Source organism: Mycobacterium sp. NGS51 (assembly GCF_059812525.1).
Genome location: NZ_JCALCV010000019.1, coordinates 1 through 57,671 on the forward strand (window position 1 = coordinate 1; position 57,671 = coordinate 57,671).

At 65.7% G+C, this 57,671-nt stretch carries 38 protein-coding genes and 2 riboswitches (1 of these 40 running past the window's edge); of the genes, 14 read left to right on the forward strand and 24 right to left on the reverse strand.

Annotated features, from left to right (window positions below):
* Positions 1–3,252, reverse strand: a 3,252-nt coding sequence (locus AC5Y5W_RS20435; RefSeq protein ID WP_500022591.1) for a non-ribosomal peptide synthetase, incomplete at its 3' end; no start/stop codon positions are given.
* A gap of 926 nt (positions 3,253–4,178) precedes the next feature.
* On the opposite strand from AC5Y5W_RS20435, the gene AC5Y5W_RS20440 reads away from it, so the two are divergent.
* On the forward strand, positions 4,179–4,403 hold the full coding sequence (locus AC5Y5W_RS20440; protein ID WP_500012428.1) for a hypothetical protein: 225 nt from the start codon (positions 4,179–4,181) through the stop codon (positions 4,401–4,403).
* Between the two features lie 4 nt (positions 4,404–4,407).
* Here AC5Y5W_RS20440 and fadD11 read toward each other — a convergent pair whose 3' ends face one another.
* The gene (gene fadD11 / locus AC5Y5W_RS20445) at positions 4,408–6,234 is read right to left on the reverse strand and encodes a fatty acid--CoA ligase FadD11 (protein WP_500012426.1); all 1,827 of its coding nucleotides are present in this window, start codon (positions 6,232–6,234) and stop codon (positions 4,408–4,410) included.
* A gap of 22 nt (positions 6,235–6,256) precedes the next feature.
* Positions 6,257–7,042: an enoyl-CoA hydratase/isomerase family protein gene (locus AC5Y5W_RS20450; protein WP_500012425.1), complete on the reverse strand. Its 786-nt coding sequence runs from the start codon at positions 7,040–7,042 to the stop codon at positions 6,257–6,259.
* A gap of 69 nt (positions 7,043–7,111) precedes the next feature.
* Between AC5Y5W_RS20450 and AC5Y5W_RS20455 the strand changes: the two genes are divergently transcribed.
* Entirely contained in the window at positions 7,112–8,362 is a 1,251-nt protein-coding gene (locus AC5Y5W_RS20455) for a metal-dependent hydrolase family protein (RefSeq protein ID WP_500012424.1), read from the forward strand.
* Between the two features lie 4 nt (positions 8,363–8,366).
* Here the strand turns inward: AC5Y5W_RS20455 and AC5Y5W_RS20460 are convergent, their stop codons facing one another.
* The gene (locus tag AC5Y5W_RS20460; protein WP_500012422.1) at positions 8,367–9,605 is read right to left on the reverse strand and encodes a GNAT family N-acetyltransferase; all 1,239 of its coding nucleotides are present in this window, start codon (positions 9,603–9,605) and stop codon (positions 8,367–8,369) included.
* A gap of 165 nt (positions 9,606–9,770) precedes the next feature.
* Here AC5Y5W_RS20460 and AC5Y5W_RS20465 point away from each other — a divergent pair, with 165 nt between their 5' ends.
* Positions 9,771–12,089: an MMPL family transporter gene (locus AC5Y5W_RS20465; RefSeq protein WP_500012420.1), complete on the forward strand. Its 2,319-nt coding sequence runs from the start codon at positions 9,771–9,773 to the stop codon at positions 12,087–12,089.
* On the opposite strand, the gene AC5Y5W_RS20470 is transcribed toward AC5Y5W_RS20465, so the two are convergent.
* Together AC5Y5W_RS20470 and AC5Y5W_RS20475 are read right to left on the reverse strand one after the other, a co-directional pair.
* Positions 12,086–12,982: a DMT family transporter gene (locus AC5Y5W_RS20470; RefSeq protein ID WP_500012418.1), complete on the reverse strand. Its 897-nt coding sequence runs from the start codon at positions 12,980–12,982 to the stop codon at positions 12,086–12,088. The two genes, AC5Y5W_RS20465 and AC5Y5W_RS20470, sit on opposite strands and share 4 nt — an antisense overlap.
* A 36-nt stretch (positions 12,983–13,018) precedes the next feature.
* Positions 13,019–13,408 (reverse strand): MerR family transcriptional regulator, encoded by a 390-nt coding sequence (locus AC5Y5W_RS20475; RefSeq protein ID WP_500012416.1) that lies wholly within the window; start codon positions 13,406–13,408, stop codon positions 13,019–13,021.
* A 60-nt stretch (positions 13,409–13,468) separates the two neighbouring features.
* Between AC5Y5W_RS20475 and AC5Y5W_RS20480 the strand changes: the two genes are divergently transcribed.
* A complete protein-coding gene (locus AC5Y5W_RS20480) occupies positions 13,469–13,918 on the forward strand; it encodes a PPOX class F420-dependent oxidoreductase (RefSeq protein ID WP_500012413.1) in 450 nt (149 codons plus the stop codon).
* Positions 13,911–14,948, forward strand: a complete 1,038-nt coding sequence (locus tag AC5Y5W_RS20485; protein ID WP_500012412.1) for an MBL fold metallo-hydrolase — start codon at positions 13,911–13,913, stop codon at positions 14,946–14,948. Before AC5Y5W_RS20480 ends, AC5Y5W_RS20485 begins: the two co-directional genes overlap by 8 nt.
* Here AC5Y5W_RS20485 and dnaE read toward each other — a convergent pair.
* A complete protein-coding gene (dnaE, locus tag AC5Y5W_RS20490) occupies positions 14,914–18,441 on the reverse strand; it encodes a DNA polymerase III subunit alpha (protein WP_500012411.1) in 3,528 nt (1,175 codons plus the stop codon). The two genes, AC5Y5W_RS20485 and dnaE, sit on opposite strands and share 35 nt — an antisense overlap.
* A gap of 125 nt (positions 18,442–18,566) precedes the next feature.
* Here dnaE and AC5Y5W_RS20495 point away from each other — a divergent pair, with 125 nt between their 5' ends.
* Positions 18,567–18,785, forward strand: a complete 219-nt coding sequence (locus AC5Y5W_RS20495; RefSeq protein ID WP_065013640.1) for a dodecin family protein — start codon at positions 18,567–18,569, stop codon at positions 18,783–18,785.
* Here AC5Y5W_RS20495 and AC5Y5W_RS20500 read toward each other — a convergent pair.
* Together AC5Y5W_RS20500 and AC5Y5W_RS20505 are read right to left on the reverse strand one after the other, a co-directional pair.
* Positions 18,782–19,573: an SDR family NAD(P)-dependent oxidoreductase gene (locus AC5Y5W_RS20500; RefSeq protein ID WP_500012409.1), complete on the reverse strand. Its 792-nt coding sequence runs from the start codon at positions 19,571–19,573 to the stop codon at positions 18,782–18,784. The genes AC5Y5W_RS20495 and AC5Y5W_RS20500 overlap by 4 nt on opposite strands.
* A gap of 6 nt (positions 19,574–19,579) precedes the next feature.
* Positions 19,580–20,596, reverse strand: coding sequence for an SDR family NAD(P)-dependent oxidoreductase (locus AC5Y5W_RS20505; RefSeq protein ID WP_500012408.1), 1,017 nt, complete (start codon positions 20,594–20,596; stop codon positions 19,580–19,582).
* Between the two features lie 127 nt (positions 20,597–20,723).
* Here AC5Y5W_RS20505 and AC5Y5W_RS20510 point away from each other — a divergent pair, with 127 nt between their 5' ends.
* Complete coding sequence (locus tag AC5Y5W_RS20510; RefSeq protein WP_500012406.1) at positions 20,724–21,098, forward strand: group I truncated hemoglobin; 375 nt, start codon at positions 20,724–20,726, stop codon at positions 21,096–21,098.
* Between the two features lie 109 nt (positions 21,099–21,207).
* Positions 21,208–21,975, forward strand: coding sequence for a class I SAM-dependent methyltransferase (locus tag AC5Y5W_RS20515; RefSeq protein WP_500012404.1), 768 nt, complete (start codon positions 21,208–21,210; stop codon positions 21,973–21,975).
* Between the two features lies 1 nt (position 21,976).
* On the opposite strand, the gene AC5Y5W_RS20520 is transcribed toward AC5Y5W_RS20515, so the two are convergent.
* Both AC5Y5W_RS20520 and lspA read right to left on the reverse strand, forming a co-directional pair.
* On the reverse strand, positions 21,977–22,903 hold the full coding sequence (locus tag AC5Y5W_RS20520) for an RluA family pseudouridine synthase (protein ID WP_500012403.1): 927 nt from the start codon (positions 22,901–22,903) through the stop codon (positions 21,977–21,979).
* A gap of 44 nt (positions 22,904–22,947) precedes the next feature.
* Positions 22,948–23,511, reverse strand: coding sequence for a signal peptidase II (gene lspA, locus AC5Y5W_RS20525; protein WP_499889607.1), 564 nt, complete (start codon positions 23,509–23,511; stop codon positions 22,948–22,950).
* Between the two features lie 88 nt (positions 23,512–23,599).
* Between lspA and AC5Y5W_RS20530 the strand changes: the two genes are divergently transcribed.
* Positions 23,600–24,508, forward strand: coding sequence for an asparaginase (locus AC5Y5W_RS20530; RefSeq protein ID WP_500012401.1), 909 nt, complete (start codon positions 23,600–23,602; stop codon positions 24,506–24,508).
* Here the strand turns inward: AC5Y5W_RS20530 and AC5Y5W_RS20535 are convergent.
* On the reverse strand, positions 24,473–25,849 hold the full coding sequence (locus AC5Y5W_RS20535; RefSeq protein ID WP_500012442.1) for a DNA polymerase IV: 1,377 nt from the start codon (positions 25,847–25,849) through the stop codon (positions 24,473–24,475). The genes AC5Y5W_RS20530 and AC5Y5W_RS20535 overlap by 36 nt on opposite strands.
* Before the next feature lie 34 nt (positions 25,850–25,883).
* Between AC5Y5W_RS20535 and AC5Y5W_RS20540 the strand changes: the two genes are divergently transcribed.
* Positions 25,884–26,450, forward strand: a complete 567-nt coding sequence (locus tag AC5Y5W_RS20540; RefSeq protein WP_500012399.1) for a class I SAM-dependent methyltransferase — start codon at positions 25,884–25,886, stop codon at positions 26,448–26,450.
* 65 nt (positions 26,451–26,515) lie between these two features.
* Here AC5Y5W_RS20540 and AC5Y5W_RS20545 read toward each other — a convergent pair whose 3' ends face one another.
* The 3 genes from AC5Y5W_RS20545 to AC5Y5W_RS20555 form a co-directional block, all read right to left on the reverse strand.
* Entirely contained in the window at positions 26,516–27,355 is an 840-nt protein-coding gene (locus tag AC5Y5W_RS20545; RefSeq protein WP_500012397.1) for a PDDEXK-like endonuclease domain-containing protein, read from the reverse strand.
* A 77-nt stretch (positions 27,356–27,432) separates the two neighbouring features.
* Positions 27,433–30,525 (reverse strand): isoleucine--tRNA ligase, encoded by a 3,093-nt coding sequence (gene ileS, locus AC5Y5W_RS20550; RefSeq protein WP_500012395.1) that lies wholly within the window; start codon positions 30,523–30,525, stop codon positions 27,433–27,435.
* A gap of 235 nt (positions 30,526–30,760) precedes the next feature.
* Positions 30,761–31,135, reverse strand: a complete 375-nt coding sequence (locus AC5Y5W_RS20555; RefSeq protein WP_499889620.1) for an ACT domain-containing protein — start codon at positions 31,133–31,135, stop codon at positions 30,761–30,763.
* Positions 31,136–31,261: 126 nt separating this feature from the next.
* Between AC5Y5W_RS20555 and AC5Y5W_RS20560 the strand changes: the two genes are divergently transcribed.
* Positions 31,262–32,029, forward strand: coding sequence for a chymotrypsin family serine protease (locus tag AC5Y5W_RS20560; protein WP_500012393.1), 768 nt, complete (start codon positions 31,262–31,264; stop codon positions 32,027–32,029).
* Between the two features lie 46 nt (positions 32,030–32,075).
* Positions 32,076–32,837, forward strand: coding sequence for a lipase family protein (locus AC5Y5W_RS20565; protein WP_500012391.1), 762 nt, complete (start codon positions 32,076–32,078; stop codon positions 32,835–32,837).
* Positions 32,838–32,890: 53 nt separating this feature from the next.
* Here AC5Y5W_RS20565 and AC5Y5W_RS20570 read toward each other — a convergent pair whose 3' ends face one another.
* The 6 genes from AC5Y5W_RS20570 to AC5Y5W_RS20595 form a co-directional block, all read right to left on the reverse strand.
* Positions 32,891–33,112: an Rv1535 family protein gene (locus AC5Y5W_RS20570; protein WP_499889625.1), complete on the reverse strand. Its 222-nt coding sequence runs from the start codon at positions 33,110–33,112 to the stop codon at positions 32,891–32,893.
* 258 nt (positions 33,113–33,370) lie between these two features.
* Positions 33,371–33,539: riboswitch (M-box (ykoK) riboswitch) on the reverse strand.
* Between the two features lie 101 nt (positions 33,540–33,640).
* Positions 33,641–34,285: a TetR/AcrR family transcriptional regulator gene (locus AC5Y5W_RS20575; RefSeq protein WP_500012389.1), complete on the reverse strand. Its 645-nt coding sequence runs from the start codon at positions 34,283–34,285 to the stop codon at positions 33,641–33,643.
* On the reverse strand, positions 34,282–35,409 hold the full coding sequence (locus tag AC5Y5W_RS20580; protein ID WP_500012387.1) for an NAD(P)H-dependent flavin oxidoreductase: 1,128 nt from the start codon (positions 35,407–35,409) through the stop codon (positions 34,282–34,284). The genes AC5Y5W_RS20575 and AC5Y5W_RS20580 overlap by 4 nt, the downstream gene beginning before the upstream one ends.
* Before the next feature lie 79 nt (positions 35,410–35,488).
* On the reverse strand, positions 35,489–36,076 hold the full coding sequence (locus AC5Y5W_RS20585; protein WP_500012385.1) for a carboxymuconolactone decarboxylase family protein: 588 nt from the start codon (positions 36,074–36,076) through the stop codon (positions 35,489–35,491).
* A 53-nt stretch (positions 36,077–36,129) separates the two neighbouring features.
* Positions 36,130–36,594, reverse strand: coding sequence for a hemerythrin domain-containing protein (locus AC5Y5W_RS20590; protein ID WP_500012383.1), 465 nt, complete (start codon positions 36,592–36,594; stop codon positions 36,130–36,132).
* Positions 36,595–36,600: 6 nt separating this feature from the next.
* Positions 36,601–37,041, reverse strand: coding sequence for an OsmC family peroxiredoxin (locus AC5Y5W_RS20595; protein WP_500012381.1), 441 nt, complete (start codon positions 37,039–37,041; stop codon positions 36,601–36,603).
* A 140-nt stretch (positions 37,042–37,181) separates the two neighbouring features.
* Positions 37,182–37,260, forward strand: a riboswitch (ZMP/ZTP riboswitch).
* Positions 37,261–37,299: 39 nt separating this feature from the next.
* Here AC5Y5W_RS20595 and AC5Y5W_RS20600 point away from each other — a divergent pair.
* Both AC5Y5W_RS20600 and AC5Y5W_RS20605 read left to right on the forward strand, forming a co-directional pair.
* Positions 37,300–37,992, forward strand: a complete 693-nt coding sequence (locus tag AC5Y5W_RS20600) for a pyridoxine/pyridoxamine 5'-phosphate oxidase (protein ID WP_500012379.1) — start codon at positions 37,300–37,302, stop codon at positions 37,990–37,992.
* 57 nt (positions 37,993–38,049) lie between these two features.
* Positions 38,050–38,724 (forward strand): methyltransferase family protein, encoded by a 675-nt coding sequence (locus tag AC5Y5W_RS20605; protein WP_500012377.1) that lies wholly within the window; start codon positions 38,050–38,052, stop codon positions 38,722–38,724.
* Positions 38,725–38,829: 105 nt separating this feature from the next.
* Here the strand turns inward: AC5Y5W_RS20605 and AC5Y5W_RS20610 are convergent, their stop codons facing one another.
* The 3 genes from AC5Y5W_RS20610 to AC5Y5W_RS20620 form a co-directional block, all read right to left on the reverse strand.
* The gene (locus AC5Y5W_RS20610; RefSeq protein WP_500012375.1) at positions 38,830–39,645 is read right to left on the reverse strand and encodes a carbon-nitrogen hydrolase family protein; all 816 of its coding nucleotides are present in this window, start codon (positions 39,643–39,645) and stop codon (positions 38,830–38,832) included.
* A 363-nt stretch (positions 39,646–40,008) separates the two neighbouring features.
* Positions 40,009–48,192 (reverse strand): amino acid adenylation domain-containing protein, encoded by an 8,184-nt coding sequence (locus AC5Y5W_RS20615; RefSeq protein ID WP_500022590.1) that lies wholly within the window; start codon positions 48,190–48,192, stop codon positions 40,009–40,011.
* Positions 48,189–57,671: the 3' end of a non-ribosomal peptide synthase/polyketide synthase gene (locus tag AC5Y5W_RS20620; protein ID WP_500012373.1), read on the reverse strand. The gene runs 14,808 nt beyond the window's last position; 9,483 of the gene's 24,291 nt are visible here — the last part of the coding sequence; its start codon lies beyond the right edge, outside the window — the gene reads right to left on this strand; the stop codon is at positions 48,189–48,191. Before AC5Y5W_RS20620 ends, AC5Y5W_RS20615 begins: the two co-directional genes overlap by 4 nt.

Sequence of the window (57,671 nt, forward strand, 5' to 3'; positions counted from 1 at the left end):
GACATCGGCCAGCGCCGCACCCAACGCCTCGACGTCCAATGCCCCACTGATCCGCAGCGCTGTCGGCATGTTGTGCACCGGCGAGGGCCCCTGCAACTGGTCTAGGAACCACAACCGCTGCTGGGCAAACGACAACGGCACCACCGCGGGCCGCTCACCAGCCACCAACGGCGCCAACCCATCTCCGCCAGCGCCAATACGCGGTGCCAGCTGGGCCACTGTGGGCGCCTCGAACACCGCACGCACCGCCAGCCCCGCATCCAGGCCGGTGTTGACCGCAGCGACCAGACGCATCGCCGACAGCGAATCCCCACCCAAATCGAAGAACGAGTCGTCGACCCCAACCCGCTCCAACCCCAAAACCTGGGCATAGATGCCGGCCAAGATTTCCTCGATCGCATCGCCCGGGGCGCGGTAACGGTCAGTGTCCTGGTAATCCGGTGCCGGCAGAGCGCGCCTGTCGACTTTGCCATTCGGCGTGAGCGGCAACACATCCAGAGCCACCACAGCTGCGGGAACCATGTAGGCCGGGAGCCGGTCGGCTAGCGCAGTGCGCGCCTGGGCAGGGTCGACGGTGCCGGTCACATACCCGATCAGCCGCTTGTCGCCCGGGCGGTCCTCACGGGCGATCACCACCGCCTGCTCAACCCCGTCGAGCCCGCCCAGGGCTGTTTGGATCTCGCCGAGCTCGATGCGATACCCGCGGATCTTGACCTGCTCGTCCGCGCGCCCCACATAGCGCAGCTGCCCGTCCACGCCCCAACGCACCAGATCACCGGTGCGATACATCCGTTGCCCTGACGCACCGAACGGACACGCCACAAACCGGGATGCGGTCAACCCTGCCCGGCGCACATACCCCACACCCACGCCGCGGCCGGCCACATACAACTCGCCGACCACGCCGGCCGGCACCGCCCGCAACCACCCGTCGAGCACAAACAACGCCGCCCCCGCCATCGGCGCACCAATGGGCACCACACCCGGCCGTGCCACCAGCGGCGCACTCCTGGACGCATACACCGTGATCTCGGTCGGACCATAGGCGTTGACCATCACCCGCCCCGGCGCCCAGCGCTTTACCAACTCGGCCGGACACGGCTCACCGGCCACCACCAACGCCACCGAACCCAAACGCTCGGGCGAGAGCATCGCAACCGCCGAGGGGGTCTGACTCAACACACTGACCTGCTCACCAATCAACAAGTCATGGAACTCATCTGGTGAGCCGACCACCGAGTCCGGTATCACCACCAGCCGCCCGCCGCCCAGCAGCGCAGACCAGATCTCCCACACCGAAACGTCAAAGGCCAACGAATGCCACTGCGTCCACACACCCGTGCGCGGCACGCCGGGATCAAATGACTCCACCAGCTGGGTCAGGTTGTGATGGGTGATGGCCACCCCTTTGGGCACCCCGGTAGTACCCGAGGTGTAAATGAGGTACGCGATATGGTCCGGGCTTGGCGCCGGCAGCGCGGCGCTGGGTTGACTGTTGATCGCCGGATCCTCGACATCGACGACCAACAGGTCCAGCCCGGATAGCCGCCCCACCAAATCCGCGGTGGTAATTACCGCCACCGCCGCAGCATCGGCGAGCATAAAACCCATCCGCGCTCGTGGACACTGCGGATCGATCGGCAGATACGCCGCTCCCGTCTTGAGCACCGCCAGCATCGCCACGATCGCCTCTACCGACCGCGAACACAGCAGCCCCACACACTGTCCCGCGCCCACCCCATGACCAGCCAACAGATGCGCCAGCCGGTTAGCCGCCTCATCCAGGTCGCAATACGTCAGCGACCGACCCTCACAGCTGACCGCCACCGCCTCTGGATGACAGGTCACCCGCTCGGCGAACAACGCCGGAATCGACGCCGTCGGGCATACCGGCTGGGTCAAAACCGCCCGATTACCCAGCACATCCAACCGGGCATGCTCATCCTGATCGAGCACATCCACCGACGACAACAACCGCCCCGGGTCAGCAGCCATGGCCACCAGTACCCGCTCCAACCGATTCGCCAAATTGCGGAGATCACAATTCGGAAGCAATTGCCCCGCACCCGGTGTGCTGAGAAAAAGCTGATCCTCATCCCGGAAGAAGACCAGCCGAAACTGATCCCCTAGGCCATCGTGGGTCAGGGTCGCCGTCACCGCAGAACCAGCAAGATCCGCCAGATGTGTCGTCGGGATGAAATTAACCGCTATCCGATTCGAGATCTGCTCAGAGCCGCGGAGACGTGCGGCACTCTCGATGGTGTGCACTGGGAACCGCTGATGCTGCAGCGCTTCGTGGATTCGCGAGTCAACGTGTTCGCAAAAGCTTGTGACCGTGGCACCCGGCGATGCTTTTAGCACTAATGGGACCACACCGGAAATCATTCCGGGCACCACTTTTGACTCCGGACGAACGCGCCTGCTTACCGGAAAATCAAATACGACTTCTGAACTTTCAGCATCGCATCCACCAACTAACAGTGCGGACGCTGCGGTCATCACTGACGATCGATGCACACCTAGCGCCCGGGCCAACCCATCGATCCCAGCAACTGCGGAAGGGTTCAATTGAACCGGCGCAGCCGTTACATGGGCATCATGCCCGTTCGTAGCATTGGCCAACCGATAGCGCGGTTCGCTTTCGGACGGGAGGTTTCTGGCCCAGTATTCCTGATCATCCAGATAATCGGGAGACGCCTCGTACTCCAACTCGCAATCAATGAGATCACTCAGCGACCCAAAGTAAGTAGGAGGAATCGACCCACCAGAAGCAATAACGCTATAGATAGTTGCAATGCGATGCAGAACTAGAGCAAGGCCGATCCCGTCCGCTACTATATGATGGCAGCACACGAAAACATAAAATTCATCTGTACGTGTCTGCAATAACGCAAATTTGTACAGCGGCCCACTCAACGGCATTGCCGTCTGCTGAATCGACGAGGCTAGCCGATAAGCGTCCTGCTCGGGATCCTGCGATCCGATCAAGTCATGATGAGCCAGCTCGACGGGCGGATCATCAACCACTCGTTGAATAACCTGGCCATCAACCTGGAAAAACGCGGCCCTCAGCGGCTCAGCCTCGCGGACCACTCGACGGACCGCCCACTCCAACAAATCGGGGTCCACCGGGCCCGCGATTCGCGCAAATACGCCGACTTGCCACCTGGCACCGAAACGACCCGTTTCCTCTGCAAGCCATATGTCGAGCTGGCCACGCGTTAACGGAAATACCCGATCAGCGACATCCATCGAAGCCCCCTGCAACGGATGCAAACTCAAGATTTATGTGTAAACACTGGGCTTGCGCCAAGCCTCCCGCGCAAACCCCTCATCCCCGCGATCCCCCGGAGCTGATCACTCGACTATTCCGTGGCTGCGTCGAGCGGGATAGGGTAATCACCTACCCCAATCGAATGACCCCTCAGGAAATCCCGGTCCCGTCGGCATACGATTTGCGCGTCGTGACGTCGGCGTCAGAGATGAAGACGCGCCCGTTGCCCAGCACACGGCCGAGCCCCTCGAATACCCGTTGCGGCATGAATCACTGAGACTGCAGCACAAATCTCATCGAACGCCGAACCGCTGCGCCGCCCCGCCGGTGCATCCGCGAAACCCCTCCGCATGCTGCCCCCTTCCTATCGTTAACCAAAGTAAGGAAGCTGCCGCCGGTCATCATCGAACGGATGGGAACACGGACGATGGATCAATCGTGCGTAATGTTACGACGACTGACGGCCTGGTTCGGGCAATCAAGTTAAATCGCAACGGGATCTTTCCTGCGCGCAACGACACGCTTGTTACAAATGCTGAAATTGTGATAGGCGAGTTTCTTGAGGCAGAAGATAAATGATTGTCGGCCCTTCGGAAGTATCCTGCACCCGGCCAGCCGCGCTCGGCTGCGTTAGCTGGGGGCTAGGACTTGGTGTGCAGTGCAGAGAGCACGGCGGGCGGGGATCAGGACGCCGAGCGTGATAGCCAGGGCGATCGAAACGGTTGGCTGGCAACAAAACTGAGACAAGAAACGAGATTCTGACGCGGTTACCAGCTTCTTCAAAGCGCCCCCACGTAAGAGATCGGCGACGTCATCCCCCGAAACTGGGCACATCCGGAGCTTCTTGGCAGTTCAGGGCGTGTTTCGGCTAGCCGAAAACTAGAGTGCCGGGTATCCTGAACTTATGACCACCTCCCAGCACGTCGACGCGCTAACCGGTCCCAAGCCGGCCGGGATGCTGGTCGCCGGTGTGCCGTGGCCAGCCCACAAACTGGTCGCGTTGCTCGCGGGGCTGGCCACGTTGCTGATCGTCGGAGTGCTCACCGCCAGCGCGGCGCCCTCCGTCCTGGCCGCCGCAGCCGTGGCCGTAACGGCCGGACTGGTGTCCAAGGTGGTATTGCGGGCCTAAGACCTCACGCCGGTTGCGTCGCCGACGAGGCTTTGGGTTCGTGCACGTCCGGTCCCGGTTCGCCGGCGTACAACTCCTCGATTTCGGCGGCGTACTTGGCGGCGATCGGCCGTCGTTTGAGTTTCATCGTCAGGGTGATTTCCTCACCGCCGGGCTCCCACAGCGTCGGCAGCACTCGAAAGCGCTTGATCTGCTCGACGCGCGAGAGCTTGACGTTGCCCTCGGCGATCCCGGCCGCGATCCCCGCGATCACCTCCGGGTCGGCCGCGAGAGCCGCCGGCGAGGCATCGGCGAGTCCGTGTTGGGCCGCGTACGGGCCGACCGAGTCGGCATCGAACACCATCAACGCGGTGTTGTACGGCCGCCCATCCCCGACGGTGACCATTGCGCCGACCATAGGGCACGCGGCCAGGATCGCGTTCTCGATATTGGCCGGCGACATGTTCTTGCCGGCCGCATTGATGATCAACTCCTTTTTCCGGTCGACCACCCGCAGATATCCCTCGGAGTCCACGTCGAGAATGTCACCGGTGTGCAGCCAGCCGTCCGCGTCGATCGCATCGGCGGTCTTCGCCGGCTCTTTGCGATAGCCCTTCATCACCAGCGGACCGCGCACCAGGTATTCGCCGTCTTCGGCGATCTTGGATTCCAGCCCGGGAAGCAGCTTGCCGACGGTTCCCAGCCGCCCTTCGCGCGGATGGAAAACGCTGGCAACACAACTCAACTCGGACATGCCCCAGACCTCGGCAATCGGGATGCCGATTCCGGCAAAGAAGCCGAGGGTCTCCTTCGGGATCGGCGCCGCCCCCGACACCGCCCACCGCAGCTGGTCCAACCCGAGCTTGGCGCGCAGCTTGGACAGCACCAACTCGTCGGCGGTGGCCCACTCCGCCGCCAGGTCATCGGGCACCGGGTCTCCGGCGATCAACGCCGCAGCGCGCTTCCCGCTCACCGCCAGCGCCCATTGCAACGCCTGCCGCCGCTCTTCGTCGGGTTCATTCGCGACGGCGAATTGAATTGCGGCCTTGAGCTTTTCCCATACCCGGGGCACGGCTCCCCAAATGGTCGGCCGAACATCGGGCAACGCGGCCGCGATGGCACGGGCGTCGGAAACCACGGTGATCTGCGTGCCGAACACCTCTTGGTTGTAGAGCGCCATCATCCGGTCGGCGATGTGCGCCGAGGGCAGGAACGACGTGATCCGGTCGCCGAATTCGACACCGAGAACGGCGTCGAGGGCCTGTCCTTCAAACAGCAGGTTGGCGTGCGTCATCTCCACACCCTTGGGGTTTCCGGTCGTGCCGGAGGTGTAGATGAGCGTGACGATGTCGTCGGGTTGCACTGCACGCCAAGTCGATTCGAAGTCGAAATCGTCGGCGCCGGCGGCGTACAGATCCTCGAGGGACAGCGTTCCCTCCGGCGACCCGTCGATACACACAATGTGCTCGATGGGCGCGCCGCTGGCCTGGATCCGCTCGACGTACTGCGCCTCGCACATCACCACTTTGGTTCCGGCGTTGCCGAACAAGTAGGTCAGCTGTTCGGCGGGCAGGGTGTTGTAGACCGAGAACGACGTGGCGCCGACGTGCTGTGCGCCCACCTCCAGGGGGTAGAACTCCACCCGGTTGGCCATCATCAGCGATACCGTGTCGCCGCGGCGCACCCCCAGCCCGGCCAGCCCGGCCGCGACCTGGCGTACCTGCGCCGCGTATTCGCGCCACGTCATGGTCTGGGTGTCGCCCGGGGTGCGCAGCGCGACGGCGTCGGGGTCGATCGCCGCCGTGCGCTGGAATGCGTCTGGCAGGGTGCTCGGACGCTCGGCCGTGGTCATATCGGTTCTCCTCCTTGGATGCTCAGCGGCGGCGTACCCGGTCCAGGTAGGCCTCGGCGGCTTTCCGCGACTCGGAATCGTGCAATGCAGTGACCAGAGCGTCTGCGTCACTCCAGCTTCGCGCGGTGGCCACCATCCCGTCGGCCACGGCGTTGGTATGGCGCTTCGTCGAGACGAGCGTCAGCGCCGACTTGGTGAGTAGTTGTTGCACCAGTTGTTCGACCTCCTCATCGAGGTCGGTCTCCGGCACCACGCGGTTGAGGAATCCGGCAGTCTTGGCTTCATCGGCTCCGAATGGTCGACACGTCATCACCAGTTCCTTGGTCAGTGCGGGGCCGATCTCGCGCACCAGCCGCGGGATGCCGCCCCAGGCCAGTGGAATGCCGAGATCGACCTCGGGTATGGAGAACCGGGCCGAGTCGGCCGCCACCCGCAGGTCGCATGCGGCCGCGAGCACCAGTCCGCCGCCGACACAATGACCATGCACCCGCGCGACGGTCACCGCGCGCATGGCTTCGACGGCGTCGGCCATCCGCCGCCCGGCGTCGGCGGCTTCCCGCGCAGCGCCGGCCCCGTCGGCGGGATCGGTGAACGCCGCCAGGTCCGCCCCGGCCGAGAACGCGCGACCATTGCCGCTGACGACGACGACTTTGACCTCAGGCCGGGCGTCGAACCAACGGGCGGCGGCGACCAGTTCGTTCAGGGTCTGCGTGCTGAGCGGGTTGAGCTTCGCCGGCCGGTTCAACGTGATCGAACCGCGTTCCCCATCAGCCACCACCTCGACAGTCGTCGGGTCGTGGGCTTCCATGTCTCCGACCGTAGGTCGCCGGGCAGGGCGCGGTGCCCAAAATCGACGTATGTTCTAGAGACTATGGCCATGGCAGCAACCTTGATCACCGGCGCGAACGTGTGGGACGGGGTGGCGGCTTCGGCAGCGCCGCGGCAGGTGCTGGTCTCCGATGGTCGCATCCGACGAGTCGCGGACAGGATCGACGCGCCTACGGACGCGGAGGTGCTCGACCTGTCCGGGCACACGCTGACACCGGGTTTCATCGACTGCCATACCCACGTGGCGCTGGCACCGCCGCTTGGCCCGATGCTTGCCCTCGATTCGAGCACCGCCAAGACGTTGAAGTCTTTGCCGGTGCTGCGGGCCTTGCTGCACAACGGCTTTACCACCGTGCGTGATCTGGGCTGCGGGGATCTCGACTATCCGACCATCGACCTGCGCAACGCGGTGGCAGCCGGTCTTATCGAGGGTCCGCGGATGCTGGTGGCGCCGCACATGATCTCGGCGCGCGGCGGCCATGGCGATTTCAGCGCACTGGTCGCCGACGAATACCAAGGGTCGCCGCGGGCGCTGGAACTGGCCGCCGCCGACGGTCGCGATGAGATACGTACCAGGGTTAGGCAGGAGATCCGCGCCGGCGCCGACTGGATCAAGTTCGCGGCGACTGGCGGCTTCGCGTCACCGTCGGACGATCCCGGCCAGGCCACCTACAGCCAGGAGGAGATGGATGTCCTGGTCGCTACGGCCGCCGACCTTGATGTTCCCGCGACTCCACACAGCTACGGCGACGAAGGCATCCGGCGCGCGGTCCGCGCCGGCGTTCGCAGCATCGAGCACGGCAACCTCGCTTCGGCCGAGACCTTGCGAATGATGGAGGACGCAGGCGTGTTCTTGGTGCCGACCCAGTACGCGATCCTGACCGGCCCCAGCCGGAGCGACGACGATCCGCTATGGGACGCGGTGCCGGAGTACGCGCGACGCAAAGCGCAAAAATACCGGGGCCCGTTGTTGGACGCCGCCGAGGGGATAGCTGCGAGCAACGTACGCATCGCGTTCGGCACCGATGCCGGCATGTTCCCGCATCACGACAATTGGCAAGAGTTTCCGATGATGGTGTCGACGGGCATCAGCCCGCTGCGTGCCCTGCAAGCCGCCACCAGCGTCGCTGCTGAGCTGCTGCGGCTCGACGATCTGGGTGTGATCGCCGAAGGCAAGATCGCCGACTTGATCGCCATGCCCGGCGATCCGTTCACCGACATCGACGTCACCGGCCGAGTGGACTTCGTCATGAAAGGCGGTGTCATCCATAAGGTTCCGGCCGAAACACCGTTGGCCTGACGGGTCAAAAAAGTGTGCCGCAATACGGTGCCCGGTGGGTACTGAAGGCGGCATCCAGGTTCGGTATCGCACCGCTACGCAGTTCGCTGATGCGGTTGGCCCGGTGAAGTTCCGACGCTCGATGCGCACCCATGTAGATCGTTCCCAGTTCACCCAGACCGATTTTGACGTCCGCGGGACCGTCATGGGCAGTGCACTTCCCGACACCATCACGAGTCTGGAGCAGGAATCGTCCCCCGGCGACGTCAAACGGGTCGGTGACGTCCAGTACGACGTCGGCATCGGCGGCGTACACACGCTCTCCGAGCGCTTCGGGAACATTCATGATTCGTATCCAGAGAAAATCACCCACACCGGTCGTTGGGGCCGCACGCTGATCCTTGAGTTTGAGTGGGAGCGGATCGTCGGCCGGGACCTCGATTTCTATGTGATCGAACACATCTAACGCCAACAACGCTTCGAGTAATTCGGTATGTGCTTCGTCTGTGATCGGGCAGAAGTCTTGGACCACCACGGTGCCGAACGGCGGCCGAAACGCGTGTGCCGTCGCGCCGATCACTCGGTATGTTAGGAAACCGTCGGGATGGAGGATGAAATTGAGCGCCGATCCCTCATCGCGCTGCGTCACTCTGTCTTCCAAAAAGTCGGACCACCAGGCGCTGTCGCGAGTCAGGGCGCCAGGAGTCACGGCACGCCATCGGTCATAAATCCGGGGTAATTGGTCTCTTGCCTCCGACGCGCGGACTTCACGTGTCCGACTTCGGCCGGGCGCGCCTCGTAGCGCGGCAAACCGGGGCTCGATACGGTAAGTGCGCGCATAGCTCGCCACGCCGGCGCCCAGGGTCTCATAAGCGGTTGGCCGGGTCGGAACACCACAGATGAACGAATAGCCGCGGTCCAACAGGATTCCGGCGCCCTGGACGCTGATCTTCTGCCAAATTCCCCTTCCCTGATGTGATGCCGCCACGGTTGCCATGGTCAGCCACGCGGCACTGAGGCTGCCGCCACCCGGCACCGTGAGCTCCAGGCTGTAGCACAGCGAGGTTCCGACCACCAACGGGTGCTGCGGATCGGACATATCCTCGGCAACCACGATGTCCTCGAGCTTGACCCGGCGTTTCCAGGCTTCGAGGTCCGCCGGATCCGCGGAAAGCCCGAATGCGCGGGCCTGGTTCTCATAGACCGCCGGCAAATCCTCATCGGATGGATGCCTGATTTTGATGGCGTCGTCGGTTGCGTTCATCGGTCATCCTTGCGGCTCATCGAGGGTTCCGCCTGCGTACAGGTACCCATCGAATGGGCCGGCCAACCAGCGCTGGCAACCCGATACCCCAATGTGGGTGGTCAGGCAGCCCGGACCGGGTATGCGGTAGCGGGCGGACGACCGACAGCGGAGGGACGCTGAGAGATGCTGCAAGCAATCACCCGACTGGCCATTCGCGCGCCGCGACGCATCATCGCGGTCGCAGTCCTGGTTGTGGTGGCGGCCGCGGTGTTCGGCATCCCGGTGGTCGGCAGCTTGTCGGGCGGCGGCTTTCAAGACCCGAACTCGGAATCTGCCCGCGCGACCCAATTGCTCAGGGACAAGTTCGGCCAAACCGATCAGAAGATGCTGATCGTGGTGACCGCACCTACAGGCGCCCGCAGCGATCAGTCCCGCCGGGTGGCCACCGACATCGTCGACCACCTGAAACGATCCCCGTGGGTCTTGGAGGTGACCTCGGCGTGGACGTCGCCGCAGGCCGCCTCCCGGCTCATCAGCAAGGACGGCAAGTCCGGGTTGATTGTGGCCGGTCTGAAAGGGGGCGAGAACACCGCACAGAAGTACGCCAGCACGCTCACCCGGGAACTGGTGCATGACCGCGACGGTGTCACCGTGCGCGCCGGCGGCATGGCGGTGGCCTATGCCCAGATAAACCATCTGAACAAGCGCGACCTGCTGTTGATGGAGTCCATCGCGATTCCACTCAGCTTCGCGGTACTGGTCTGGGTGTTCGGCGGTGTGGTGGCGGCGGCATTGCCGATTGCGTTGGGGGCCCTGGCCATTCTCGGCACCATGTCGATGTTGCGGCTGATCAGCTTCGTTACCGACGTGTCGTCCTATGCACTGGACCTGTCCATCGCGATGGGTCTCGCCTTGGCGATCGACTACAACCTGTTGATCATCAGCCGCTACCGCGAGGAGCTGGCCCGGATGGGCGATCGGGAGCAGGCGCTGTTGCGGACCATGGTCACGGCCGGGCGAACCGTGCTGTTCTCTGCCACCACTGTCGGCTTGTCGATGGCCGTAATGACCGTGTTCCCGATGGATTTCCTGAAATCGTCGGCCTACACCGTGGTTGCCACCGCAGCGGTTGTCGTGGCGGCAACGGTCGTGGTGACTCCGGCGGCGATCGTGCTGCTGGGGCCGCGACTGGACGCGCTGGACGCCCGCCCGCTGGTATGCCGGTGGCTGCCGCGGGCGAAGTGGTGCCGCGACCACGCGCACAAGACGCCCGACTCGCTGTTCTGGTACCGCTCGACCAAGTTCGTCGTGCGCCACGCCGTGCCGGTCGGTCTGAGCGTCGTCGCACTGCTCCTGCTGCTGGGTGTCCCGTTCCTCGGGGTGAAGTGGGGCTTCCCCGATGAACGCGTGCTACCCCGATCCACCTCGGCGCGCCAAGTCGCCGACATGCTGGACAACGATTTCCCCGACGGGATAGGGACGGCGGTGTCCGTCGTCGTCCCCGACGCACGCGGTGTGACCCGCGTCGACGTGGAGCGTTATGCCGCCGACCTGTCGCGCGTACCTGACGTGTCTGCGGTCACCGCACCGACCGGAACGTTCGTGGCCGGACGCCTGATGGGACCGCCCGACGCACCCACCGGCATCGCGCACGGCAGTCCATTCCTCACAGTCGCCAGCACCGCGCCGCTGTATTCGGAAGCCTCGGCCAGGCAGCTCGACCGATTGCATGAGGTCGCCGGACCGGCCGGGCGGTCGGTGGAGATGACCGGGCTGGCGCAGATCAACCGCGACAGCGTCGACGCGATCACCAAGCGGCTTCCGCTGGTGCTGGGACTGATCGCCGTCATCACGTTTACGCTGCTGTTCTTGCTTACCGGCAGTGTGGTGATACCGGTGCAGGCGCTCGTGTGCAACGTGTTGTCACTGACGGCGGCATTCGGCGCCATGGTGTGGATCTTCCAAGACGGACACCTCGGCGCACTGGGGACGACCCCGAATGGGACGTTGAATGCCAACATCCCGGTGTTGTTGTTCTGCATCGCCTTCGGGTTGGCGATGGATTACGAGGTGTTCCTTGTCTCGCGGATCCGTGAGTTTTGGCTGACGTCAGTAGGTCCGGGCAAGATGGGCCCGGGTGCGGCCGACGCGCACAGGGCCAGCGACGAGAGCACGGCCCTGGGCATCGCGGGCATCGGCCGGGTGGTCACCGCGGCCGCGGTGGTGATGTCGATTACGTTTGCCGCGTTGATTCCGGCCCAGGTGTCCTTCATCCGAATGCTCGGTCTCGGCCTGACACTTGCGGTGCTGGTCGACGCCACCCTGGTGCGAATGGTCCTGGTTCCGGCGTTCATGCACCTGGTTGGTCCGCGGAGTTGGTGGGCGCCCAAACCGTTGGCGTGGCTGCATGACCGGATCACATCCAGGGAAGCCGATGACACGTCACAGCGCACCGCGGGCGTTGAGCCGGAGCGTGCTTCGCCCGTGAGCGACCGGAGTTAGCGGCGCTGCGCAGCGACGGCACGGATTGGCCTGCGGCGCCGGGAAGCCTCCCCTCGAATCAGCGCGAGCGCGAAGATAGCCGCCGTCATCACCAGCGCGGAAGCAGCCAGCGCGATCATCCCGGCGCGACCGGTGTCCAGCGTCTCGCCGAGGACGACAACACCCAGCACTGCGGCCACTACCGGCTGCGAAACCTGCAGCGTCGGCATCGACGCGGTCAGGGGCCCGGCCCGGAACGCTGATTGACTCCACACCAGACCTCCCAGCGCGACTAGTAGCCAGGCGTACAGCTCGGGTGTGCGGGCTGCCGCCCATTCGCCATCGCCCAGCCGGTGGACGACTTCCTTGGTGAGTACGGAAAAGACACCCCAGAGCGAACCCGATACGAAGGCGAACAGCACCGCGGCCAGGGCACCACCCCAGATCCGGCCGGCCACGATGCATCCGACCAGCAGCGGCCCCAACACCACCATTGCACCGGCCCACGTGTGAAGCGAGGCGCTCGAACGACCGGGCTGCGGGTGCCCGACGGTGACGATCACCGCGATGGCCACCGTCAACGATGCGGCCCAAATCCACTCTCGGCCGGTGACCGTGCGATGTGACAACGTCGCGCTGATCGGCAGGGCAAACAGGATTGAAAACATGAGCAACGCCTGCACCAGCAACACCGAACCCTGGAGCAGCGCGGCCGCCTGCAGCCCGATACTTGCCAGCAGTATCAAGGTGCCGCACAGCCACCGCTGATCGCGCAACAGCTTCACGACCAATTCGACGTGGCCGGTCGCGGCGTCAGTGATCCGGTGCGTCGCGCGTTGCTGCAGGACGTCGCCTATTGCGATGCACAGCGCAGAACTCAGCGCGAGCAGAGCGGCAATGTGCACTGTGGCCATGTACCCGTTTTCGCGGCCGCGCTGACGGGGCTGGGCTCAGGCCGGTAATGCCGCGTGAATCCCGCAGGTACAGGCATCGATCGACGGGCAGGTGCAGCGCATGCCCCACTCGATCACCGCTCGCGCTCGCGCGAGCGAGGCCAGCTGGGCGTCGATCTCGGCGAGTTTGGCCTCGGCGAGCGCGCGGCTGGCCGGACGTCCCGGCGCATCGTCGGCGAATAACAGCTGTATCTCGTCGAGCGCGAATCCGGCGGACTTGCACAGCCGGATCACCTCGAGTCGGGCCAGCACCGCGTCGTCGTAGCGACGCTGACCGCCCACCCGGGCCGGCGCGGGGACCAGACCAATCTGCTCGTAGTAGCGCAAGGTGGTCGCCGCGACACCGGCTTCGCGCGCCACTTCTCCGATCGTCAATGCTGCGGCCATCGGACCCTCCTGATATTCGAGCTTGACTTAGAGTCAACTCTAAGCTGTTGACTCGGTGCCATGCATACCCACGGCCTCGATGAGTTGCGCACCACCCGTTATGCGATGCTCCGGTCGTTTCGCCGCGACGGCACGCCCGTCGACACCCCGATCTGGTTCGGGTTCGACGGACCGACCGTGGTGTTTCGCACCAAAATCGGTCCCAAGACCCGTCGGCTGGCGGCCCACCCGGAGGTCGAGCTCACCGCCTGCGACTACCGGGGCCGAGTGCGCCCGGGGGCGCCGAAGCTCACCGGCCACGCCACGATCCTGTCGGACGCCGACGCCGATGCCGGCAATCGCATGTTGCACGAGCGGTACGGCTGGCAATGGAACATCGTGCCCTTGATCAAGGTGCCGGGTGTCACCAACGTGAACCGAGACCTGAGCCTGCGCGAGAAGCTGCGGCGTGCTCGTTATCGTGCCGTCTGGCCGGGCTTCGTGATTGTCGGGATCGCGCCCCATGCCTGATCCCGTCCGCTCCCCCGGTGTCATCGAATGCTGCACCGCCGCAGCCGGACTCGTTTGGGGCATGATTCGACCCCGGCAACCGGATCAGCGGTTCATCCGCAGTGTCGTCGACGCGGGGCTGCCAGAACCTCGTGCCACCGTGACCGTGACCGCACTACCGCAAGTGCCGCGCTCGGTGCCGACCGCGATGATTGTGGAGGGCACGTTTGCGCCCCGGCGAGTGCAGAACTCGTTGACGTCGTTTCTCGTCAGGCATCCAACGGCGACGTTCATCGTCGACCCCGCCGTGTGCGTCGACGCCGAACACCGGGCAATCGCCCAGCTTTCCGCGGCCTTGCGGCCGGCGGTGCGTCCGCCCGCGAACACCATCCCCACGATCACCGCACTGGATCAACTGGCCACTACCCGCGAGTTGGATTTTGCGCTGCCGACCCACGCGCACTGGGACCACGTTTCGGGCCTGCTGGACATGCCCGGGCTGCCGGTGCGACTGCACCGCACCGAATACGACTGGGTCACCACCGGGCCGGTGGCCCCGGTGGGCGGGGTCCGCGATTCACTGCGCGACCGGCCCGTCGTCGAATACGAACTCGACGGGCCACCGGTCCTGACCTTCACCAGAAGCCACGATGTGTTCGGCGACCGCTCCGTCATTCTGGTCGACCTCGCCGGACACACCCCCGGCAGCGTCGGCGTTCTTACCCACACCGCCGAGGGCTGGATCCTGATCGCAGGTGACGCGGCGTGGCACGAGCTGCAGATCGAAAAGATCCGGCAAAAGTCAAGCTATCCAGGCGGTTTGGCCGACGAGAATCGCGGCGAGACGTTCCGGACACTGCAACGTCTGCACCTGGCGCGTCACGCGGTGACGATCATCCCGACCCACGACCACCAGGCGGCCCTGCAGTTACCCGCCTCCTCGACCCGCGAGCGTGAAACCCTTGCGAAAAACTCGCTAAAAACTCGCAACAGTTTCACGCTCGGCGCAAAAGATTTCAGCCCAGGCAGCCGGGACCCAGCAACGCCTTGAGGTCGCCCATCAGCGCGGGCGAGGGCGTCACCCGCAGCGAGGAGTCCAACTCCAGCGTGGTGATCCGATCACCACTGATCAGCCGCAAACGCACCTGCGACGTGCCGGGGTGGCGGGCCAGCACCTGTTTCAGCGCGCTGACCTTGTCGATGGTGCACTGGCGGGTGGGCAGGCTGACCGCCAGCGGCCGGTCGACCTGCGCGCCGGAAAAGTCCGGCACCACAAGCTCGTTGGCGATCAGGCATACCCGGTCATCGGAGATCTTCACCCGTGCGCCGACGAGGACCACGGCGTCGTCGACGATGTCGGCGCCGTAAGCGGTGTAGGTGTGCGGGAAGAACATCACTTCGATACCACCGGTCAAGTCTTCCAATTGTGCTGATGCCCAGGGCATCCCGTTCTTGTTGACCCGCCGGTTGACCGACGCCAGAATGCCGCCCACCCGCACCGACGTGTCGTTGGGCACGTCGCCGTCGAGTATCGCCGGAATGGGCGTGTCGACCTGAGTGGCCAGCAGATGTGCGATCCCGTTGAGCGGATGACCGGACACGTACAAGCCGAGCATTTCGCGCTCCAGCGCCAACTTGTGCTTGTCCTCCCACTCCTCGGTGGGCACCTTGATCGCGAACACCGACTCGGCGGCGGTATCGCTGCCGCCGAACAAATCGAACTGGCCCATCGCCTCGGCCTTTTTGGTGCCCAGCACCGAGTCCACCGCGTCGGTGTGCACCAGGAACAAACCCTTACGGGGATGACCCAACGAGTCGAACGCGCCGGCTTTGATCAGCGACTCGGTGACCCTCCTGTTGCAGGCGGCGATGTCGATCTTGTTCAGATAGTCGGAGAAGTCGGTGAACTTGCCCTTATCGGTACGGGTGTTCAGCAGTGAGGCAACGACATTGGCGCCGACGTTGCGCACCGCACCCAGTCCGTATCGGATGTCGGTGCCGACCGACGCGAAGTTCAGCCCGGACTCGTTGACGTCGGGGGGCAGCACGGTGATGCCGAGCTTGCGGCAGTCGGCCAGGTAGACCGCGGCCTTGTCCTTGTCATCGCCGACCGAGGTGAGCAGTCCGGCCATGTATTCGGCGGGATAGTTGGCTTTAAGGTAGGCCGTCCAGTAGGACACCATGCCGTACCCGGCGGCGTGCGACTTGTTGAACGCGTAGTCGGCGAACGGCAGGATGGTGTCCCACAGCGCTTTGATCGCGCCACCCGAGAAACCGTTGGCCTTCATACCTTCGGAGAAGCCCTCGAATTCCTTTTCCAGCACTTCGCGTTTCTTCTTGCCCATCGCTTTACGCAAAATGTCGGCTCGGGCCAGTGAATAACCGGCCACCTTCTGGGCGATGCGCATGATCTGCTCTTGGTAGACGATCAGGCCGTAGGTCTCGGCGAGGATGTCGCGCAGCGGTTCCTCGAGTTCGGGGTGGATGGGTTTGATCGCCTGCCGGTTGTTTTTGCGGTCGGCGTAGTCGTTGTGGGCGTTCATGCCCATCGGGCCGGGGCGATACAACGCCAGTACTGCGACGATGTCTTCGAATCCGGTGGGCTGCATGCGGCGCAGCAGATCGCGCATCGGCCCGCCGTCGAGCTGGAACACGCCCAGCGTGTCACCGCGGCCCAGCAGCTCATAGGTGGCCGGGTCGTCGAGCGGCAGCGACTCGAGGTCGACGTCAATTCCCCTGTTGGCCTTGATGTTGTGGATCGCGTCGCCGATGATCGTCAGGTTGCGCAGCCCGAGGAAGTCCATCTTCAGCAGGCCGATCGCCTCACACGACGGGTAGTCCCATCCGGTGATGATCGCGCCGTCCTGCGGCCGCTTCCACAGCGGAATCGCCTCGGTGAGCGGTTCGCTGCTCATGATGACCGCACAGGCGTGCACGCCGGCGTTGCGGATCAGCCCTTCCAGGCCGCGGGCGGTCTGGTAGATGGTCCGCACATCGGGGTCGGTGTCGATCAGGCCGCGGACCTCGGCGGCCTCCTTGTAGCGCTCGTGATTCGGGTCGGTGATGCCGGACAGCGGAATGTCTTTGGCCATAATCGCCGGCGGCAGGGCCTTGGTGATCCGGTCGGCGATCGCGAAGCCGGGCTGGCCGTAGTGGATGCGGGCCGAATCCTTGAGTGCGGCTTTAGTTTTGATGGTGCCGAAAGTGATGACCTGCGCGACCCGGTCCTGGCCCCACTTGTCGGCGGCGTAGCGCACCATTTCACCGCGGCGGCGGTCGTCGAAGTCGATGTCGATGTCGGGCATCGAGGTGCGTTCCGGGTTGAGGAACCGCTCGAATAGCAGACCGTGCGGGATCGGGTCGATGTCGGTGATGCCCAACGCATAAGAGACCAGCGAGCCGGCCGCCGAGCCGCGGCCGGGGCCGACCCGGATGTCGACCGAGCGCGCATAGTTGATCAGGTCGGCCACGATCAGGAAGTACGACGGAAATCCCTTGCCGCAGATGACCTCGATCTCGTAGGCGGCGCGCTCGGAGTAGCCGTCCGGGATACCGCCGCGAAACCGTCGTCGCAGGCCGCTGTCCACCTCGTGCCGTAACCAGGACGCCTGGTCGTGACCCTCGGGCACCGGGAACACCGGCATCCGGTCGCGGGGAGCCCACACGTCGGCATACGAGCTGACCCGCTCGGCGATCAGCAGCGTGGCATCGCACGCGCCGGGAAGCTCGTGATCCCAGATTCCCCGCATCTCGGCGGCCGACTTGAGGTAGTAGCCGTCGCCGTCGAACTTGAACCGATTGGGATCCGACAGCGTCTTGCCGGTCTGCACACACAGCAGCGCCTCGTGGTTGTGCGCGGCGTCGCGGGTGACGTAGTGGCAGTCGTTGGTGGCCAGCGCGGGGATGTTCAGCGTCCGACCGATCTCCAGCAGCCCCTCTCGCACCCGGCGCTCGATGTCCAGGCCGTGGTCCATCACTTCAAGGAAGTAGTTGTCGGCGCCGAAGATCTCCCGCCACTTGGCCGCCGCCTGGAGCGCTTCGCGGCGCTGCCCGAGCCGCAGCCGTGTCTGGACCTCGCCGGACGGGCAGCCGGTGGTGGCGATGATGCCGGCGGCGTGCTCGGCGACCAGCTCGGCATCCATCCGCGACCACTTGCCGAGCTGCCCTTCGAAGGAGGCCAGCGAGGACAGCTTGAACAGGTTGCGCAGGCCGGTGGCGTTCTCGGCGACCATGGTCAGGTGGGTGTAGGACCCGGATCCGGACACGTCGTCGCTCTTCTGGCCCGGGTCACCCCACAAAACCCGGCGGGTGTCGAACCGCGACGCGGGCGCGACGTAGGCCTCTACCCCGATAATCGGCTTGATACCGGCTTCCGTGGCGGCGTTGTAGAACTCGCTGGCGCCGAACATGTTTCCGTGGTCGGTCATCCCGATCGCCGGCATCTCCAGCCGCTGCGCCTCGGCCAGCATCGGCGCGATCTTCGCGGCACCGTCCAACATCGAGTACTCGGTGTGGTTATGCAGGTGCACGAAGGATTGGTTCATAGGGACGCCAGTCTATGACCGGGTGCCGACATGTGATCGGCGTGTCGCGAGGCGTGTCTGCGCGGTGTCGGTGTGCGTAATCGATTCCTCGGACAGGTCCGGCCAGCCTCCTCTAGCTTGAGCGCATGAGCGTGTACAGGGTCACCGACCTTATCGGGACGAGCACGGTGTCGTGGGAGGACGCTGCGGCGCAAGCAGTGCGACGGGCGCAGGAGACCATCGACGACATCCGCGTCGCCGAGGTTGTCGAGCAGGATCTGGCCCTGGACGCGACAGGTGGGATCACCTACCGCACCAAGCTCCGGCTCTCATTCAAGATCAGGCCGCGAGGGTCTACCGCCTAGCCGCGCAGCTGCCGGACGATCCGCAGCGCGGGCAGCAGCACGCTGCGCGGCGCGAACCGGCCGCCCATGCTGGTGACCTTGGGAACGATCCCCGGCACCACGCTGCGCTTACCCTCGAGCATCCCCGCGATCGCGGCTTCAGCCACCTCAGGCGGCGAGACCTGCGCGATGCGAACGTTCACGTGCTCGGCATCGGCGATCTGGGCCCACTCGGTGGGCACCGGACCCGGACACAACACCGTGCAGGAGACTCCGGTTCCGTGCAGCCCCTCGTGGACGGCCTCGGAGAAGGTCTGAACAAAGGCCTTGGTGGCCGAATAAACCGCCATGCCCGGCAACGGCTGAAACGCCGCGATCGAGGCGATGTTGAGCACCGCACCGGCGCCGCGCTCGACCATCCCGGGCAGCGCCGCGTGCGTGAGTTCCATCAACGCCAGCGCGTTGAGCGTGATCTGTTCGCTTTCCCGCTCAACCGGCAAGGTATGAAAAGCACCGCTGGTACCGAAGCCGGCGCTGTTGCACAAGCCGGCGATCGGTGTGTTGGCGATGCGCTCGACCAGCGCTACCCGGTTTTTGATGTCGGCCAGGTCGAGGGGCATGACGTCGACGCCGACCGAATGTTGGTCGCGCAGTTCGTCGGCGAGCTCGTCAAGGCGGTCACGACGCCGCGCGACCAGCAGCAGCGGGTAACCGCGCCGGGCCAGGCCGCGGGCCAGCTCGGTGCCGATACCGGAGGAGGCACCGGTGACGACGACGGTTGCCTGATTGTCAGGTTTGGGCAGGCTCATGATCACTCACCAATGAATTCCGCGGGTCGCTCGCACGAACGTCTCGCTGCGCTTGTCGAATTTGCTTGTGTCCCCGGACTTTTCGCCGCCCTGAGCGGCCGCGGAGTCGTCGAACATACTGAACGCACGGTTGCGCACCAGGTCCATCACCAGCGGGCTGACGGCATCGGCGACCGCGGCGAACTGGCCGAACGGTGAGCTGACCCGACGTGGTCGGTGCACGATCGCGTCGGCGAGCACACCGGCGGCCTGATCGGGCGTCAGCGTCGGGAATTTGTCATACATGGTGGTCGGGCTGATCATCGGGGTGCGAACCAGCGCCATGTGCACGGTGGTGAACCGGACGTCATCGTTGACTGTTTCGGCTTGCAACGCATCGCAGAGCGTGTCGAGGGCGGCCTTGCTGGCGATGTAGGCGCCGAAGCGCGGTGCGCGGGTCTGCACGCCCGCCGACGACACGTTGATGATCTGGCCGAAGCTACGCTCTCGCATCCCCGGGGTGAATTTGAGGATGAGTTGCACCGCGCCGAGGTAGTTCAACTGCATGGTGCGCTGGTAGTCGTGGATCCGGTCGTAGGACAGCTCGAGCGAGCGCCGAATGGAGCGCCCCGCGTTGTTGATGAGGATGTCGACTCCGCCGAGATCGGCCAGCACCTGGTCGGCCATCGCGGCGATGGCGTCCATGTCGGACAAATCGCACGGATAGATGTGAGCAGTCCCGCCCTCGCCGCGGATGTCGTCGGCGACTTTCTCCAGCTTCTCTGGGGTGCGCGCAACGAGCACCACCTCGCCGCCGGCGCGCGCGATTTTCTTGGCGGCCGCTTCCCCGATGCCCGACGACCCGCCGGTGATCAGGCTGACCCTGCCGTCCACGGCGTCGCGCAGCGAGCGGCCCTCGACCGCCTCGAGCAGATTTCGCAGATAAAACGGGCGGTAGCGGCCCGCTGAGTTCGGGGTGTTGACGATGTTGGACACCGCGGCCACTGGCTTTGCTACGAGGTTGGTGAGGTCACCGAGATTCATGGGTCGAGTCTGCTACACCGCAATGGCGGGTTTCGGTGATTCGTGGGCAATCGGGTTGTTACGTCAGGCAATCGCCCCGTGACGGCGGCCTAACGGCCGCGCAACCCTTGGATGGTCGGCTATCGGTATGGAATCGCTCTACGACAGAATCGGCGGCTACGAAGCGCTCGAAGTGGTGGTCGAGGACTTCTACGCGCGTGTGCTTGCCGACGGTGAACTCGCAGTCTTCTTCGCGGGGACGAATATGAACCGGCTGAAAGGCAAGCAAGCCGCCTTCCTGGCCGCCGCGCTGGGCGGCCCGGAAACCTACTCCGGCGCGTCGATGAAGCAGGTGCATCAGGGCCGGGGAATCGCCATGCACCACTTCAACCTGGTGGCGGGTCACCTGTGTGACGCGTTGGCGGCGGCCGGAGTAACCCCCGAGACGATCAGCGAGATCGTTGCACTGCTCACCCCGCTGGCCGGCGACATCGCCTCGGACGTCGAGGCTGCGCGGATCTGATCGCGGCGGCGGCTGTCCTTTCGCCGAGCGTGAAACTGTTGCGAAATTTCGTGCGATTTTTCGCAATGGCTGCACGCTCGGTGCATGAACGACAATGGACAATGCATCCATGCCGCAAACGTTCGACGAGCTGGTGGCGGAAGCCGCCGCAGCCCCGGTGGACGGCTGGGATTTCTCCTGGCTGGACGGGCGCGCCACCGAGCAGCGCCCGTCGTGGGGATATCAGCGACTGATGAGCCGGCGGCTGGCGGACGCGTCGGCCGCGCTGGACCTGCAGACCGGGGGCGGCGAGGTGTTGTCGGGCGCCGACAAGTTTCCGCCGACGATGGCCGCCACCGAGTCCTGGCCGCCGAACCGTGCTCGCGCCGCCAAGCTGTTACACCCCCGCGGCGTGGTGGTCGTCGCGACCACCGACGAGCCGGTGTTGCCGTTCGCCGGCGAGGCGTTCGATGTCGTGACCAGCCGCCATCCGATCACGTTGTGGTGGAGCGAGATTCACCGGGTGCTACGACCGGGTGGCACCTACTTGGCCCAGCACGTCGGGCCGGCGACCATGGTCGAGCTGATCGAGTTTTTCCTCGGACCGATGCCGGCGGTGGGAGCCGAACGGGATCCAGCCGTCGAGCGGGCCCAGGCAACCGCCGCCGGTCTGGAGATTCTGGACATGCGGATGGAGCGCCTGCGCGCAGAGTTCTTCGACATCGGCGCCGTCATCTACTTTCTGCGCAAGGTGATCTGGACGGTGCCCGACTTCACCGTCGACCGCTACCGGGACCGGCTGCGTGAACTCCACCAGCGCATCAAGGCGCAGGGCCCGTTCGTCACGCATTCCACCCGGACGCTTGTCGAGGCCCGCAAGCCCGGGCAATCGACCTGAGTCACCCGTCGGCCCGCAGCACATCCAGCGCGTGCTGTAGGTCCGGCGGGTAGGGGCTGACGATCTCCAGCTGCCGCCCGTTGCCCGGATGGGCGAACGACAGCGCTCGCGCATGCAGCCATTGCCGTTCCAGGCCAAGCTTTTTCGCCAGCTTCGGGTTGGCGCCGTAGGTCAAGTCACCGCAGCACGGGTGGTGCAGGGCCGCGAAGTGCACCCGAATCTGGTGGGTGCGACCGGTTTCCAGGTGGACGTCGACCAGGCTCGCCGCCACAAACGCTTCCAGGGTGTCGTAGTGAGTGAGGCTGTGCCGGCCGTTGGCGGTGACGGCGAACTTCCAGTCGTGGCTGCGGTGCCGGCCGATCGGCGCGTCGATGGTGCCGCTGGACGGATCCGGATGTCCCTGCACCAGCGCGTGATAACGCTTGTCGACCGTGCGCTGTTTGAACGCACGCTTGAGCGCGGTATAGGCGCGATCGGAGATCGCCACCACCATCACACCCGAGGTGCCGACGTCGAGGCGATGCACGATGCCCTGCCGTTCATGGATGCCTGACGTGGTGATTCGGTAACCGGCGGCGGCCAGCCCACCCAGCACCGTCGGCCCGCTCCATCCCACCGAGGCGTGGGCCGCCACCCCTGCGGGTTTGTCGACGGCGACGATGTCCTCGTCGGAGTACAGCACCGTCATGCCCTCGATGTCGACGGGCGTGTTCTCCAGCGGTGTGGGCGCCTCAGGCAGCCGGACGTGCAATAAGGCGCCGGCGGCCAGCCGATCGGACTTGCCTGCCGGCACGCCGTCCAGCTCGACTTCGCCGCCTTCGGCCAGCGCCGCCGCGGCGGTTCGCGACAACCCCAGCAGACGCGCCAGCCCCGCATCCACCCGCATGCCCGCCAACCCCTCAGGGATCGGCATCGACCGGTCGGTCAAGCGCCGCTCCTCCTCATCGCTTCGCTCTGCATCGTCGCCGGCGGTCAGGCATCGGGCTTACGGCGGCCCACGGTGTCGAAGTCGAAGCCGAACACCGACAGCGCGACCAGCAGGATCGCCCCGCCCACCACCGACGGGTCGGCCACGTTGAATACCGGCCACCAGCCGATCGACAAGAAGTCCACAACATGGCCGCGCAGCGGGCCCGGGGAGCGGAAGAACCGGTCGACCAGGTTGCCCATCGCGCCACCGAGGATCATGCCCAGCCCGACGGCCCACCACGGCGAGACCAGCCGACGTCCCATCCAGAAAATGCCGACCACCACGCCGGTGGCGATCAGCGTCAACAGCCAGGTGTATCCGGTTGCCATCGAAAACGCGGCCCCGGAATTGCGCACCAATGTCCAGGTGACGGTGTCGTCGATGATCGGCACCGGTTGACCAGGGGTCAGCAGTTTGACCGCGATCACCTTGGTGATGATGTCGAGCGCCAGCACGACCGCCGCGACCGAAAGCAGCAGGCGCAGCCGTCGCGGCGGCGCGGGAGCTTCGGCGTCTCCCGCCGTCGTGACCGGCTCGGCCGATCGTGTTGGTTCTTCAGTGGACAAACGCCGCTCCTCCTCATCGCTTCGTCCCCAGCTTCGCGGGGACCCCGCTGCATCGTCTCGCCGGCGGCTACCCCCCTATCATCCCAGCATGGGCCGCCTCACCGTCATCGCCACCGGCGGCACGATCGCCACCAGCACGGATACCGACGGTGTGCGACGGCCGACCCGCGGCGGCGCCGACCTGACCGCCGGCCTCGACGTGGACGTGGTCGACGTGCTTTCGCTGGACAGCTCGCAGCTCACACCGGCCGACTGGGATGTGATCAACGCGGCAGTGCGGGCCGCCGCCGATCACGGCGCCGCGGGGGTGGTCGTCACCCATGGCACCGACACTCTCGAGGAGACGGCGCTGTGGCTGGACCTGACGTATGGCGGTCCGGTCCCGGTCGTTCTCACCGGAGCGTTGCGCAGCGCCGATGCGCCCGATGCCGACGGCCCGGCCAACCTGCGCGACGCGCTGTCGGTGGCGGCCAGTTCTGCTGCCCGCGACCTGGGGGTGCTGGTGTGTTTCGGTGGGCGGGTACTGCAGCCGTTGGGTCTGTACAAGGTGGCGACGGGCTTCACCGGGGCGCTGCTGGGCACCGTCGACGGTGGGATCGCCGAGCCGAAAGCGCGGCCCTACTTGGGCGAGTTGAGCGCCGCGGCCGCCCCGCGGGTGGACATTGTCGCGGTCTACCCGGGCAGTGACGCGGTGGCGCTGGATGCCTGTGCGGCGGCGGGCGCGCGGGGCGTGGTGCTGCAGGCGCTGGGATCGGGTAACGCCGGCGCGGCGGTGATCGACGGGGTGCGCCGGCTTTGCGCTGACGGCGTGGTGGTCGCGGTGTCCACCCGGGTGGCCGGCGGCCGGGTCAGCCCGGGCTACGGCCCCGGCCGCGACCTGGTCGACGCCGGCGCGGTGATGGTGCCGCGGCTGCCGCCCAGTCAGGTCCGGGTGCTGGTGATGGCGGCCCTGGCCGCGCAGCTACCGGTGCGCGACGTCGTCGGCCGCTGGGGCTGATTCAACTAGCGCCGCAACGTATTCCGGCCACTGGAGGCTGTCGATGGGATTGGCGGGAGTGAGTTCGCCGGTGTCGAGGGGAAACGTGCGGGCCGGGCCCGGACCGGTGCTGCGGGTTTCGAACCGCACCGTGACCACGCCGTGGCCGGCGCCCTGCACCCAGCCGTGCCCGAAAGCGCGGTGCGTGACGTCGTCGCCGATCCGCCACGTCGTCGCGTCCGGCTCCATCGGTAGGTCTGTGGCGTGATCGGCTTCCGAGGTTTCCGCCGAGACCTCCAAGCCAGGGAACAGCGATTCCTGGCGCACGTCGGACAGACCCGAAAACCCAACGCCGAGTAGCCGAATCGGGCCGACTTGGCGCGGATCCAGCAGCAGGCGACGAGCCACCGCGGCCAGCGCGGCGGCATCGGCGGTGGCATAGGGCAGGGTGGCCGAGCGGGTCAGTGTGCTCATGTCGGATTTCTTCAACTTCACCGTGACCGTGCGCGCGCCGCGGCCATCGCGGTGCAGCCGCTGGTGGGCGTGCTCGGCGATCGGGCCGACCGCGTCACGCAGTTCGTCGAGGGTGGTCAGGTCGGCCGGGAAGGTGGATTCGGCGCTGATCTGCTTGGCTTCGGCACGCTCGGCGACCGGGCGGTCGTCGATGCCGCAGGCCAGCCGGTGTAGGGCGGGGCCGATCGTGGCGCCCAAGATGCTGGCCACTTCGGGCTGGCTCAGCGCGGCCAGCTGCCCGATCGTTTCGATGCCGAGTCGATGCAGCTTCTCTTCGGCGACCGGGCCTATCCCCCACAGCCTGCGCACCGGAAGCCCGCCCAGCAGCGCCGTCTCCTCGGCGCGCCGGACCACCCGGATCCCGTCGGGCTTGGCCAGACCCGAGGCGATCTTGGCGATCTGCTTGCCCGAACCGGCGCCGACGGAAGCGACCAGGCCGGTCTCGTCGCGCACCCGTCGACGCAGGTCCTCGCAGTAGGCCTCGACGTCGGCGGCTGAGGAGCCGGCCAGTTCCGACGGCTCGGCGAACGCCTCGTCGAAGGACAGCTGCTCGACGACGGGTACCGCGTTGCGTACGGCCTCGAACACCCGCCGGCTGGCCACCCCGTAGACCACCCCGCGCGGCGGCAGCACTACCGCCTGAATGCCGACGAGTCGACGGGCCTGATGCATCGGCATCGCCGAACGGGCGCCGAAAACCCGTGACTCGTAGCTGGCGCCGGCCACCACGCCACGGCCCCCCAGCCCGCCGACCAGCACGGGGCGGCCGCGCAGGGTCGGTCGAGTGAGCTGCTCGACGGACGCGAAGAATGCGTCCATGTCGAGGTGCAGCACCCAGCGGGAGTCCACAGCCATCGATGCTATTGCGCTAGCGTCTGAATCCATGGCCATGAATCTGTGTCACCGGTTGTGTTGCAGCTCGACCCGCTACTTCAAAGCTGTCGAGGACGGGCTGCTGCCATGGGTGCTCGGCGACCTCGACTTGGGTGACAACGTGCTCGAGCTCGGACCGGGTTACGGCGCCAACATCCGGGTGCTGATCGACAAGACCCCGCACTACACCGCCGTGGAAATCGACCCGCCGATGGCGCAGCGGTTGCAAGGGCGGTACGGCGAGCGGGCGCGCATCATCAACGGGGATGGCACCGACACCGGGCTGCCGTCCGACGAGTTCAGCTCGGTGGTGTGTTTCACGATGCTGCACCATGTGCCGACACCAGCGTTACAGGACCAGTTGTTCGCTGAGGCATTTCGGGTGCTGCGGCCTGGCGGAGTGTTCGCGGGCAGTGACAGCGCGGCGTCAACCCTGTTCTCGATTTTGCATTTCCGCGACACCTGCAATCCGGTGTCGCCGGACACCCTGCCAGACCGGTTACGCCGTATCGGGTTTACTGATATCGACGTGGATGCTAATCGCCGTCGACTACGCTGGCGCGCGTTTGCCCCTTAGCCGCGAAAGTGCAACTACCGACGTATATCGCGAGTAGACCCGTCGGTAGTTGCACTTTCGCGGTTCTAAACTGAGCAGCCGGCGGCACGCAACGCGTCGCGGACGCGGCCTACGACGATGTGCGGTCGGTAGCGCAGTAGCGCTGCGCTCACCCGGATAAGGATCCATCCCCGACGCTGCAGCTCAACGGTGCGGTCGATGTCGTTGGCGCGAATGCTCGGGTCGGTCCAATGTTGTGGGCCGTCGTATTCCACGCCGACAAGCCATTGCTCCCAGCCCATGTCGATGCGGTAGCTGCCCACCTCGATCTGGGTTTGCGGGCGCGGTAGGCCCGCACGGATGAGCAGCAGCCTGGTCCGCGTCTCTTGTGGCGATTCGGCACCTGCGTCGACCAAAGGAAGCACCCGTCGCAGCTGCTTCATCCCGCGAGCGCCGCGGTGGGCGTCGATCAGTGGCACAACATCGTCGACCGCGACCCCGGTGGCCCGCATCAACGAATCGATGCGGATGACCGCGGTTTCGAAACCGCGCCGCCGTCCCAGGTCGAATGCGGTGCGGGCAGGTGAGGTAATCGGCACAGCGCCGGCTGTCGTCGTCTCGCCGGCCAGCAGCGTCTCATTGCGGGTAATGATCAACGGCGGCGGGCGTTTGCGATCGGTGATGAGCTCAGCGGGCGCGTGCGCGTCAACCCACTTGGCACCGAGAAGCGCGGCCGCCGAGTTGCCCGCGACCACGGCTTCCTTAGCCGACCAGAGCCACGCGGCCACTGCCCGGTCTTTTGCCGTGAACTCAGCGCCGCGGCGCTGGTAGACGTTGCGATAGATGCGCGTGCACGACCGCCGCAGCTCACGCTCAGTCAACGTGCCGGCGCGGAGCGCTTCACTGCCGACGAACAGTGCTTCCAAGACCCACCCCTGTCCGCGAGAGTGCAACTGCCGACAGGCTCACTCGGGAAATACGTCGGCAGTTGCACTTTCGCGGCTCAGAGTTTAGAGATACTCACGCGAACGCCGTCACCGATTTCCACAGCATTGACGGGCTCGCCGAATTCGAAGCTGGTGGCCAGGATTTCGCCGGCGATCAACTCCGAGTGTGCGCGGGCCCAGTCGACCCGCCCAGCAGGCACCGACATCACCATGCTGATGCGGTCGGAGACGTCGAGGCCGGTCGACTTGCGTAGCTCCTGCAGCTCGCGGATGCGGTCTTTGGCCCAACCTTCGGCTTCCAGTTCAGGGGTGACCGTGCCGTCGAGCACCACCAGGCCGGCGCCGTCGGGCAGCGCAGCGGTGTACTCCGGGTCCGCTGCTACCAGTCGGGAGCTGTACTCCCCTGGCTGTAGCACGGTCGGGCCGGCGGTCAGCGTGCCGTCATCGTTGACGACGCCCTCGCCGGCTTTCACCGCTGTGATGGCGGCCTGCACGTCTTTGCCCAGCCGCGGTCCGGCGACCCGGGCGTTGACGGTGAGTTCGAATCGCCCGTAGCGGGCGATGTCCTCGGTGAGCTCGACGCTTTTCACATTGAGCTCATCGGCGATCAGGTCGGTGAACGGCTCCAGCTGCGACGGAACATCCACGGCCACAGTAAGTTTCGGTAGCGGCAGCCGCACCCGTAGCTGTTTGGCCTTGCGCAACGACGACGCGGCCGAGCACACTTCGCGGACCAGGTCCATGGCGGCAACCAGGTCGGTGTCGGCGGGCACCTCGCCGGGGGTCGGCCAGTCGGTGAGGTGCACCGAGCGTTCGCCGGTGATATTGCGCCAGATAACTTCGGTGGTCAGCGGCAGCAGCGGCGCGGCTAGCCGCGCGGTCACTTCCAGCACAGTGTGCAAGGTGTCGATCGCGTCGGCGTCCTCCTCCCAGAATCGCTGGCGCGACCGCCTTACATACCAGTTGGTCAGTGCTTCGGTGAACTGGCGCAGCTGCTCGCAGGCGCCGGAGATGTCGCAGACGTCCATCTCCGCGGTGAGGTCCTCGCGCAGCGCCGCCAGCTTGGCCAAGATGTAGCGGTCCAGCGGATGCCGCGAGTCGGTGCGCCAGCTCCCGACCTTCGGCGCGTACAGCGCCAGGAAGCTGTAGGCATTCCAGAACGGCAGCATGACCTGGCGCACACCCTCGCGGATACCGGGTTCGGTGACGATCAGGTTGCCGCCGCGCAGGATCGGCGACGCCATCAAAAACCAGCGCATCGCATCGGAGCCGTCGCGGTCGAACACCTCGGACACGTCGGGATAGTTGCGCAGCGACTTGCTCATCTTCTGACCGTCTGAGCCCAGCACGATCCCATGTGCCACACAGGTTTTGAACGCGGGCCGGTCGAACAGCGCGGTGGCCAGCACGTGCAGGGTGTAGAACCAGCCCCGGGTCTGGCCGATGTATTCGACGATGAAATCGCCCGGGTAGTGAGTCTGGAACCAGTCGGCGTTCTCGAACGGGTAGTGCACCTGGGCGTAGGGCATCGACCCGGAGTCGAACCACACGTCGAACACATCGGGGATACGCCGCATCGTCGAGCGCCCACTGGGGTCGTCCGGATTAGGCCGGGTGAGCTCGTCGATGTAGGGGCGGTGCAGGTTATCCGGGCGCGTCCCGAAGTCGCGTTCCAACTCGTCGAGACTGCCGTAGACGTCGACGCGTGGATAGGCCGGATCGTCGGAGGTCCACACCGGAATCGGAGTGCCCCAGTAGCGGTTTCGCGAGATCGACCAGTCGCGGGCGCCTTGCAGCCACTTTCCGAACTGGCCGTCCTTGACGTGCTCGGGATACCAGGTGATCTGTTGGTTGAGTTCGACCATGCGGTCCCGGAATTCGGTCACGCGGATGAACCACGACGACACCGCCCGGTAAATCAACGGGTTTCGGCAGCGCCAGCAGTGCGGGTAGGGGTGCTCGTAGGTTTCGTGGCGGATCAGCACCGCGCCGTTGGCAGTTCCGTTTTTCAGGTCGCGGATGATGTGCGGGTTGGCATCGAAGACGTGCTGTCTCTGGTAATCCGGGACGGTGGCGTCGAAGCGGCCCTTGGCGTCGACGGGTGTCACCGGCACGATGCCGGCCAGGGCGGCGGTGTCCATGTCGTCTTCGCCGTAGGCCGGCGCCATGTGCACGATCCCGGTGCCGTCGTCGGTGGTCACGAATTCGCCGGACAGCACCTGAAACGCGTTGGGCGAGTCCATGAAGAACGGGAACGGCGGCAGATACTGCAGACCCACCAGCTCGGCACCGCGGTAGCGGCCCAGCACTTCAGGTTCGTCGCCGAATTCTCGCGCATAAGCGGCCAACCGGGCCTCGGCCAACACCACCCGGCGATCACCGACCCGCACCTGCACGTAGCTGACCTCGGGATTGACCGCGACGGCCTGGTTGGACGGCAGCGTCCACGGGGTCGTCGTCCACACCAGCAGGTACGCGCCGGCCAGTTCCCCGTCGGACACCCGGAACCCGACCGTGAGCGCCGGGTCCTGGCGGCTTTGGTAGATGTCGTCGTCCATCCGCAGCTCGTGGTTGGACAGCGGCGTCTCGTCGCGCCAGCAGTACGGCAACACCCGATAGCCCTCGTAGGCTAAGCCCTTGTCCCACAACTGCTTGAACGCCCAGATCACCGACTCCATGTAGGACAGATCCAGCGTCTTGTAGTCGTTGTCGAAGTCGACCCAGCGGGCCTGGCGGGTGACATAAGCCTGCCATTCGTCGGTGTAGCGCAACACCGATTCGCGGCAGGCCTCGTTGAACGCGGCGATACCCATCGCGTCGATCTGCGATTTGTCGGTGATGCCGAGTTGTCGCTCGACCTCGAGTTCAGCCGGCAATCCGTGGGTGTCCCAGCCGAACCGGCGCTCCACCTTGTATCCGCGCATGGTGCGATACCGCGGAACGATGTCTTTCACGTAGCCGGTGAGCAGATGCCCGTAGTGCGGCAGGCCGTTGGCGAACGGCGGGCCGTCGTAGAACACGTATTCTTCGGCGTCGGCGCGGCGGGTGATGCTGGCACGGAACGTATCGTCGTGGTCCCAATAATCCAGGACCTCGAGTTCTGCTGCCGGGAAGTCGGGCGCGCCGCCGGCCGGCTTCGGATAGGTCAAAACGTCGTCTCCCTGTGCCACGTCTCTGGCCGGGGACGACGGACGCGCCGGTAGGCGCGAGCGCCGCGGTACCACCCCGCTTGCCGCGCCGAAGCGCGACCGCTCTACGACGGCTGTGACGGGCCTACCCGTTCGGTTCTACTGGGCCTAAAAGGGGCTGTTCTTCCGAAGGCTCCCCGGTGATGGCCGGATCGACGCCGCTGCAGCGATTGTACGGGGCGGACGCAAATCCACATCAGTCCAGCGCCGCCCTCGCGCCGGCGAAATTGTCGGCCCGCAGCACCAGGCGGGTGTTGGTCGCAAGGTAGACGGTTTCCAGGTTGACCTGCGCTGCGCCCAGCTTGTGCACGGCCTCGCCGAGCGCGCCGGGGCGGTCCTCCACGTCGAGCACGATCACCTCTTGCTCTTCGGCGATTTGGATGCCGGCATCCTGCAAGGCCTCGAATGCCGATGTGGCGTCGTGGACCAGGATATGAACCTTGGCCTGCCCGCCCCCACTGGTGACGGCGCACAGGCCGGCGATGTTGACGCCTGCCTGGCCCAGCACGTCGCCGACTTGGGCCAACTCGCCTGGGTCGTCGTCGAGATAGAGCATCAGATCGGTGGCCATGCGCGCTCCCTTCGGACCGGCTCGGGTACGTCAACGCTACTGCGGATCCCGACGCCGGTGGAAGCACAGCAGCGCTCGGTATGCTCACAATGCTTTCCCGCCAACCGCGTGGGAGGAGGTGCGGCGGTGCGGCTGAATGTGGCGCTGTGGACCGTCATCGCACTTCTGGCGGCGTTTTGGCGCTGGCACGCCGTCCCTGAGCCACCGACACCAACGCCTGCGACGAAATCGTCGTTGCCCGCGGCCGCCGCCATTGGTCCCGGTGTTGCGATCGCCGCCTCCTACGCCGACGGTTCAGGTGGCATGCGCTGCACCGCAGGGTTTTTGGTGCGGTCGAGCACCAGACATCCCGGCATGCTCTCCGCGGGACACTGCAACCGTCCGGGCGGGCCCGGCACAGCTGCCATCACGTATGCGGTGACCGACACCTACGAGATGGTGGGCACCTTCGCGACGACGGTGTTCGACGGCGACGGCTGGGGACACCACGACATCGCGGTCATCGCGCTGGACAGCCCCGGCGCCATCCCGCTGACGTCGGATATCGCCGACCGGATGGCGGTGACCGACGTCGACGACAATGTCACTGAAGGCGAGCAACTCTGCCATCTCGGCGTTCGCACCGGAATGCAGGTCTGCGGGCCGGTCGTGAAAAACAGCGGCGGCAAGGTCGCATTCGCGGCGCCTACCGGGTGCGGTGATTCCGGCGGACCGGTCTACACCGTTCGCCCCGACGGCACCGCCGCCGCGGTGGGCGTGCTGGTCGCCGGTTCCAACGGCGACGAATTCAAGCCGGGCTGCGAAAGGCCGGCGCGGTTCTCGGTGGCCGAGCTCATCAAGCCGTGGCTCGACGAGTGGCAGCTCACGGTCGTCACCACGCCGGCCCAGCCGTAGCCGTCAAACGTCCACGAAACCGGGGCAGCCGTCTTTACACTGCGGTGTGGCTTTCGACGCGTCGTTTGCTCGCGACGTGGTTCTGCCGCTGGCGACGGCGGCATACACCGTGATGGATGGCAGTGCCCCGGCACTGCCGCCGGGATTCGTGCAGACCTCGCTGATCCAGGCCAGCGGCGTGGTGCTGGCCGCGATGATCAACCCGCACCCCGCCGTGACGGCAATGACCAAGGACACCAACATTTTCGGGTTGATGGGTCACAACGCCACCACCCGCACCGCGTTCTTGTCGTTTCGCGGTACCTCGGACGTCGCGGATTGGGTTGCCGATCTCGACGCCGTCCCCGAGAACTATCGGCCGCTGGCCGGGTTCGGTCAGGTGCATGACGGCTTCCAGGATGTCTACGAGACCATTCGCACCAGTATCGCCGCGGATCTGGCCGCCGCGACCGCAGGCTGCGATCAGATCCTGGTGACCGGGCACAGCCTCGGCGCGGCGCTGGCCGTGCTTGCGGCGCCCGACATTTTCAAGAACATGCCGCCCAACACCATCGAACCCAAACTCATCACGTTCGCCGGGCCGCGAGTCGGGCTGATCGACTTCGCCGCGGCGTTCAACGCCACCATCGAAAGCTGCTTTCGGGTGGTCAACTTCCTCGACATCGTGCCGCACGTGCCGCCGTCACCGTACGTGCACGTCGGCAGCCAAATCACCGTCGACAGCGGCGGTCCGATCGACATCGGGTGGCGCCACAGCCTGGTCGCCTACCGCGACGGCGTGAGCGCGCTCATCGCGGCCCAGACATGAGGCGCTCCCGGAACTGAGGCGGACACCTCAGCGCCGGGAGCGACGACACCTTCTTACGAGCTGATCTCCAGCACGCCGGCCCGCCACAGCGCGGCGTAGAGCTGCCGCAGCGGAATGGACAGCAGCCGGGCCGCCCCCTCGACTAGCGGGTCACCAGCGAATAGCCGATCGGACTGCTTGGAGACGTGCTTGGTCGCCGCCGTCGGCTGGGGCACCACCCTCAGCTTCGGCGTCTGCGTTGCCGTTACCACTTCGTCGTACAGTGCAGCGGTCATGGTCGCCTCCTAAGCGGAAAATCAAACGGGAACAACAGGATTCGGATGTCCCGTCCGAAACGGCGCCTTGAGGCAAACGCGCTTGCTCAGCTGAGCGCGGCGTGCCGGAGGCCGGATCGGGACGAAACAAAGCCCGGATATCGGTCCGGACTATCACTGGAACTCATGCGTCCCTCACCTCCTCGCGGCCGTAGGTGTGCGGCTATCCGCACATTTCGCGCACAAGCAGGAGTACAGAACCCGATGATTATCGGGAAACCCGCACCCCACTCGTCAGAGCTTCGGCACTACACGGCGTATCCGGAATCCGGAAGCCACTTGGGCTCAACCCTTAAGCCGGGAGGAGCTGTCCTGACCCTGGGCGTCTCTCGACGTTCGGGGTCAGTGGCCTGTATCCATGTAGACGCCTCGCCTAACGAGGTGCTTACCCAACCGATGATGCATGAAGACCTCGACTGGGTCAATTCAAACACACCTGTGAATTCGCTGAACCACCGCTGAATGCGGTGAACTGCGGTGATGCCGCGACTACGAACGAGACCGGGCATGTCGCGGCCGCAGCCCGTCGAGCACCAGCGACACCATGAAATCGGAGACGTCGGCGGCGGTGACTCCATCATCGGTGGACAGCCGCCGGTGGGCCAGTTGACCGATCAGCGCGGCCAACGTGTAGGCCACCATCCGGGGCGGTGCGGCCACCACCTCGCCCCGCTGCTGTGCGGCGACGATGAAGATTTGAATGTCGTCGATGAACCGCTCGTAGATGCCGGCGAGATGCTTTTCGAACCGGTCCCCCAGCGCGTAGGCGTCGCGAAACAACAGTTTGACCGCGGCCTTGTCGGCTTCGAAGAACTCCAACGTCGCGCGCACCGCCGTGCGGAATCGCGCCTCGCCGCCGGGCGACGGGCCGACGGCCGCCGAGACGTGGGCCCGCAGCGTTTGCTCCTCGACGGCCATCAAGGCATGGAACAACTCATCTTTGGAGTCGAAGTACCAGTAAACCGACCCGTAGGCCAGCCCCGCTTCTTTGGCGATGTCGGCGATCGTGGTGGCGTGAAAACCCTTGCGGGCGAAGACTTTCTTGGCGGCGACCAGAATCTGGTCACGCCGGGCCGACTTGTCCTCGTCGCTGACCGCGCGGCGACGGCGGGTTCGGGTACCGGTTGGACTCACCGATCGACCAGCTCGTCGAGGTGCCCGACGGCGTCGATGAACTCCGACACCATCTCGAGCACCACCGACCGCGCCGGCTGCACCTTGTCAAGCGACCCGACCACCTGGCCGACGAAGTAGGTCGCCAGCTCGCGGGCTTTGGCGTCGGCGTGGCCGGCGGCCTGGTTGATGCGCACCTGCGGGTCGGCGACCAGCGCGCTTTGCAGCGGCATGCCGAGCGGTGACGGGCTTTCGGGCCGTTCCCACTCGTCGGTCCACGCGGTGCGCAGCATCCGCGCGGGTTTGCCGGTCAAGGAGCGTGAGCGCACCGTGTCCGACGACGACGCGGCCAGGAATTTGTCCTTGACCACCGGCGGCGTCTCGGCCTCCTCGGTGGTCAGCCAGACCGATCCGCACCACACCCCCTCGGCGCCCAGGGCCAGCGCGGCGGCGATCTGGCGGCCGCGGGCAATTCCGCCGGCGGCCAGAACGGGCAGTGGCGCAACGGCGTCGACGATTTCAGGAACCAACACCATCGTCGCCACTTCGCCGGTGTGGCCGCCGGCCTCGGTGCCCTGGGCCACAATCAGGTCCACCCCGGCAGCCGCGTGCCGCAGGGCATGCTGCGTCGTACCTGCCAGCGCGGCTACCAGCACGTCGTTGTCGTGGGCGCGGGCGACCAAATCCGCTGGTGGTGGGCCCAACGCACTGGCGATCAAGCGGATGTCGTGGTCAAAGGCCACATCGAGCAGCGGCTGATAGCCCTTCGGGGACACATTCAGTCCGGCCGTCGGTCGGGGCTTCGATTGGTCGCTGGCCGCCGAGATGCCGTAGCGGCCCAGCAAGTCGTCCAGAAACGCGCGGTGCTCTTCGGGCAACAGCTCTCGCACCTGTCCCGCGTCGATACCGCCCGATTCGGCGCCGACGTACTTAGGTGGCAGCAGCAGGTCGACGCCGTACGGCTTGCCACCGGTTTGCTCTTCAATCCAACTGAGTTCGCTGTCCAGCCGCTGCGGGCTGTGTGCGACGGCACCGAGAACACCGAAGCCGCCGGCGTTGGTCACCGCGGCCACCACATCACGGCAATGGCTGAATGCGCAGATCGGAAACTCAACGCCGAGCATCTCGGCGGCTCTGGTTCGCACGATGACGACGCTACGAGTTATTGATTGACGTGTCAATCGGTCTACAAGCTCCGCCGAATGACCAGTTATCGCACAGCTTTTAGTCGGATGCGTGTCGTAACTGGCCACTCGGCGCGCGTCCATCCGGAGGCCAGCCGGAGACGCCGTCCTCCAGGGGGACTCGCAGGCTGTGCAGGATCGACGCGATCATCCGCCATGCGCTGATCGCGGTGACCAACTCGATGAGCTCTGTGCGATCGCCGAATTCGCGTTCGCACGCTGCCCAACTGTCAGCACTCACCGCGCCGTTGCGTACGACGTCGTCGGTGGCAGCCAACACCGCGCGCTCGGCGTCACCGAATCCGTTGTGGGACTGCCAATCACGTACGCCCAGCAGATCATCGGCTGAAATGCCGAGCCCTTGCGCCACCCGCCAATGTTGGGTCCACTCGTACTCGGAGGCGGTGAGCCAGCCGATGCGCATGATCGCCAATTCGCGCAGCCGCGAGTCCAGCACACCATGCCAGAGCATGGTGGCCAGCAGATCATTGAGTGCGCGGGCCAGGCTGGGATGGTTCAGCAACATCTGAAAGATGTTGAGCTCGGCCATGTAGTCGGGTACGCCGGCTTCGTCGGCGGCGGCCTTGGCTTCGGCGACAGGCAAGAGCGGCAGGCGGGGTTCGGTCATTGGCGCTGCTCCTCCACATCGCTAACAATCGGCAGTGGGAGTCCCCGTGTCAATCAGGCAGCGGTCTGGCATACCCAACCGGCCGGCGTGCTACCGCTTTCGATGAAGCGGGCTAGCTCCGTGGCGGTGTGGGCGGGCAGACCGGTATCGGCGTGTGGGTAGATGACCGGCTCTTCCTTGGAATTGTGCTGCTCGAGTTGGCTCAGCAGCGTGCGGCAGGATGCCGCCAACCCCTCGCTGTCGGTTCCGGCTGTCAGCAGATCGCTCAGCTCGTCCATGGTGCGCCACAGCTCGCCATGTTCGCGCAGCATCACGAAGATCGGCATCACCATTCCGGCTTCGCGGAGCGGCGGGAACAGGAACACCTCTTCGAGATAAATGTGTCGTCGCAGCGCTTCCAGCGCTGCAACCAGCGGTTCGGGTTGCCCGCCACGGCCGTTCAACGTTTCGACGAAAGTAGCGATGCCGGCGTCGATTTCGTGGTGCTCGCGTTCCAGCGCTGCTGCCAGGTCGGGCACGGTGGCCTACTCGAGTTCGGCGTCGACGCTGATATTGGCGCCGGCAAACAATCGCGACACCGGACACAGCGCAGCGGCCTCGTCGACGATGGTCGCGAAGGCACCGGCATCCAGGCCAGGCACCCGGGCGCGCACCGTGAGCCGGGAGGTGGTGATCGTCGGGAGGCCGTCCACCTCGTCGAGCGTCACGGTGGACTCGACGTTGAGTCGCTCTGGCGGAGTCTTGTTCTCGCCCAACTTCAGCCCCAACGCCATCGCGAAGCACGACGAATGCGCGGCGGCAGCCAGCTCCTCGGGGCTGGTCTTGCCGCCCGGCTGCTCGGTACGCGCCGCCCAGCTCACCGCCAAGCCGTCGAGTGCCCCGCTGCTCCCCTCAAAAAGGACACCGCCGCCACGTGCCAGCGGGCCTTCCCATGTCGTCGTCGTAGATCGTTCGGCAATGCTCATCAGCACCGACTCCTCTAAAGCTCTGCTGCCCGCGCTGACAGGAGGACAGCGGTTTTTACAACCTCGACTTGTGTAAACACTAGACCACCCCGGCGGCGATGAGAAGGGGTGCAGATTGGCTAACGGCATCGAGTAGGGTCTGCATGGTTGGCGACTGGCGCAGGTGGCATACCACCGGGAAGCCGAAATTCGGACGCATCGACCGCCTGGGTGCTCCTCACATCGGAGGAATCAAGCCGTGCCTACCACGATCGTGTCATGACGCCTCAGCATCGCGACCGCCCGCAGTGGTCTGAGGACGACGGTGGCCGCACATATCTTCGAAGCCTGCCTGTCCTAACCGGCAACGGCCCAGGTTTTAACACTGACGATGTTCCCGCAGAACCGGTCTCGTTGTTCATCACGTGGTTGCAGCACGCTGTCGATGCCGCCGTGCCCGAACCACACGCAATGACGCTGTCAACCGTCGACGCACAAGGATTACCGCGGGCCCGGGTACTGATCCTCAAAGCCGTCGACGCGCAGGGGTGGCATTTCGCCGTCAGCTCGGTAAGCCAAAAAGGTCGCGACCTGTCGGCCAATGCTTTTGCGGCTTTGACTTTTTACTGGCCGGCTCTGGTCCGACAAGTACGGATCGGCGGCATAGTCGTCGATGATGGAGCCGAGGCGAGCGCACAAGACTTCCTGGCTCGTCCGTTGGGGTCACGCGCGATGGCATTGACACTCAGGCAAAGCCAACCGCTGACGGATAGCGCAGAGCTAGAGGCAGAGATCGACAAGGCCCATCGCAAGCTCGGTGATAACCCCGATCTCGTTCCGGACGAATGGATCTCATACGCGGTGCAACCTCACTATGTCGAGTTCTGGGAGGGAGCACCAGACAGGCGCCATCAGCGACTGTGCTATCAGCGCAACGGAGAAGGTTGGGATCGGGGCCACCTATGGCCGTAGCGGCCCCACGATGTGCGCTGTTAGCATGCGGTACCGGTCGGACGGTAAGGCGGTTGCGTGAAAAACATTGCTAAAGTGCTGCTATTCGGGCTTGTTGAACTTGTGGTGTTCGGCTTGGTCCTGTTTTCGGCAGCCGGCACGTTCAACTACTGGCAAGCATGGGTTTTTTTGGCGTTGTTTGTCCTGTGGACGTGGGTGCCCAGCGTTTACTTGCTGCAGACGAATCCCGATGCGCACCAGCGGCGTAGGCGCGCGGGGCCCACGGCGGAGAGCCGAACCGCGCAGAAGGTCGTTATCGCCGGCTGGTACTTGTCGCTGGCAGCGATGGTCGTGGTGAGCCCGCTTGACTACCGCTTTGGCTGGTCGTCGGTGCCGACGGCGCTGTGCTTGGTGGGTGACGTGCTGGTGTCGGTTGGATTGGGACTGACGGTGTGGGTGGTCATCCAGAACAGCTACGCGGCCTCAACCGTCCGGGTGGAGGAAGGCCAGCGGCTCATTTCGACCGGGGTGTACGGGCTGGTGCGCCACCCCATGTACACCGGCAACGTGATCGCGATGGTCGGCTTCCCTCTTGCGCTCGGCTCCTACTGGGGGCTGGTGTTCGTAATACCCGGCGTGATCGTGCTGATCTTGCGCATCCGCGATGAAGAAAAGCTGCTGCGAGAAGAGTTGGACGGATACCTCGAGTACACGCAGAAGGCTCGATACCGCCTGGTACCGCTGATGTGGTAAGGGTCGTGTCCGCGATTCGGTGTAATAGGGAGCACGGGAGTAGGTTCCGCTTCACGACCTGACAAGTCTGCGGAGAAGGAGTTACGCCCGTGCCTGCACGACGAGCTACCTGCCGACGAAGTTCGTATAGAGATCGGGACGGCGCTCGGTGAGGAACAGGCGTCGCGCGTGGCTGTCCTTGGTCTGCGTCAGGTCGACGTCCGCATGGAACACCTCATCGCCGTCACTGGCCTGCCCGAGCATCGAACCATCGGGTGCACACACGAACGACCGTCCTGCGAAAGTCATCCGTCCCTCACGACCGACCCGGTTAGCGAGGGCGACGAAATAGCCGTTTTGAAACGCGGCCACACGCATCTCCGCTTCGAACAGGCCCTCCGGCCATTCGCTGACCGTCCCGGCCTGCGGGACGACGACGAGGTCGGCACCGCCGAGCGCAAGTGCGCGCATGTACTCCGGGAAATGGCGGTCATAGCAGATGGCCACGCCGATCCGCCCGGCGCGCGTCTCGTACACGGGTGCACCAGTGTCACCCGGTGCGTAGTAGTGACGCTCATGGAAGCAGTCATAGTCGGTGATGTGGAGCATCCGCGTGCGGCCGAGCAGTGTGCCGTCGGCGTCAATCACCGGTGACGTGTCGTAGCACGTATCGCCGTCGCGCTCGAAGAGGTTGGGGACGAGCACGACGCCGCATTCTGCGGCGACTTCGCAGAAGCGCTGGGTTGTCGGACCGGGTATGGGCTCGGCAAGCAATTCAGGTCGCGCTTGCCGTTCCTGCGGATAAAACGACGTGAGCCCGAGTTCGGGGAAGGCGACAAGCTGCGCGCCAGCCGCCGCAGCCGCACGAACCGCGTCGAGCGCACGATGAATGTTTTGCTCCAGGTCTGGCTCGACCGCATGTTGGACGAGTGCGAGCCTCACGCTATGACCTCCGGTTTCGGAACGGTTTGGCGCATCGATTCGACCGTCTCACCACGATGGCGGATCCGCCATCCGTCCGCCATATTCGTGAGATTCCGCGCGCCGTGAGAACCAACAGCCCCGTATGCTGACGGCGAAGCCGCAAACCAGCCGGTGCTTATATATACATACCGACTTTCGGACGCGGCTATGGTAAACCGTCGCACGTCTTGCACCCCTGAATCGGTCGATTTCGCCTCGTGAACGGCAGTTGGCTCGGGTGTGCCGCAGCCGAGCAATGTTGCAGATCAACGTGTTTCGGCCTGTTGAGGAGACCCCTGCACCCCGGGTTTTCGTTCGGCGTTGATGTCCCGGTGAGGGCTTTTACGGATCGCTCGCCGGGCCCACAGCTGGATCTTCTTTCACAGTGTTGATATGGCCGCCCAGCTGCTGGCTGAGGCTTCGGACGGACGGCGCCTCGAATAGGGCGGGCACCGCAAGGCGGGTATCCAGCGCGGCGTTGATCGCCGCGATCGCGCGCATCGCGGCGAGCGAGTCCCCGCCCAGATCGAAGAATGACTCGTCGACTCCGACCCGGTCCACTTCCAGCACCTGGGCGTAGATGCCGGCCACGATCTGTTCGACCAAGGTCGCCGGGGCGTGATACTCACCGTTGGTGTCGTGCGCGTTCGATACCGACGCCGTGGTAGCCGACTGGGTCGACAGCACCCGCGCGCTCCACCCGTCCAGCCCGCCGTGCTCGGTACCCTCCAGCAGATCCAACGACGACAGCGGTCGCGTCGGATGGGCAGTCATGGCCACCAGCACCTGCTCGAACCGCTCGACCAGCGCTTCGATGTTGTCCAAATCGAAAACGTCAGTGTCGAATTGGACACGAAGGCTCAGCTCCTCGCCCGGGCCGGCCTGCACGGCAAGTGGATAGTGGTAGTAGTCCCGGCTGGTGAAGCCGGTGATGGCCAGCCCGTCGACGCTCGGTGCTGCGCCGGTGTCGGCCGGGTAATTCTCGTACACGAAAACGGTGTCAAACAGCTGTTCCTGACCGGTAATCCGGTGGATGTCGCTCAGCGCCACGTGCTGATGTTCGAGCGTGTCGTTATGTGCGGTTTGCAGCTGGTCGAGCAGATCTGTGGTGGTGGTCGCCGGCGCAAACTGCGCCCGCACCGGAACCGTGTTGATCAAGAGACCCACCATGGATTCCGCGCCGACCACCTCGGGGGGCCGCCCCGAGACGACGGTGCCGAACGCCACGTCATGCTGGTCGGTCAGCGAGGTGAGCAGGAGCGCCCAGGCGCCCTGCAGCACGACGTTGACGGTGGTGTGGCGCGAGCGGGCCAGCTTGGTCACGGCCTGGGTGGTCTTCGCGGACAACCTGAATGATTCAACGCTTCGCCGCCGCAGCCCCAGCTTCTGCGGCGGGCCGACCAGTAGGGGGGTGTCAAAGTCGGTGAACACCTGGCGCCACGCTGCGTGCGCGGCGGCGCGATCCCGTTGGGCGAGCCAGTTCATGAAACTGCGATACGGCGAGGCGGCGGGCAGCCGCTGCTGGTGATAACCGGCGAAGATTTCGCGCACCAGGATCGGCATCGACCAGCCATCGAGGACGATGTGGTGATTGGTGAGCACAAACCGGTGCCGGTCTCGGCCGGTGCGGATCAACGCCACCCGGAAGGCCGGCTGGTCGACCAGGTCGCAGACCGCGGCCCGTTCGGCGGCGCAGATCCGCTCGATCTGCTCGTCGAGATCGCCGTCGTCCACTTCGACGTACTGCCAGGGCGCCACCGGATCAGCGGGAACGATCTGCACCGGTTGGTCGAACTGTGGGCAGAATTGGGCCGCCAAGTGGGGATGCCGGTTGACCGCTGCGTGTACGGCATCGCGCAGGCGGTACTGGTCGAGCGGGCCGCTCAACGCGATGTCCAGCTGCACCGCGTACGCATCGTCGCCGGAGCCTTGGGCAACGCTGGCGTGGTAGAGCAGTCCCTGTTGCAACGGCGTCAGCGGCAACACGTCAGCGATGCGGTGATGGCGGCACAACTCGTCGATCTGGTGCTGACTCAACCGGGCCGGCGCGATATCTGAGGGAGTCAACCCGCCTCCGCCGCGCCGGACATGCGCGCAGATGCCGGCCAGGGCGTCAAACCACAGCCGGCTGACCCGGGTTACCGCGGTGCGATCCAGCGCCGAGGGCGCCCACGTCCACGTGGCGTGCAAGTGTGGGCCGGTGTCCGTGTCGATCGTGACGGCGTTGAGCTCCACGGTGTGCGCCAGTGGCATAGGCAACGCAGCGGCGGCACCCGTCAACGACAAGCCCTCTTCGCTGAAACGCCACACATCCCCGGACGCATAAGCGGCCGGGGCACCCAGACGCCCGAAATAGTTGAACCCGATCTGTGGGTCGGACCCGCGGAGGTCCACCTCGGGGTTCAGGTAGTGCAGCAGACCATAGGTCAGGCCGTCGGGCAGGGCGCGCAGCTGCTCCTTGGCCTGCTTGATCACCGCGCCCAGTGCCGCCTCCCCGGCCACCACCTGCGTCCAGCGCAGTTCGCCGACGTTCATCGACACCGGATATTTGGTGGTGAACCACCCCATGGTGCGCGACAGGTCCACATCGGCAGCTCCACCCAGATCGTCGACGCGCCCGTGGCCCTCGACGTCAATGGCGACCGGTGCGGCTCCGGTGCCCAAGTATTGCGTCCACGCCAAGGCAAAGGCGATCAAGAGGATGTCGTGCATCCCGGCACGAAACGCTGCGGGTACCTCAGCAAGCAACATTCGGGTGGTCTCGGCGTCCAGCAATTCCGACAGGTGCCCGGCAGTGGCAAACGTATCCAGCTCAGGTTGCACCGCCGGCAGCGTGGCCGGGGTCGCCGCGACCTGCCGCCACAGCTCCGCGTGGGCAACCACTTCTGGATCGCGGGCATGCTTGGCGAGCAGGTCTGCCCACCGGGCAAACGATGTCCCGCCTGCGGGCAACACCACCTGATGCCCGCCGCGATGTTGCGCCCAGGCGATGTTGAGGTCCTCCAACACAATCCGCCACGAAACCCCGTCGACGGCCAGATGGTGAACGATCAGTGCCAGCTGACCGGTGGAAGAACCCCACAAGGCACTGAGCATCACCCCGCCGGCCGGGTTCAACCGCGACCGCGCTGCCACCAGCGCCTCGTCGGACAACACCGCCACCGTCTGCAGGCACTGGCGCGCATCCACCGAGCCCGGCTCGGGGACCGTCAACGACCACTCACCGGCGCCGTCGTCCTCCGTACGCAACCGCAGCATGCCATGCCGATCCAGCAACGCTTGCAGCACGACCAGCACGTCGGCCTCGGTCACCCCCGCCGGAGCCTGCAGCAGCACCGTCTGGTTGAATTCGTCGACCGGACCGTCCACGCCTTGCAGCCACCGCATGACCGGGGTAGCCACTACCGGCCCGAGGCCCTCATCAATCGGACCATCCGCACCGCCGCTCACCATGGCCACCCGGGCCAGCCGAGCCACGGTCTGCTCGACGAAAATGTCGCGGGGGCGACACACGAGGCCCGCCGCACGGGCCCACGTCACCACCTGTATGGCCGAAATGCTGTCCCCACCCAGGTCGAAGAACGAGTCATCAATGCCGACCCGCTCCAGCCCGAGGACTTGGGCGTAGATGCCGGCCAGTGTCTCCTCGATTTCGCTGGCAGGGGCGCGGTAATGATCGATGTCTTGGTATTCCGGTGGCGGTAGGGCGCGGGTGTCGAGTTTGCCGTTGACCGTCAACGGCAGTGCCTCGATCGCCACCACCGCGGCCGGCACCATGTAGGCCGGTAGCCGCTCAGCCAGCGCTGCCCGCGACCCGGCCAGATCGATCGTCCCGGTCACGTAACCCACCAGGCGTTTGTCGCCGGGGCGGTCCTCGCGGGCGATCACCACGGCCTGCTCTACCCCGTCCAAGGCGGCCAACGCCGCGCGAACCTCACCGAGTTCGATGCGATAACCGCGGATCTTGACCTGCGCATCGGCACGCCCCAAGTACCGCAGCTGCCCATCAGCACCCCAACACACCAAATCGCCAGTGCGATACATCCGTCTTCCGGGGGCCTCCTGCCCACCGAACGGACACGCCACAAACCGTGACGACGTCAACGCGGATCGGCGCACATACCCATAGGCCAGCCCGGTGCCGGCCACATACAACTCTCCGACCACCCCGACCGGCACCGGGTGCAACGACCTATCCAGCACAAAAAAGGCTAGGTGCCCCAATGGCACGCCGATCGGGCTGGCACTGCTGTCGACATCGTCGGCGACGATTTCCCGGAACGAGGCATGCACCGTCGTCTCGGTGGTGCCGTACATGTTGATCAAGCGCGGTGATTGCGGGTGGTGATTCACCCAGGTTCCGACACGCCGCGTGTCTAGCCCTTCCCCTGCGAACACCACGGCTCGAAGCGAAAGTTGTTGTCCCAGCTCCGGTGAGAGTACGTCGGCTGATTGCAGAGCATAAAACGCCGACGGGGTCTGGCTTAACACGTCGACCTGTTCGGTCACCAGCAAGGCGTGGAAGTCTTCTGGGGAACGTGCCACCGCCTCGGGTACGACCACCAGCCGCCCACCGCCGAGTAACGCGCCCCACATCTCCCACACCGAGACGTCAAACGCCAACGAATGCCACTGCGTCCACACCTGTTCCGCCAGCTCCATGCAAGTGCCTGCCGCATCGAGCAACTGGGTCACGTTGCAGTGCGTGACGGCAACGCCCTTCGGGGTACCGGTCGTACCCGACGTGTAAATGAGGTAGGCGATCTCCTCTGCTACCGGAACTGGCAGCGCTGTGCTGAGTTGCGTGTCAATGCCGGGGTCATCGACATCGATGATCAGCAGATCGCAGCCCGTCAGCCGGTCCGCCAAATCGGCAGTAGTGATCGCGACGATCGGCGCGGCATCCGCAACCATGAACTCGAGTCGAGCTTTCGGCGCCAGTGGGTCGATCGGAAGATACGCCGCCCCAGTCTTGAGCACCGCCAAGATCGCCATGATCGCCTCAGCCGACCGAGACAGCAGCAGCGCCACGCACTGCCCCGGACCCACATCCTGCCCAGCAAGCAAGTGCGCCAACCGGTTCGCGGCCTCCTCAAGTTGCCGATAGGTCATGGAGCGGCCGTCGAAGGTCAGCGCCACCGCCTCCGGGGCGCGGACGACCTGGGCGGCAAACAACTCAGGAATCGACGCTGACGCCATCTCCGGCTGCGTCAGCCCCGCGCGGTTACCCCAACCCGCTAACCGAGCGTGCTCACTGTCATCGACTACATCGATCGACGAGAGCCGCTGACCCGGGTCGGCAGCCATGCTCATCAACACGCACTCGAACCGCTGGATCAGCGTCTCGATGCTGGCATGGTCGAACACATCAGTGCGGAACTCCACCGTCCCGGAAATCCCGGCGGGCTCACCAGCTTCGGTCCAGCGTTCGGCAAACGAAAACGACAGATCCATCCGAGCGGTGTGGGTGTCCAGCGGGAGCTGGGTGACCTCCAAATCGCCCAAGGCCAGCTCGGTGGCTGGATCGCCGCTTTGTCCGGGAACGTTCTGCCAGGCCAGCATCACCTGCACTAGCGGATGGTGAGTCAACGACCGGGCGGGATTGAGCCGCTCGACGAGCAGTTCGAACGGCACGTCTTGGTGCTCGTACGCCGCCAGGCTGCGGGCCCGGACCTGGGCAAGGACCTCGGCAACGGTCGGATCTCCGGCGACATCGATTCGCAACACCAAGGTGTTGACGAAAAATCCGACCAGCTGATCGAGGGCCGGATCACGGCGCCCGGCGATCGGGAAGCCCACGGCCACATCCGAACTCGCGCTGAGTTTCGAGAGCAGCACCGCCAGGGCGGCCTGCATCACCATGAAGCCGGTCGCGTTGTGCGCACTGGCCATCCGGCTAACCTGCTGCTGCAGCTGGGCGGGCCAGTCCACGGCCGCCTTGGCGCCACGCTGATCGGCCACTAGCGGATAAGGCCGGTCGATAGGCAGCGCCAACCGCTCGGGCATGTCGGCCAGCGCATCGTCCCAAAATCTCAGCTGCGTGGCGATACGACTGTCACTGTCGTCGAGATCGCCGAGCTGCGCGCGCTGCCATAGCGTGTAATCGGCGTATTGCACCGGCAGTTCCGTCCACTGCGGGGCTTGCCCGCTACACCGGCCGGCATAGGCTACTGCCAGATCGGCCACCATCGGGCTGATCGACCAGCCGTCGGCGGCAATATGGTGTACCACGACCACCAGCACGTGATCGTCCTCGGCGATGTGGAAAAGCTTTGCATGCAAGGGGATTTCGCTGGACAGGTCGAACGTGTAGCGAGCCGCGGCTTCGATGGCCCGATGCAGCTGGCTTGTCGGCCATTCGGTGGCATCAACGACGTCCCAACCGAATTCAGCTCGTTCGGGGGGCATCACCACTTGATGCGGGATGCCGTCGGGGGCGGCGAACAGGGTGCGCAAGCTTTCATGGCGACCCACCACATCGCCCAGCGCCGCGCCTAAGGCATCCACGTCAACGCGCCCGCCCAGTCGCAACCCCACCGCCAGGTTGTAAACCGGCGAGGGGCCCTGCAACTGGTCGATAAACCACAGCCTGGATTGGGCGAAGGACAGTGGAATCACCGCAGGCCGCGGGCCAACCACCAGCGGCTCCAACCGATCGTCCTCATCCTCACCAAGACGGGGTGCCAGCTGGGACACCGTGGGTGCCTCGAACACGGTGCGCACCGTCAGGCCGGACTCCAGGCCGGAGTTGATTGCGGCGACCAGACGCATCGCCGAGAGCGAATCCCCGCCCAGGTCGAAGAACGAGTCGTCGGCCCCGACGCGCTCCACGCCCAGCACTCGGGCGTAGATGCCGGCCAGGATCTCCTCGGTGGGGGTGGCCGGGGCGCGGTAATGATCGACATCCAGGTATTCGGGGGCAGGCAGGGCGCGGGTGTCGAGTTTGCCGTTGACCGTCAACGGCAATAGGTCCAAGGCGACCACGGCGGTCGGCACCATGTAGGCGGGCAGCTGCTCGGCCAGCGCAGCGCGCAGCCCGGTCGGGTCGACGGTTCCGGTCACATAGCCCACCAGGCGCTTGTCGCCGGGATGATCCTCGCGGGCGATCACCGCCGCCTGCTGCACGCCGTCCAGTCCGGCCAGGACCGCCTGGATCTCACCGAGCTCGATGCGGTATCCGCGGATCTTGACCTGCTCATCGGCGCGACCCATGTACCGCAGCTGCCCGTCGGCATCCCAACACACCAGATCTCCGGTGCGATACATCCGTATCCCGGGTTCCCCTGGCTCTGCGAACGGGCACGCCACGAACCGCGACGAGGTCAACCCGGCCCGGCCCACATACCCATAGCCCAGCCCAGCGCCGGCCACATACAACTCGCCGACCACACCCTCCGACACCGGCCGCAGCCACCCGTCGAGCACAAAAAAGGCCAGATGCGACAACGGCACACCGATCGGGCTGACAGTCTTGCCGGTGTCGGCTTCGACGATCTCCCGGAACGACGCGTGCACGGTCGTCTCGGTGATGCCGTACATGTTGATCAACCGCGGTGATCGCGGATGGTTCTCCAGCCACGAACTAAGACGCTGCGGTTCGAGCGCTTCACCGCCGAATACCACGGCCTCGAGCTTGAGCTGCTTTCCTGGCCGTTGGGCGTCGACGGCCTGCAGGACGTAAAAGGCCGAGGGGGTCTGGCTCAAAACGCTGACCTGCTCATCGATGAGCAGGGCGTGGAACTCTTCGGGCGAGCGGACCACCGAATCGGGCACCACTACCAGCCGTCCGCCATGTAGCAGTGCGCCGAAGATCTCCCACACCGAGAAGTCGAACGCCAGCGAATGACACTGCGTCCACGCCTGACCCGTCGACAGCGACAGGTCGGCGTCGAGCGCGCTGAGCAATCCAGTCACATTGTGGTGCGGGATCGCCACGCCTTTGGGGACCCCAGTGGTGCCCGAGGTGTAAATCAGATACGCGATGTTGTCGGGGCTCGGCGCCGGTAGCGCGGCGCAGGGCTGGCCAACGGCTGCGGGGTCATCGACATCGATGACCAACAACTCATACCCGCCCAGCCGGTCGGTCAGATCCGACGTGGTGACCGCGGCAATCGGCACGGCATCGGTGAGCACGAATTCCAGCCGCGCATCGGGCACCGCCGGATCGATCGGCACATAGGCCGCTCCCGTCTTGAGCACCGCCAAGATCGCGACGACCGCCTCTGCCGAGCGGGAAAGCAGCAACGCCACCCGCTGTCCCGGACCGATACCGTGAGCGGTCAGCAAGTGCGCCAACCGATTCGCAGCCTCGTCCAACTCGAGGTAGGACCATGAGTGCCCCGCACAGGTCAGCGCAACCGCCTCCGGGTGCCGGGTCACCCGCTCGGCGAACAACGCCGGAATCGATACCGGCATCGGTGCGAGCCGAGTCAAGGCCGCGCGGTTGCCCCACTCATGCAACTCGGTGTGCTCGTCGTCATCGAGCAGATCCAGCGATAACAGTCGGCGGGTGGCGTCGGGGCTCATGATTGCTGCACCGAATCGTCGGTCATGGCCGCCAGCACCCGTTGGAAGCGGTCGATGATCTTTCGGACGCGTTTGGCGTCGAACACGTCGGTGTCGAATTCGACACGCAGCACCAGTTCGGTGCCGGGCATAGCCTGCAGCGTCAGCGGGTAGTGGTTGTATTCGCGGCCGTTGAACTCGGTGATGGCCAGCCCGTTGGTGGTGAGGTTGGCGGCGGTTTCCACCGGAAAGTTTTGATACACGAACAACGTGTCGAAGAGCTGGTCGTGGCCGGTGGCACGGTGTATCTCGTTGAGTGCCAGATGCTGGTGATCCAGGGTGTCGCTGTGCCGGCGTTGCAGGCCGTCGAGCAGGTCGGCGATGGTGGTGTCCGGGGTGATGGTGGCCCGAACCGGCACGGTGTTGATCAGCAAACCGACCATCGATTCCGAGCCGGTCACCTCGACCGACCGCCCCGAGACGGCAACGCCGAAGGCGACGTCGTGGTGGCCGGTCAGCCACATGAGCACTTGTGCCCAGGCGGCTTGCAGCACGGTGTTGGCGGTGGTGTGGCAGCTGCGGGCCAGCTCGTTGACGGCGCCGGTGGTCTCGGCGGGCAGCCGGAAGGTTTCGGTGGCTCGCCGTCCCGGCCTTGTCCGGCCGCTCGGCGCGACCAGGGTGGGGTTGTCGAATCCGGCCAGGACTTCACGCCAGGCGGCGTGGGCAGCGTCGACGTCTCGATCGGCCAGCCAAGTGACGAACCGTCGGTAGGAACCGGGGGCCGGCAGCCGCTGCTCGTAGTAGCTCGCGAAGATCTCTTGCAGCAGGATCGGCAGCGACCAGCCGTCGAGCACGATGTGGTGGTAGGTCAGGACGAAGTGGTGCTCACCATTGCCGGTGCGGATCAGCGCCGCGCGGAAGGCCGACTGATGGACCAAGTCGCAGACCGCACCGCGTTCGGCGGCGCACAACAGCTGGATCTGCTCGTCGATGTCCGCGTTGTCGGCGGCCATGTCGAGGTATTGCCACGGAACGTTGGGTTCGGCGGAGATGATCTGCACCGGTTCGTCGAATTGCTGGTTGAACCGGGCAGCCAGGTTGGGGTGGCGGTTGGCCACCGTTTGCACCGCCCTGCGAAGCCGGTGGGCTTCCAGCGGGCCGGTAATGGTGACATCGAGCTGCATGGCGTAGAGGTCGTCTTGGTCGCTGCCGCTGGTGGCGTTGGCGTGGAATAGCAGTCCCTGTTGCAGCGGAGTCAGCGGCAAGATGTCAGCGATCCGGTGTTGCCGGCTCAGCTCGTCGATCTGTTGTTGGGTCAGCCGAGCCGGGGTGATATCGGACGGGGTCAGGCCACCCCCACCTTGGCGGACGTGGGCGCAGATACCGGTGAGAGCGTCAAACCACAGCTGGCTGAGTCGGCTGATCTGGGTGTCGTCGAGCGCCGAGAGAGCCCAGGTCCAGCTGGCGTACAACTGCGGGCCGGCGTCGGTGTCGACGGTACTGGCGTTGAGTTCCACCGTGTGCCCCAGCGGCATGGGTAGCGCCGCCGCGGCGGCGCTGAACGACGCCCCGTCGTGGCTGACCTGCCACAGTTCGGTGGCGACCTCCGCCTCGACCGCTGCGGCCGCGCCCAGCCTGCCGAGGTAGTTGAACCCGATGGTGGGGTCGGATCCGGGTAGGTCGACGTCGGGGTTGAGGTAGCGCAGCAGCCCATAGGTCAGGCCGTCAGGTTGGCCGCGCAGTTGTTCCTTGGCGTCTTTGATCACCGGGCCCAGCTTCGGCTCGCCTGCCACTACCTGAGACCATCGCAGTCCGCCGACGTTCAATGCCACCGGGTACTTGCTCGTGAACCAGCCCACGGTGCGGGAGAGGTCAATATCGGGGCCCAGTTCCTCCTGCCGGCCGTGGCCTTCGACGTCGATGCCGACGGGCGTGGCCTTGATGTTTTCGGAGTCCTGGAACTCCGTCAACGCCAGTGCGTAGGCGATCAGCAGGATCTCTTGTATCCCGGCGTGGAACGCTGCCGGAATGTCACCGAGCAGCATCCGGGTGGTCTCGACGTCCAGCGATGCCGTCAGGTGCCCAGCGTTGGCGTAGGTGTCCAGCTCGGGTCGCACCGCCGGCAGGGCGGACGGGGTCGCCAATACTCGTCGCCAGGGGTCGGCCTGATCGACTACCGTCGCGGCGTGCGCGTGGTCGCCGAGCAGCGTCGCCCACCGGGCGAATGACGTTCCGGTTACCGGCAAGGACACCGGTTGTCCGTGGTGGTGTTGGGCCCAGGCGATGTTGAGGTCTTCGAGCAGAATCCGCCAGGACACCGCGTCGACGGCCAGGTGGTGAATGATCAGCGCCAACTGGCCGGTGGATGCCGCCCACAGCGCACTGACCATCACCCCGGTGGCCGGGTTCAACGCCGACCGGGCCGCCACCAGCGCCTCGTCGGACAACACGTCCACCGACTGCACCCGCGGGTGCACCGACCCCGGCTCGGGCACCTGCAGCGACCACCCGCCGGCACCGTCGTCGTCCACCCGCAGCCGCAGCATGGCATGGCGATCCAGCAGGGCCTGCACAACCACGTCCACATCGGCCTCGGTCACCCCCGCCGGGGCTTGCACCACCACCGTCTGGTTGAACTGGTCGACCGGACCGCCGGCGGTTTCCACGCCTTGCAGCCACTCGATGATCGGAGTCGCCACCACCGGACCGACACCCTCGTCGACCGGGCCGGCCTCCCCGCCGGCCACCGTGACCACCTGCGCCAGCCGGGCCACCGTCTGCTCGACGAAGATGTCGCGCGGCCGACACAGCACCCCTGACGCCCGCGCCCGGGCCACCACCTGCATCGACAAAATGCTGTCCCCACCCAAGTCGAAGAAGGAGTCGTCGACGCCAACCCGCTCCAGCCCGAGGACCTGGGCATAAATGCCGGCCAGGATTTCTTCGATCGCGTCGGCCGGGGCGCGGTAGCGCTCGACGTCCTGATAGTCGGGGGCCGGCAGGGCGCGGGTATCGAGTTTGCCGTTGACTGTCAGCGGCAACGCCTCGATCAGCACCACGGCGGCGGGCACCATATACGGCGGCAGCCGATCGGCCAGCACGGCGCGCACCTGGGCGGGATCAGCGCTGCCGGTGATGTAGCCCACCAGACGTTTGGTGCCCGGTTGGTCTTCACGCGCGATCACCGCCGCCTGCGTCACCCCGTCCAAACTCGCAAGGGCGGTTTGGATTTCGCCGAGCTCGATGCGATACCCGCGGATCTTGACCTGGTCATCAGCGCGCCCCAGATATTGCAACTGCCCATCGGCACGCCAACTCATCAAATCCCCCGTGCGATACATCCGCATTCCGAAAACGTCGGCTCCGCCGAACGGGCACGCCACGAACCGTGCCGCGGTCACTCCCGACCGGCCCAGGTAGCCACACGCCACGCCGCTCCCCGCTACATAGAGTTCGCCGACCACTCCGGCCGGCACCGGTCGCAACCACTCGTCGAGCACGAACAGCGCCGCCGTCGAGACCGGCGCACCGATGGGCGCCGCTCCGGACCCGGGCAACAGCGGCGCGCTCATCGACGCATACACCGTGATCTCGGTAGGGCCGTAGGCGTTGATCACCACCCGCCCCGGCGCCCAGCGATCCACCACCTCACCGGGACACGCCTCACCCCCGAGCAGCAACGACACCGACTCCAATCCCTGCGGCGACAGCGCGTTCACCGCTGAGGGGGTTTGAGTCAACACGTTGACCCGTTCACCAATCAACAAGTCATGGAACTCATCTGGTGAACTGACCACCGACTCGGGCACGATTACCAGTCGCGCCCCGCCCAGCAGCGCGGCCCAGATCTCCCACACCGAGAAGTCGAAGGCATAGGAGTGGCACTGCGTCCACACCTGTGCTTGCGGCAGGTGCGCAGGGGTTGACTGCGCCAGGTGGGTCAGATTGTGGTGCGTGACGGCCACACCCTTGGGGATACCGGTGGTGCCCGAGGTGTAGATCAGATACGCGATGTCCTCCGGGGCCGGATCCGGCAACGCTGTGCACGGGAAACTGGCCACCGCGGCGTCATCGATGTCGATGACCGCCACGTCATAGTCCTCCAGGCGCGGCGCAAGAGCCGCGTTGGTGATCACCGCAATTGGCACCGCATCGGCCAGCATGAACCCGATGCGCGCCGCGGGCAGCGCCGGGTCGATGGCCAGATAAGCCGCCCCGGCCTTGAGCACCGCCAGCATCGACACAACCGCTTCGGTGGAGCGCTCCAACAACAACGCCACACACTCACCGCGGCCCACACCCCGGCCAGAGAGCACGTGCGCCAACCGATTCGCCGCCTCATCGAGTTCTCGATAGGTCAGCGAACGGCCCGCAAAGCTGATCGCCACCGCCTCCGGCTGACAGGCCACCCGCTCTGCGAACAGCGCGGGAACCGACACCGTGCTCGCGGACACCGTCAACGCTGTCCGGTTACCCAGCTCCTCCAGACCCGCCTGCTCACCCTCATCGAGCACATCGATCGACGACAGCCGCCGACGCGGGTCAGTGGTCATCGCCGCCAACACCCGCTCAAAGCGCGTGATCAGCGCTCGGATGCTGGCCGGATCGAACACATCGGTGCGGTATTCCACCGTCCCACCGATGCCGGCCGGCGCACCGTCCTGGGTACGACGCTCCGCCAACGAGAAGCTCAGATCCATTCGGGCGGTATGAGTGTCGGCCGCCAGCTGGGTGACCTCGAGATCACCCAACGCCAACCCCGGACCATCGCTGTCCTGGCCGGGGACGTTCTGCCAGGCCAACGCCACCTGCACCAGCGGGTGATGCGTCAGCGACCGGGCCGGGTTGAGCCGCTCGACCAGCACCTCAAACGGCACATCCTGGTTCTCGTAGGCGGCCAGGCTGCGGGCGCGAACCTGAGCCAACAACTCCCCCACGGTGGGATCGCCGGCCAGGTCGATCCGCAGCACCAAGGTGTTGACGAAAAACCCGATCAGCTCATCGAGGGCGGGGTCGCGGCGCCCGGCAATCGGGAACCCCACCGCCACATCAGAACTGGCGCTTAGCCTGCCCAACAACACCCCCAGCGCGGCCTGCATCACCATGAAACTCGTCGCGTTATGTTCACGCGCACACTGGGCCACCTGCTGCTGCAACTCGGCACACCAGTTCAGGGCCATCGTGGCCCCACGCGAATCGGCCACCGCCGGATACGGCCGATCGGTGGGCAACACCAACCGTTCGGGCATCCCGGCCAACGAATCCTGCCAATAGCCCAACTGGGTGGCGATGCGGCTACCGCTGTCGTCGAGGTCACCGAATTGGCCGCGCTGCCACAGCGTGTAATCGATGTACTGCACGGCCAACGGCGCCCACGTGGGGGCTTGCTCGCCACACCGGCTGGCGTAGGCCACTCCCAGATCGGCCACCAACGGGGTGATCGACCAGCCGTCCGCGGCAATGTGGTGCACCACCGCGGCAAGGATGTGCTCGTCGTCGGCGACCCGGAAAAGCCTTGCCCGCAAAGGGATCTCGGCGGCCAGATCGAAGGTGTAACGCGCCGCGACGCCGATGGCCTCCTGCAGCCCGGCCGCGGTCCAACTGGTGGCATCGACGACGTCCCAGCCGAAGTCGGCCCGCTCGGGAGAAATGACCAACTGCCGCGGCATCCCTTCGACGACGGCGAACAGGGTGCGCAGGCTTTCATGACGGGCCACCACGTCGGCCAACGCCGCACCCAACGCGTCGACATCCAATGCCCCGCTGATCCGAAGGGCTGTCGGCATGTTGTAGACCGGCGAGGGCCCCTGCAGTTGGTCCAGGAACCACAATCGGGACTGAGCGAACGACAACGGAATCACCGCGGGCCGCTCACCGGCCACCAACGGCTCTAGCCGATCCTCACCCGCACCGATACGCAGTACCAATTGGGCTACCGTAGGCGCCTCGAACACGGCCCGCACCGCAAGACCGGCATCCAACGACTTGTTGATCGCGGCGACCAGACGCATCGCCGACAGCGAATCTCCACCCAGGTCGAAGAAGGAGTCGTCGACCCCGACTCGCTCGAGTCCGAGGACTTGGGCGTAGATGCCGGCCAGGATCTCCTCGGTGAGGGAGGTCGGGGCGCGGTAGCGATCAACATCCTGGTAATCGGGTGCCGGCAACGCTCGAGTGTCGAGTTTCCCGTTGACCGTCAGCGGCAACTCCTCGATCGCCACCACTGCGGCTGGCACCATGTAGGGCGGTAGTCGATCGGCCAGTGTGGTGCGGAGGTCGGCGGGATCGGCTGTTCCGGTGATGTAGCCGACCAGGCGTTTGGTGCCCGGGTGATCTTCGCGGGCGATGACCACCGCTTGCTCCACACCGTCCAAACCCGCTAGGGCGGTTTGGATTTCGCCGAGTTCGATGCGATAGCCGCGGATTTTGACCTGGTCATCAGCGCGGCCCAGGTACTGCAGCTGCCCATCAGCACGCCAACTCACCAAATCCCCGGTCCGATACATGCGTTGCCCGGGCGACCCGAACGGGCAGGCCACAAACCGGGATGCGGTCAACCTTGACCGGCCCACATACCCGCACGCCACACCGCTTCCGGCTGCGTAGAGCTCACCGACGACCCCGCTCGGCACCGGCCGCAAGCACTCGTCGAGCACAAACAACGCTGCGGTTGACACCGGTGCACCGATAGGCGCCGCCCCCGACCCGGGCAGCAGTGGCGCACTCATCGACGCATACACCGTGACCTCAGTCGGACCATAGGCGTTGATCACCACCCGCCCCGGCGCCCAACGGTCCACCACATCGGCCGGACAGGCCTCGCCGCCGAGCAGCAACGCCACCGACTCGAGCCCCTGCGGGGACAGTGCGTTCACCGCCGACGGGGTTTGGGTCAACACATTGACCCGTTCGCTGACTAGCAGGGCATGGAAATCATCCGGTGAGCTTGCTACCGATTCCGGTACCACCACCAGCCGCCCGCCGCCCAGCAGCGCAGCCCAAACCTCCCACACCGAGAAATCGAAGGCGTAGGAGTGGCACTGCGTCCACACCTGTGCCTCCGGCAAGTGCTCAGGCGACGACCGCGCCAAGTGGGTGAGGTTGTGGTGCGTGACGGCCACGCCCTTAGGGACACCGGTAGTTCCCGAGGTGTAAATGAGGTAGGCGATGTCCTCCGGGGCCGGACCCGGCAAGGCGGTGGTGGGCTGGCCGTCGACTGCGGGATCGTCGACATCAATGACCACGCCGTCATAGCCATCGAGCCGCGAAGCAAGATCAGCGGTCGTGACCACGGCGATCGGCGCAGCATCAGCGAGCACAAATCCCAGCCGCGCGTCGGGCACCGCCGGGTCCATCGCCAGATAGGCCGCCCCAGCTTTCAATACCGACAGCATCGCCACGATCGCCTCAACCGACCGGGAAAATAGCAGCGCCACACTATGTCCCGGCCCCACACCGTGGCTGGCCAGCAGGTGCGCCAACCGGTTGGCGGCCTCATCGAGCTCCCGATACGTCATGTTGCGGCCGTCGAAGCTGATCGCCACCGCATCAGGTGCCCGCGCGACGTGGTCTGCGAACAGGGCCGGAATCGATACCTCAGCACGCGCCGGCTGGGACACAACGGCCCGATTGCTGAGCACATCAAGGCGGACGTGCTCGTTCTCGTCAACCAGATCGATCGACGACAACCGCCGGTTGTGGTCGGCGGTCATGGCCTCCAAGACCCGCTCAAACCGGGTGATCAGCGCTTCGATGCTGGCCGGGTCGAACACATCAGTGCGAAATTCCACTGCTCCGCCGATCCCGGCGGGCGCACCGGCACCCGTCCAACGTTCGGCCAGGGAGAAGCTCAGGTCCATGCGGGCGGTGTGGGTATCCACGGGCAGCGGCGTGACCTCGAGATCACCCAATGCCAGCCCTGCCGAGGGGTCAGCGTCTTGCCCGCGGAAGTTCTGCCAAGCCAAGGCCACCTGCACCAGCGGGTGATGAGTCAGTGACCTGGTCGGGTTGAGCCGCTCCACCAGCGCTTCGAAGGGCACGTCCTGATGCTCATAGGCGACCAGGCTTTGCCGTCGCACCTGGGCCAGCAGCTCCGCCACCGTGGGATCCCCGGCCAGATCGACCCGCAGCACCAAGGTGTTGACGAAAAACCCGACCAGCTCGTCGAGGGCGGGGTCGCGGCGCCCGGCGATCGGGAACCCAACGGCCACATCACAACTCGCGCTGAGCCTGCCCAGCAGCACGGCCAGGGCAGCCTGCATCACCATGAAACTCGTCGCGTTGTGCTCACCGGCCAACGCGCGCACCCGCTGCTGCAACTCCGCCGGCCAGTCCACCGGCACACTGGCGCCGCGCTGGTCGGCCACCGGCGGATACGGCCGATCGGTGGGCAGCTGCAAGCGTTCCGGCATCCCGGCCAGCGCATCCTGCCAGTAGGCCAGCTGCCCGGCGATCCGGCTTTCACTGTCGTCGAGATCACCCAGCTGGCCGCGCTGCCACAGCGTGTAATCGACGTACTGCACTGCCAACGGCGCCCAGTCGGGGGCTTGCCCCGCACACCGGCTGGCATAAGCCACACCCAAATCTGCCACCAGCGGCGTCAACGACCAGCCGTCCGCAGCGATGTGGTGCACCACGGCCACCAGCACGTGCTCATCGTCGGAGACTTGGAAAAGCCTTGCTCGCAAAGGAATTTCGGCTGCCAGGTCAAAACTGTAGCCGACCGTGGCGTCGATGGCCTCGGCCAGCCGGCTTGCCGGCCATCCCGCGGCGCTAACGAAGTCCCATCCGATGTCGGCCTGCTCGACGGGGATTACCACCTGCTGGGGTGTTCCGTCGACGGCCGCGAACTGGGTGCGCAGGCTTTCGTGGCGGCCCACCACGTCGGCCAGCGCCGCTCCCAGCGCGTCGGCGTCCAGGTGCCCGTGCAGCTGCAACCCCACCGCCATGTTGTAAACCGGTGAGGGACCCTGCAATTGGTCGATGAACCACAGCCGGTTCTGGGCGAACGACAGCGGAACCACCTCGGGCCGCGGACCGGCCACCAGCGGCTCCAACCGCCCTGCGCTCTCGCCGATCCGGGGCGCTAGCTGGGCCACCGTGGGCGCCTCGAACACCGTGCGCACCGGGAGGTCGGTGTCCAGTGCGCTGTTGATCGCCGCGATCAACCGCATCGTCGACAGCGAATCCCCACCCAGGTCGAAGAACGAGTCGTCGACGCCGACCCGCTCCACTCCCAGCACGCGGGCGTAGATGCCGGCCAGGATGTCCTCGACTGCGCTGGCCGGGGCACGGTAATGGTCGGCGCCGTAGTCCGGTGCCGGGAGCGCGCGGGTATCGAGTTTGCCGTTGACGGTCACCGGCAGCGCCGCCATCGGCACAATTGCGGCGGGGACCATGTAGTTCGGCAGGCGATCGGCCAGCGCGGTACGCACCGTGCTCGGGTCGGCGGCCCCGGTGATGTAGCCCACCAGGCGCTTGTCGCCGGTGCGGTCTTCGCG

Bases quoted from the DNA above. Each gene is read 5' to 3' on its own strand.
- AC5Y5W_RS20440 (WP_500012428.1), top strand. From the start codon at position 4,179: ATGACCACCTCCCAGCACGTCGACGCGCTAACCGGTCCCAAGCCGGCC.
- fadD11 (WP_500012426.1), bottom strand. From the start codon at position 6,234: ATGACCACGGCCGAGCGTCCGAGCACCCTGCCAGACGCATTCCAGCGC.
- AC5Y5W_RS20450 (WP_500012425.1), bottom strand. From the start codon at position 7,042: ATGGAAGCCCACGACCCGACGACTGTCGAGGTGGTGGCTGATGGGGAA.
- AC5Y5W_RS20455 (WP_500012424.1), top strand. From the start codon at position 7,112: ATGGCAGCAACCTTGATCACCGGCGCGAACGTGTGGGACGGGGTGGCG.
- AC5Y5W_RS20460 (WP_500012422.1), bottom strand. From the start codon at position 9,605: ATGAACGCAACCGACGACGCCATCAAAATCAGGCATCCATCCGATGAG.
- AC5Y5W_RS20465 (WP_500012420.1), top strand. From the start codon at position 9,771: ATGCTGCAAGCAATCACCCGACTGGCCATTCGCGCGCCGCGACGCATC.
- AC5Y5W_RS20470 (WP_500012418.1), bottom strand. From the start codon at position 12,982: ATGGCCACAGTGCACATTGCCGCTCTGCTCGCGCTGAGTTCTGCGCTG.
- AC5Y5W_RS20475 (WP_500012416.1), bottom strand. From the start codon at position 13,408: ATGGCCGCAGCATTGACGATCGGAGAAGTGGCGCGCGAAGCCGGTGTC.
- AC5Y5W_RS20480 (WP_500012413.1), top strand. From the start codon at position 13,469: ATGCATACCCACGGCCTCGATGAGTTGCGCACCACCCGTTATGCGATG.
- AC5Y5W_RS20485 (WP_500012412.1), top strand. From the start codon at position 13,911: ATGCCTGATCCCGTCCGCTCCCCCGGTGTCATCGAATGCTGCACCGCC.
- dnaE (WP_500012411.1), bottom strand. From the start codon at position 18,441: ATGAACCAATCCTTCGTGCACCTGCATAACCACACCGAGTACTCGATG.
- AC5Y5W_RS20495 (WP_065013640.1), top strand. From the start codon at position 18,567: ATGAGCGTGTACAGGGTCACCGACCTTATCGGGACGAGCACGGTGTCG.
- AC5Y5W_RS20500 (WP_500012409.1), bottom strand. From the start codon at position 19,573: ATGAGCCTGCCCAAACCTGACAATCAGGCAACCGTCGTCGTCACCGGT.
- AC5Y5W_RS20505 (WP_500012408.1), bottom strand. From the start codon at position 20,596: ATGAATCTCGGTGACCTCACCAACCTCGTAGCAAAGCCAGTGGCCGCG.
- AC5Y5W_RS20510 (WP_500012406.1), top strand. From the start codon at position 20,724: ATGGAATCGCTCTACGACAGAATCGGCGGCTACGAAGCGCTCGAAGTG.
- AC5Y5W_RS20515 (WP_500012404.1), top strand. From the start codon at position 21,208: ATGCCGCAAACGTTCGACGAGCTGGTGGCGGAAGCCGCCGCAGCCCCG.
- AC5Y5W_RS20530 (WP_500012401.1), top strand. From the start codon at position 23,600: ATGGGCCGCCTCACCGTCATCGCCACCGGCGGCACGATCGCCACCAGC.
- AC5Y5W_RS20540 (WP_500012399.1), top strand. From the start codon at position 25,884: ATGGCCATGAATCTGTGTCACCGGTTGTGTTGCAGCTCGACCCGCTAC.
- AC5Y5W_RS20555 (WP_499889620.1), bottom strand. From the start codon at position 31,135: ATGGCCACCGATCTGATGCTCTATCTCGACGACGACCCAGGCGAGTTG.
- AC5Y5W_RS20570 (WP_499889625.1), bottom strand. From the start codon at position 33,112: ATGACCGCTGCACTGTACGACGAAGTGGTAACGGCAACGCAGACGCCG.
- AC5Y5W_RS20585 (WP_500012385.1), bottom strand. From the start codon at position 36,076: ATGACCGAACCCCGCCTGCCGCTCTTGCCTGTCGCCGAAGCCAAGGCC.
- AC5Y5W_RS20595 (WP_500012381.1), bottom strand. From the start codon at position 37,041: ATGAGCATTGCCGAACGATCTACGACGACGACATGGGAAGGCCCGCTG.
- AC5Y5W_RS20600 (WP_500012379.1), top strand. From the start codon at position 37,300: ATGACGCCTCAGCATCGCGACCGCCCGCAGTGGTCTGAGGACGACGGT.
- AC5Y5W_RS20615 (WP_500022590.1), bottom strand. From the start codon at position 48,192: ATGAGCCCCGACGCCACCCGCCGACTGTTATCGCTGGATCTGCTCGAT.